A 57,012-nucleotide genomic window follows, 5' to 3' on the forward strand; every position below is an offset into this window, starting at 1 on the left:
TCCAGTATGCCGTGGGCGACCAGCGGATCGAGCGCCGAGGTCACCTCGTCGCAGATGATCAGCTTCGGCTTTGCGGCGAGCGAGCGGGCGATGCAGACGCGCTGCTTCTGGCCGCCCGAAAGCTCGGCCGGATAGCGGTCGACATAGCCTTTGCCCATTTCGATCTTGTCGAGCAGTTCCGCGACACGGGCGTCACGTTGCCTTCCGCGCAGACCGAAATAGAATTCCAGCGGCCGGCCGATGATGGTGCCGACCGTCTGGCGCGGGTTCATCGCCACGTCGGCCATCTGGTAGATCATCTGCAGTTGGCGAAGATCCTCTTTCGGCCGGTCGGCAAGCCGGTTGGCGAGCGGCCGTCCGTCGAAGGTGACGGTGCCTTGTTCGGGCGGCAAGAGGCCGGTGATGGCGCGCGCCAGTGTCGATTTGCCGGAGCCGGACTCGCCGACCACCGCCAGCGTCTGGCCGGGGAAAATATCGATCGAGACGTTCTTCAGCACCTTGATGTGACTGCGGCCATAGGCGGCGGTGATGTTCTTGACCGACAGGAACGGGCTCGTGCCAGGCTTCTGCTCCTGGTGTTCGATCTCATGCACCGAAACCAGCGCGTTGGTGTATTCCTGGCGCGGCTCCTTGATGATCTGGCGGGTGCCGCCCCATTCGACCAGCCGGCCGTGGCGCAGCACCATGATCTCGTCCGAGACCTGGGCGACGACGGCAAGGTCGTGAGTGATGTAGAGCGCCGCGACATGCGTGTCGCGGATGGCATCCTTGATCGCCGCCAAGACGTCGATCTGCGTCGTCACGTCGAGCGCCGTGGTCGGCTCGTCGAAGACGATCAGGTCGGGTTCCGAGCACAGCGCCATTGCCGTCATCACGCGCTGCAGCTGACCGCCCGAGACCTGGTGGGGGAAGCGCTCGCCGATGCTTTCGGGGTTCGGCAGGCTGAGCTTCTTGAACAGCGCCACGGCGCGCTTTTCGGCTTCGGCCCGCGTCGCCGTGCCGTGCAGGAGTGCTGCCTCGACCACCTGGTCCATCAGCCTGTGCGCCGGATTGAAAGCGGCTGCCGCCGATTGCGCGACATAGCAGACCTCGCGGCCGCGCAATTTGCGAAACCCTTCGTTGCCGCCCTTCAGGATGTCGCGGCCATTGAGGATGACCTCGCCGCCGGTGATGCGCACGCCGCCGCGGCCGTAGCCCATCGACGACAGGCCGATGGTCGATTTGCCGGCGCCGGACTCGCCGATCAGGCCAAGCACCTTGCCCTTCTCCAGCGTCAGCGAGACATCGTGCACCAGCACGATGTTCTTCGGCGCCTCACCCGGCGGATATACCGTGGCCTCGATGCGCAGATTGCGAATGTCGAGCAGCACGCCGGACTTCGGTTGCCCGGGCTTCGGTTGCCCGGGCTTCGGTTGCTTGTCAGCCATTACCCGCGTCCTCCCTTCAGGCTTGTCGTGCGGTTGAGCACCCAGTCGGCGACCAGATTGACGGAAATCGCCAGTGCGGCGATCGCCGCCGCCGGAATGAGGGCGGCGGCTATGCCGAAGACGATGCCGTCCTTGTTTTCCTTGACCATGCCGCCCCAATCGGCGCTAGGCGGCTGCACGCCAAGGCCGAGGAAGGAGAGCGTCGACAGGAACAGTACGGCATAGATGAAACGCAGGCCGAGTTCAGAAACCAGCGGCGACAGCGCATTGGGCAGGATCTCGCGGAAGATGATCCAACCGCTGCCTTCGCCGCGCAGCTTGGCCGCCTCGACATAATCCATGACGTTGATGTCGACGGCGACCGCCCTCGACAGGCGGTAGACGCGGGTCGAATCCAGAACGCCCATGACCAAGATCAGCGTCACCAAATTGGATGGCAGCACCGACAGCACGACAAGCGCCATAATCAATGTCGGGATCGACATCAGGAGATCGACGAGACGCGACAGAAGCGTGTCGAACCAGCCGCCGAACACCGCGGCCGAGAAGCCGAGGATGGCACCGAGCGAGAACGACAGCGCCGTCGCCAGCACCGCGATGAACAGGGTGATGCGGGCGCCGTAAATCATGCGCGACAACAGATCACGGCCGAGATTGTCGGTGCCCAGCCAATGCGTCGCCGACATTGGTTCCCAGACATCGCCGATGATCTCGCCATTTCCATGCGGCGCGATCCATGGCGCGAAGATCGCCGCCAGCACGAACAATGCCGTCAGCACTAGCCCGATCAGCGCCGGGATGGGGATGCGTTTTATGACGAGCATACCCGCCCCCTCATTTCGGATGTCTGAGGCGCGGGTTGGCGACGATCGCCGCTATGTCCGCGATGATGTTCAGGCTGATGTAAACGGCGGCAAAGATCAGCCCCACCGCCTGCACCACCGGCACGTCGCGCTTGGTGACGTGGTCGACGAGATACTGCCCCATGCCTGGATAGACGAAGATCACTTCGACGACGACAACGCCGACGATCAGGTAGGCGAGGTTGAGCATGACGACGTTGATGATAGGTGCAATCGCATTGGGAAAGGCATGCCTGCGAATGACGGCGAAGGCCGACAGCCCCTTGAGCTCCGCCGTCTCGACATAGGCAGACTGCATGACGTTGAGGATCGCGGCGCGCGTCATGCGCATCATATGGGCGAGCACCACCAGGGTCAGCGCCGCCGCCGGCAGCGTGATCGCCAGAATGCGTTCGCCGAAAGGCATTCCGTCATAGACGGTCGAGATGCCCGGGAAGATCTGGTACTTCACGGCGAAGAAATAGACGAGCACATAACCGATGAAGAATTCGGGAAAGGACGTCGAGGCGAGCGCCAATCCGGAAATCAGTTTGTCGACCCAGCCATTGCGGTAGCGCACTGCGATCAGGCCGAGGATGATCGCCAGTGGCACCGCCACGATCGCCGCCCAGAAGGCGAGGAACAACGTATTCCACAGCCGCCCCTTGATCGAGGTCGCAATATCTTGCCCGCTCGACATCGCCGTGCCGAGATTGCCGGTGAGCACGCCGCCGAGCCAGCGGAAATAGCGGATATAGGCCGGATCGTTGAGACCGAGCTGCTCGCGCAGATTGGCGAGCGACTGCGGGGTCGCCGACTGTCCGAGGATAGCTTGCGCGACGTCGCCGGGCAGGATTTGGGTGCCGGCGAAGATCAGGACCGAAACGGCCAACAGCAGCAGAATGCCCAGCGCGATGCGCTGGGCCACAAGTTTCACGATGGGTGAGGACATATCCGCAAGGCCGGGCTCAGGCTTCGAGCCAGCACTTTGCCAGAGCGTATCCGTTCATCAGCTCCTGATGCGGATCGTCGACCCAGCCGGCAACCTTGGCGCCCGTCGCGTCGATGAACTGGTTGAACATCGGCAGGATGAGGCCGCCCTCGTCGCGAACGAGCATCGCCATGTCGCGATACATCGCCTTGCGCTTGGTGTTGTCGAGCTCGGCGCGTGCCGCCAGCACCATCTTGTCGAAATCCGGACGCAGGAAACGCGTATCGTTCCAGTCGGCCGTCGACAGGTAGGCAGTCGAATACATCTGGTCCTGCGTCGAGCGTCCGCCCCAGTAGGACGCGCAGAAGGGCTGCTTGTTCCAGACTTCGTTCCAGTAGCCGTCGCCCGGCTCGCGCTTGATCTCCAGCGTGATGCCGGCCTTGGCCGCGCTCTGCTGATAGAGCTGCGCGGCGTCGACAGCGCCCGGGAAGGCGACGTCCGATGTTCTGAGCAAGATTGAGCCGTCATGGCCCGACTTCTTGAAGTGGAACTTTGCCTTGTCGGGATCGTATTTGCGCTGCTCGATATCATCGGAAAACAGCGGGTATGCCGCATTGATCGGGAAGTCGTTGCCGAGCGAGCCGTAGCCTCTGAGGATCTTGTCGAGCATCTCCTCGCGGTCGATCGCCAGCTTCAGCGCCATACGCAGATCGTTATTGTCGAATGGCGCGGTGTTGCAGTGCATGATGAAGACGTAGTGGCCAGGGCCGGCATGGTTGCGGATGGTGACGCCGGGTAGACGCTTGATCAGGTCGACGATCTTCGGCTCGACGCGGTTGATCATGTTGACCTGTCCGCCCTGCAGGGCGGCCGTCCGCGCCGTGGCATCGTTAATGACGATGACCTCGACCTGGTCGGCATGGCCCATCTTGTCGCTCTGCCAGTAGTTGGCGAAACGCTCGCCGCCATGACGCACGCCAGGCTCGTTGGTAGTGACCTTGTAAGGCCCGGCCGAGATGCCGGCGTCGGCCTTGTCCTTGCCGCCGTTCGGCTGGATGATCAGGTGGTAGTCGCTGAGCAGATAAGGAAGGTCGGCATTGGCCTCCTTCAGCGTCAGAACGACTTCCTTGCCGCTGACCTTGATGCTCTCGATGCCCTTCATGTAACCGAGTGCGCCGGACTTCGACTTTTCGTCCGAATGACGTTCGAGCGTGGCGGCCACGTCCTCGGCGGTCACCGTCTTGCCATTGTGGAATTCGACGCCGTCACGGATTTTCAGCGTCCAGGTCTTGGCGTCGTCCGACGAGCCGATCTCCTCGGCGATGCGGTTCTCGAGAGTGCCTTCCGGGGAAAGCTCGACGATCAGTTCGCCCCACATCTTGCCGAAGGCGAACGGCACCTGGGTCAGGAACAGGGCCGGATCGAGGCTGTCGGCCGAAGAGCCGCCGACCAGGCCGGCCTTCAGCGTGCCGCCCTTGACCGGGCCTGCGGCACGCGCCGCGTTTGAAAGCAGCGAGTTGGCGAAGGTTGCGGTGACACCGAGCGCTGCCGCCCGGCCGAGAAAATCGCGACGGCTCAGCTTGCCGGACGCAACGCGCCGGCTCAGATATTCCAGTTCGTTCGACATGTTGAGTTCCTCACTCTGTTGGTCCGACCTTATGGTCGTTTTTCTCATTTCTATCGGGAGAATAATGACCGTAAGGGAAAGCCGTAAGCAAGACCGAATGCGACATGCCGTGGCGTAAATCGTGCGTCGCAATTGGACCAATCGCTATAAGCGCTCAAAGCAATGCGCGCGGGATTTTCTCCTCGAAGTTGCGCTCGAAGACCAGTTTTTCGCCTTCGTAGGCTTCGATTCTGGCGCTAACCATGAAGCTTTGCGCGTCGGAGCGCATTTCGGCGAAGGTTTCGGTGCGCACCGACCATTCATTTCGCGACAGCGTCTGGGTCCAATGCGTCTTGCCCGACGCTGACAGCGGATTGTCGGGATGGATCGCCCATGTCTCTCTGGCGACGCTGCCATTGGCGAGGCCATGCCCCAGGTCGCGCACCTCGCCAAAATCGTCGACGATGGAAAGCGTGGTCATTCCGGTCTTTTCGTCGCGATCGACATGACGCTCGGAATTGGCGGCGCGGACCGTTTCGGTTGCCCAGGGCGTGGCGCTTTCGGGGGCGGGGAAGGTGACCTCATCGCCTGTCGCCGGCGGGCGCAGCGGCAGCATCAATGTCGCGGCCGACAATTCCAGCCGGACCGGCTCCGGCGACGGCCAGATCATCGGCCAATAGCTGTTGGAGATGGCAACGCGCAAGCGGTGGCCGGCCGGCGCGCGATAGGCGCATTGGTCGAGCACCACCCGGGCGCTGACGGTTTCGCCGGGCACCAGCGCTTCGGGAAATTCGTGCGAGTTGCGATGCGTCAGGTTGAGCACGCCGTACGAGATCAGCTCCGATGCCCCGTCCGGATGGACGTCGCACAGCCGAACCGCGATGTTCGCCTGGCGCCGGTCCGACGAGACCCTGACCACAACTTCGGGAGCACCGACAATGTCGACCGTTTCGGTCAGCACCGGCTGGTCGAAACACACCGACAGCGCATCGTCGGGGCGCTGGTCACCCGGCAGTTCCGGTCCAAAGGTGAAGGGGAAATATTCGCCGCCGGCGAGGCCGCAGCTTTGCGGCGAAACGACGATAGCGTGGTTGCCTTCAGCGATAAGCTCAACCTCTTGCGTCTTGATGTTGGGTGACGGCCATTCCGATTCAGCGACCCAGCGGCCCGGCCGCTCGGGATGCCAGCGCGCCGGACGCACGCTGTCCATGACATAGGCGCGGTAGGCGGGGTCGGCCTCGACGCCGGTGTCGATGTCCTTCAGCCAGCGGTCCCACCAGCGCAAGGCCTCCTGCAGGAAGCCGATGCGCGGTTCGGGCGCGGCGTAATGCGGGTATTTGTGGATCCACGGGCCGACGATGCCCTTGACCGGCGCCTGGATGTTGGCGGCGAGATGGGAAATCGTATTGCGATAGCCGTCATGCCAGCCGCCGATCGACAGCACCGCGGCATGGATGGCGGAATAGTCCTCGCAGATCGAGCCGCGCTTCCAATAGGCATCGCGATGCTGGTGCTTCAGCCACAGCGGTGCCAGGAAGGGCTGGTTCTCCAGCCTGGTCAGCCACAGGTCGCGCCATCTGTTGTCGCCGGCCAGCAACGGATCCGGCGGCCTTGACGAATAGGACAGCATGGTCGAGGCCCAGCCGAAATTCTCGATCAGCAGGCAGCCGCCCTTGTAGTGGATGTCGTCGGCATAGCGGTCGACCGTCGAACAGAGACTGATGACCGCCTTCAGCGCCGGCGGCTGCTTAGACGCCACCTGCAGGCAGTTGAAGCCGCCCCACGAAATGCCCATCATGCCGACATTGCCGTTGCACCAGGGCTGGTCCGCCGCCCAGGCGATGACGTCGCAAGCGTCCTGCAATTCCTGCTCGGAATATTCGTCGTCCATCAGCCCTTCGGAATCGCCATTGCCGCGCATGTCGACGCGGATCGAGGCGTAGCCGTGGCCGGCAAAATAGGGATGCGTCAGCTGATCACGATAGATCGTGCCGTCGCGCTTGCGATAGGGCAGGTGTTCGAGGATTGCCGGCACTGGGTCGTCGGCAGCATCGGCCGGCATCCACACCCGCGCCGACAGCCGGCAGCCGTCCGGCATGATGATCCTCATATCCGGAAATTCGACGATCTTTCGGGGGAATTCAGTGACGATTTTCATGCGGGCGAACTCCAGGAGCGCCAGATGATGGAGCCCGTGAGAGCGCGTCATGGGCCAGTCAACGAATTCGGCTGGTCAATCCGCGTCAATTCAGCGGAATGTCGTTTTCGTCCTTGCCGGCCTGATAGGCGCCGGACAATTCGTCATAGCGCGCTGATATTGTGTGGATGCGCGCTTCCAGCCGACCGCGCTCGGGGTCGGGCAGCGAGCGCACCAATTTGCGGATCGAAAAGCTCTTCCAATAGGCATTCTCGGCATTGTAGCCGCCGGGATCGAGGGTGAAGACCTCTTTCAGGATCTTCAAATCGTGCGGGATGTCGAAGCTGTCGCGCGAGTCCTCGTGGCTGAACAGATAGAAGAAATTGTCGAAGCCGGTCCAGGTGATCGCCGACAGGCAGAGCGAGCAGGGCTCGTGGCTGGAGAGGAAGATAGCCTCCTTGGTGTCGACGCGTTCGGCTTTAGGCATTTCGTAGAAGCGCTTCAGGCAATGCACCTCGCCGTGCCAGAGCGGGTTTTCGGTCTCGTTGTTGGTTTCGGCAAGCACCAGCGAACGGTCGTCCTTGCGCAGGATCGCCGCGCCGAACAACTTGTTGCCATGCGCGACGCCCTCGGCCGTCTTCGGCACGATGTCGTGCTCTATGACATCGAGCAGGCGGTCGATCAGCGAAATGTCAGCCATCACCGGCTCCCATCGGGAAGATGAATCTCGTAGGCGTGCGAGAAGTGGCACTCTTCGAGGTTGGAGCCGTCACCGCCACGGTCGACGACCAGGAAGTCCTGCGGCTCGCCGATCGGCGTCAGCACGCCGTGCCACAGATTGCGCGGATAGTTGATGCCTTGCCCGGGCGCGGTGATGAAGGCATGCGGCTCGCCCGGGCCCTCCTCGCCGTCATGGCAGACGACGACCAGGAACGGCCGTGGTGACAGCGGGATGAAGGCCTGGCTGCCAAACGGATGGCGCTCCACCATGGTAAGCTTCAACGGCAGCTCATAGTGCGTGCCACGCACCATCGAGATCAGCACGCGCGCATTCGGCCCTCGTGCTTCCGCGGTGGCGAGGTCATGGTAGCGCTCGGCCTTGCCGCCATTGATCGGATAATGGTTGTCGCCGCCCATATCGATGACGTCGCCGAATTCGGCGAAATTCTCGCGGGTCAGCGGCCGCGCGACGATGCGGGTCATGGTGTAGGTCTCGCGACGCCGGCGCTGCCAAGCTTGGCGTGGCGGTTGACGTCCTTGTAGAGGAGATAGCGGAATTTGCCTGGCCCGCCGGCATAACAAGCCTGCGGGCAGAAGGCGCGCAGCCACATATAATCGCCAGCCTCGACCTCGACCCAGTCCTGGTTGAGACGATAGACCGCCTTGCCCTCCAGCACATAAAGCCCGTGCTCCATGACATGCGTCTCGGCGAAAGGAATGACCGCGCCCGGCTCGAGCGTGACGATGGTGACATGCATGTCGTGGCGCATGTCGGCCGGATCGACGAAGCGCGTGGTCGCCCATCGGCCTTCGGTACCCGGCATCGGCGTCGGCGCGATGTCCTGTTCGTTGACGAAGAACGCTTGCGGCGGCTCGATGCCGTCGACTGAATCATAAGTCTTGCGGATCCAGTGGAAGCGGACGGCGGCGCCGCTTTCATTGTGCACCGTCCACCCACTCGCCGGCGGCAGGAAGGCAAAGCCGCCCGGCCTTAAGCTATGTTTCTTGCCGGCAAGCGAAACGCTTAGCTCGCCTTCGACCACGAACAGCGCACCTTCGGCGGCGGCGTCAAGCTCAGGGTGGTCGCTGCCGCCGCCAGGCGCGAGCTCGACGATATATTGCGAAAACGTCTCGGCAAAACCCGACAGCGGCCGCGACAGCACCCAGACGCGTGTCCCATCCCAGAACGGCAAGGCGCTGGTGACGATGTCCTGCATCACGCCCTTGGGGATGACGGCATAGGCCTGTGTGAACACAGCGCGGCCGGTCAGCAATTCGCTCTGGCCGGGATGTCCGCCCTGCGGCGCATAATAGGTTCGCTCGGCCATTTTCATCATATCCATAAATTCAAGCCTGTTGCGGACGCCAAGGCCTATCGCGGCAGCCAAAGCCTATTGCGGAAGCATGTCCTTGAGACGAAGCAGCGCGATGCGCTCGACCTGTCTGCAGGCGGTTTCGAATTCGACATCGTGGCTGTTGCCAATACGCGCCTCGAACTCGGCCAGGATCTCCCCCTTGGTCTTGCCTTTCACCGCAATAATGAAGGGGAAACCGAAACTGGTGACGTAGGCGGCATTGAGTTTTGCGAACAGCTCGCGCTCCTTGTCGGTCAGCGCGTCGAGGCCGGCCGAAGCCTGTTCCCTCGACGATTCCGCCGTCAGCCGCTTGGCCTGCGCCAGTTTTCCGGCAAGGTCGGGATGCGCATTGAGCACGGAAAGCCGATCGGCCTCGCTTGCCGCGCGAAAGACGCGGCAGAGCGCATTGTGCAGGCCGCCGGCACTTTCATGCGCCGGGCCGAGCTCCAGCTCATAAGCGCGCTCGGCAATCCACGGCGAATGCTCGAACACGCCGCCAAATGTATGGACGAAGGCCTCGAATTCCATTTTCGACGGGCGCAGCGCCGGCAACCGGAACGGATGCGTCTCCTGCCAATGTTTTGCGATGTCGATGCGCCGTGCCAGCCAGACCTTGTCGTGTGATTTGACGTAGTCGATGAAGCGCTTCAGTGCCGCGACCCGGCCCGGCCGGCCGACGAGGCGGCAGTGCAGGCCGATGTTCATCATGCGCGGCCGTCCTGCCTTGCCCTCGGCATAGAGCGTATCGAAACTATCCCTGAGATAGGCAAAGAACTGGTCGCCCGAGTTGAAGCCTTGCGGCGTGGCAAAGCGCATGTCGTTGGCGTCGAGCGTGTAGGGGATGATCAGCTGCGGTTTCGCCGTGCCATCCGGCGCCACGTGCTCGAACCAGTAGGGCAGTTCGTCGTCATAGGTGTCCGACACATAGTCGAAGCCGCCCTCTTCCGCCGCCAGCCGCACCGTGTTGATCGAGGTGCGCCCGGTGTACCAGCCGGTCGGCCGCGCGCCTGTGACCTCATAATGCAGCCGGATCGCCGCTTCCATGTCGCGGCGCTCGTCTTCTGGCGTATGGTCGCGGTAGTCGATCCATTTCAGCCCGTGCGAGGCGATCTCCCAGCCGGCCTCCTGCATCGCCGCAACCTGATCGGGCGAACGCGCCAGGGCCGTGGCGACGCCGTAGCAGGTGACCGGCACCTGTGCCTCGCTGAACAGGCGCAGCAATCGCCAGAAGCCGGCTCGGGCGCCGTATTCGTAGATCGATTCCATGTTCCAGTGGCGCTGGCCGGGCCAGGGCGCGGCGCCGACGATCTCCGACAGGAAAGCCTCCGAAGCCTTGTCGCCGTGGAGGACGCAATTCTCGCCGCCCTCTTCGTAATTGACGACGAACTGCACCGCGACATGCGCCCCGCCGGGCCATTTCGGATCCGGCGGATTGGCTCCATAGCCCCGCATGTCTCGTTCGTAACGCATTCTCGCTCCTGCCGGAATTGTGATCAGGATAGTCGAAAGGAGTGCCTGCGCATTCCCCCGAAATTTTTGAAAGTGTTTTTGTCGCGCTCCGCTCGACCGGGACTTATGCATCGCCTTTAATTGGCGCACAATTCATGAATAGTGTTCGACTGTGCAGGGAATGGAGCAGCCAGTGGCGGAAACGTCGAAAGCCGAAGGCGGGCGCCTGACGACCCACGTCCTCGACACTGCGGCCGGCAAACCGGCGGCCGGTCTGTCGATCGAGCTCTATCATCTTGACGGTCAGGCCCGGACGCATCTGAAAACGGTCGTCACCAATGATGACGGCCGTTGCGATGCTCCGCTGCTTGCCGGCGCCGAATTCCGTACCGGCGAATACGAGCTGGTCTTTGCGGCTGGCGATTATCTGCGCCGGCAAGGGACAAAACTGCCGGAACCGGCCTTCCTCGACCATGTGCCGATCCGCTTCGGTATGGCCGAGCCGGTTCACTATCATGTGCCGCTGCTTCTGTCCCCGTACGGCTATTCGACTTACCGGGGAAGCTGAGATGGCCGGGATCAAGACACGCAACGAAATCCGGTTCATCCTCAATGGCGAGGACGTCGCGCTCAGCACGGTTGCACCCGACCAGACCCTGCTCGACTGGCTGCGGCTCGACCGCTCGCTGTGCGGCACCAAGGAAGGTTGCGCCGAGGGCGACTGTGGCGCCTGCACCGTGCTGGTCGGCAGGCTCTCCGGTGGAACACTGGTCTATGAAAGCGTCAATGCCTGCATCCGCTTCCTCGCCTCCCTCGACGGCTGTCATATCGTGACCGTCGAGCATCTGCGGCGCGGCGACGGAGAAAAACTGCACCCCGTGCAGCAGGCAATGGTCGATTTCCACGGCTCGCAATGCGGCTTCTGCACACCGGGTTTCGTCATGTCGCTTTATGCGCTGTGGATGCGGGCGCCGGAGCCGTCGGACGCCGCCATCGAAAAGGCGCTGCAAGGCAATCTCTGCCGCTGCACCGGCTACGAGGCGATCATGCGCGCCGCACGTGCCATCTCCAGCTACGGCACTGCGGCAAAGGATCCGTTGGCGGCGGAGCGCAAGGCAGTCACGACCAAGCTCGAAGCGATGAAGGACGGTTCGCGCATCGAGATCGGCTCCGGCAACAAGCGGCTGATCGTGCCGGCCAATGCCGACGATCTGGCCAGCGTACTCGTCAAGGAGCCGGGCGCCACTATCGTCGCGGGTTCGACCGATGTCGGCCTTTGGGTGACCAAGCACATGCGCGATATTGCGCCGGCGGTTTTCATCGGCAATCTCGATGGTCTGTGCGGGATTTCCGAGGACAAGGGCGTCGTCTCGATCGGCGCCGGTGTCACCTATAGCGAAGCCTTCTCGACGCTGGCGAAACGCATCCCGGCGCTCGGCCCGCTGTTCGATCGAATCGGCGGCGATCAGGTGCGCAACATGGGCACCATCGGCGGCAATATCGCCAACGGTTCGCCGATCGGCGACACGCCGCCGCCGCTGATCGCACTCGGTGCCCGCCTGACGCTGCGCCGCGGCGACAAGCTGCGGACGATCCCACTCGAGGATTTTTTCATCGCTTATGGCCGACAGGACCGGCAGCCCGGCGAATTCGTCGAGGCCGTGCATGTTCCGGTGCCGGGTAGCGAGACGAAATTTGCCGTCTACAAGATCACCAAGCGCCGCGACGAAGACATCACAGCAGCGCTAGGCGCGTTTTTCCTGAAGCTCGCCGAGCATGGCACGGTGGCGGATGTGCGCATCGCCTATGGCGGCATGGCGGCAACGCCGAAGCGAGCCTTTGGCGTCGAAAAGGCATTGCTTGGCAAGCCCTGGACGGAAGCGACGGTCGAGGCGGCGATGGCCGCGTATGCCGACGATTTCACGCCGCTGACCGACATGCGGGCAAGCGCCGAATACCGGGCGCTGGCGGCGCGCAACCTGCTGCTGCGCTTCTTTGCCGAAACCACCGGCACCCGGGCGCCGATCCAGGTATCACGGCACGAGGCGGCATGATGAACAAGCACGCCACCCCAAACCTGAAGGCAAAAAAAATCGCCGGCGGCGTCGCCACCGACCAGCGCCATGATTCCGCGCACAAGCATGTCAGTGGCACGGCCGTCTATATCGACGACATGCCGGAACCGGCCGGCACGCTGCATGGCTGCCTTGGGCTTTCGACGGCGACGCATGCCACCATCACCAGCATGGACCTTTCGGCGGTGCGCGCCGTACCCGGCGTCATCGACGTGCTGACGGCGAGCGACGTGCCAGGCGAGAACGACATTTCGCCGACCGGCCGTCACGACGAGCCGGTGCTGGCCGACGGCAAGGTGCAATTCTTTGGCCAGCCGATCTTCTGCGTCATTGCCGAAACCCGCGAGCAGGCGCGCCGTGCAACGCGGCTGGCCAAGGTCGAATACAAGGAATTGCCGTTCGTCGCCGATGTCGGTGAGCTCGATCCACGGATGGATAAGCTGGTCACGCCGCCGCTGACGCTGAAGCGCGGTGATGCAGCGGCTGCGATCAAGGCGGCGCCGCGCCGGCTGAAGGGAAAGATGCGCATAGGCGGCCAGGAGCATTTCTATCTCGAAGGCCATATCGCCTTGGCCATCCCCGGCGAGGACCACGACGTCACCATCTATTCCTCGACCCAGCACCCGAGCGAAATCCAGCACATGGTCAGCCATGCGCTCGGTGTGCCGAGCCACGCGGTGACGGTGGAAATCCGCCGGATGGGCGGCGCTTTCGGCGGTAAGGAAACGCAAGGCAATCAGTTTGCGGCATTGGCCGCTATCGCCGCGAAGAAACATCATCGGGCCGTGAAAATCCGGCCCGACCGCGACGACGACATGATCGCCACCGGCAAACGCCACGATTTCCTCGTCGACTACGAGGTCGGCTTCGACGACGAGGGCAATATTCTGGGCGTAGATTTCATGTTCGCGGCGCGCTGCGGCTTCTCGGCCGACCTCTCCGGCCCGGTCACTGACCGCGCGCTGTTCCATTGCGACAACACCTATTTCTGGCCGGCGGTGCACGCGCAATCGGCGCCGCTCTACACCAACACGGTATCGAACACCGCCTTTCGCGGCTTCGGCGGCCCGCAAGGCATGGTCGGCGCCGAGCGCGTCATCGACGAAGTCGCGTTTGCCGTCGGCAAGGACCCGCTCGAAATCCGCAAGAAGAATTTCTACGGCACCAGCGACCGCAACATCACGCCCTATCACCAGACGGTCGAGGACAACGTCATCCACCGCATCGTCGCCGAGCTGGAGGCGAGTTCCGACTATGCGAGGCGCCGCCGCACCATCGATGCTTTCAATGCCAACAGCCGCTTCATCAAGCGCGGACTGGCGCTGACGCCGGTCAAGTTCGGCATCTCGTTCACCGCCACCCATTACAACCAGGCCGGCGCGCTGGTGCATGTCTATACCGATGGTTCGGTGCATCTGAACCACGGCGGCACCGAGATGGGGCAGGGCCTCTATGTCAAGGTGGCGCAGGTCGTGGCGGAAGAGTTCCAGATCGACCTCGATCAGGTCAAGATCACCGCGACGACGACCGGCAAGGTGCCGAACACCTCGGCCACCGCCGCGTCTTCCGGCTCCGATCTCAACGGCATGGCGGCGCAGAATGCCGCCCGCCAGATCAAGGACCGGTTGATCAATTTCGCCGTCGAGAGATACCAGGTGCCGCGCGACCAGGTGCTGTTCTTGCCCAACCGCGTGCGCATCGGCAACCAGGAGATCGCCTTCGCCGATCTCGTCAGGCAGGCCTATATGGCGCGCATCCAGCTTTCGGCGGCGGGTTTCTACAAGACGCCGAAAATCCATTGGGACCGCGACAAGGGCGAGGGCCATCCCTTCTACTATTTCGCCTATGGCGCCGCGTGCTCGGAAGTCTCGGTCGATACACTGACCGGCGAATATGTCGTCGAGCGCACCGACATCCTGCACGAAACCGGCCGCTCGCTGAACCGCGCCATCGACCTCGGCCAGATCGAGGGCGGCTTCATCCAGGGCATGGGCTGGCTGACGACGGAGGAACTGTGGTGGGACGACAAGGGGCGGCTGCGTACCCATGCGCCATCGACCTACAAGATCCCGCTCGCGTCGGACCGGCCGAAGATTTTTAATGTGACTTTGGCCGACTGGGCGCAAGCAGGCGAGCCGACGGTGCACCGCTCCAAGGCGGTCGGCGAGCCGCCCTTTCCGCTCGCAATGTCGGTGCTGCATGCGCTGTCGGACGCAGTTGCGAGCGTTGCCAGCCACAAGATCTGCCCGCGCCTCGACCCGCCGGCCACGCCGGAGCGTGTGCTGCTGGCGATCGAACGGCTGAAGCGGGAAGCCAGGACCGGCACTTGAATCCCGGAAAACGTGCAATTCAGGCCGAAAAACTCTATATTTCCCGATAGGGAACGCGAATGATGAACGCGAAAGTGCAGAGCCTGAAAGCCTTTCTTGCCGGTGCCGGCCGGGCCGCCTTAGTTGAGGTGGCCGGGACAAAAGGTTCGACGCCGCGCGAGGCGGGTGCCTTCATGCTCGTCTCGGGATCGGCCACTTTCGGCACGATCGGCGGCGGCCAGCTCGAATACATGGCGATCGACAAAGCGCGGCAGATGCTTTTCTCCCCCCTTGAGGGGGAGATGGCCGCGAAGCGGCCAGAGGGAGTCGTCTCAGAAGGCACCGCCAGCGCGTCGAGCACTGCCGCGGCGACCCCACCCGGCGGCTTCGCCGCCACCCTCCCCTCAAGGGGGAGGGATACCCTCGACATCGCGCTCGGCCCGGAGATCGGGCAGTGCTGCGGCGGCAGGGTCGAGCTGCTGATCCGGCTGGTCGACCCCGCGCTTGAAGCCAAGCTGGTTGCGGCGGCGGAAGCCGAGGAAGCGCAGCTACCGCATGTCTACATCTTCGGCGGCGGCCATGTCGGCCAAGCGCTGGCCTCCGCGATGGCCTTGCTGCCGGTGCATGTCGTCGTTGTCGAGACGCGAGCCGAGGCGCTGGAGGGCATGCCGGAAGCGGTAGAAACAAGCCTGACGCCGATGCCTGAGGCAATGGTGCGCGAAGCCCCGGCTGGATCCGCCTTCGTCGTCCTTACACATGACCATGCGCTGGACTTCCTGATCATCGCCGAGGCGCTGAAACGCCGGGATGCCGCCTATGTCGGCATGATCGGCTCCAGAACCAAGAAGGCGACGTTCCGGAACTGGTTCCTTAAGTCGGCGGACGGAAGCGAGGCGGAATTTGCCCGCCTCGTCTCGCCGATCGGCGGCGATGCGGTGAAAGACAAGCGTCCGCAAGTCATTGCAGCGCTCGCCGCGGCCGAAATCATAACGGCATTGGCGAGGTATTATTTACCCGTCGACGGGCCAAAATATTCCCAATCACCGGGCGGTGGTCGGTCGACCGCATCATCGTCGCAGACTTTTTGATGCTATGAACGAAAGACTGGAGCAGTTGGCGCGTAAGGCCGAGAAAAACACGAGCAGCGCATATTGATGAAACAGCTTGTCATAGCTCTTCTGGCTGCTTTTGCAGTTTTCTTGGCGTCTACAATAGGATCGCGAACGCCCGCTGCGCGACACGCCGGCGAGCAAACACTCCGCGCCACCTGGTTTGTGCATGTGTTTGCGGTCCTGCTTGCGGGCTTTATCGCGGTCGTTGTGGTTGCCGGACACAGCGAAACACCGAGCGAGCAACTTCCCTGGATTTTTGGTCTACTGGTTGGCTTTGGTCTGAGCCTGATCGGGTGGATTTGGTTCTTTTATGTTCGCGTAGTCTTTTGGAATGTCGAGGGAATAGGAATCCGGCAGCCATTCATGCCGCCTCGATTTATTCGGTGGGAAGACATCGAATGGGCTGGTCGCAAATGGACAGGAGATTTCCAGCTTCGTTCCAAGAAAACCAGCATTGGCTACACCGCGTTCCAGGGCGGACACGATGAGCTAAATCGCCGGGTGAAGCTTGAGGTGCCGAAGTTCGAGAGGAATTTCTAATCGAACCCCGGCGCGCCGAGCAAATAGCGCCGTCCAAAAAGAGCTATTCCTTCTCCTGCGTGTGCGCCTCAAGGAACCACAGCAATTTGTCGAGCGAGCGCGAATAGGCGGTGAAGATGTCGGCGGTATCGGCGTCGCCCGCGCCAGCCGCTTCGTCGATCGCGGCGCGTGCCCGCTTGGCGGTCGCGGCATAGCGGTCGATCAGCGCCGCCAGATGGTCTCGGGTCTTGTGGATGTCGGTCGGATAGGCCTCCAGCATACTCGCCTTCGACACCTCCTGCGAGGTGCCGAGCGCCGTGCCGCCGAGCTGTACGGCGCGCTCGGCAATGGTGTCGACATGGCCGTCGATCTCCTCGCGGAACGTGTCGAGCATCTCGTGGATGGCGATGAATTGCGGTCCCTTGACGTTCCAGTGCGCCTGCTTGGTGATCAAGGCCAGATCGATGGCGTCGGCGAGGCGGGCATTGAGAAGATCGATACACTCTTTCTTGGCATTGGATTGCAGGTCATTGCGGGTGGCGATGGCATCCATGATCGGCTCCTGTGGCGGTTGCGTCCGCGTGGTTTGAAAAGAGGGCGAAGTTTGGGATGGACAATCGAATATGCGCGCAGACGCCCTCATCGCCGCGGCACAGCATCCCAAAACGGCGATCTCCGACTTTCGTTCCGCTCGTCGTTTTACGCCGGCGTTTTCAAGCCCAGATGGTCGCGCAGCGTGCTACCTTCATAATCCTTCCGGAAAAGCCCGCGCCGCTGCAGCTCCGGCACGACAAGCGTGGCAAAGGCTTCGAGTTCGCCGGGAAAATAGGATGGCATGACGTTGAAACCGTCTGCCGCGCCGCCCTCGAAGCGTGCCTCGAGCTGGTCGGCGATCTGGGCCGGAGTTCCGACGACGCGCCAATGACCGCGCGCGCCGGCGAAATGACGGGCAAGCTGGCGAATGGACAGCTTGTCGCGGCGGGATTGCTCGATGACGAGCGCCTGCCGGCTCTGCATGCCTTCGCTGGCCGGCAGCTCGGGCAGCGGTCCGTCGATGGGATAGCGCGCGAGATCGGATATGCTGAGATAGCTGGAAAGCAGCGCGACGCCGACATCGTCCGGTATCAGCTCCTGCAGTTCATCATGTTTTGCCCGGGCTTCCGCTTCGCTTGCCGCGACGACCGGCGCGACGCCGGGCATGATCTTGACGTCCTCCGGCTCGCGCCCATGGGGCGCCAGCCGTCCCTTGAGGTCGTCGTAGAAGGCCTTTGCCTCCTCGAATGTTTGCGCCGCAGTGAACACCACATCGGCGGTCCGGGCGGCGAGATCGCGGCCCTCGTCCGACGCTCCTGCCTGAACCATGACCGGCGCACCTTGTGGCGAGCGCGGCAGATCGAGCGGGTCGCGCACCGAAAAACTTCTGCCTTCGTGTCCACCCTGGCCTCGCCAAAGGCCGGTAACCACGGCAGCGAATTCGCGCGCGCGTTCGTAGCGGTCCGCATGTGGGCGCAGTCCGGTCGAGCCGAAATTGGCGGCCTCGATCTGGCTCGCCGAAGTCACGAGGTTCCAGCCGGCTCGGCCACCGCTCAGATGGTCGAGCGACAGGAAGGTCCGCGCCAGTCCGTAAGGCTCGTTATAGCTCGTCGACGCCGTGGAGACGAGGCCGATGCGCTCCGTCTGGACGGCGAGCGCGGCAAGCAGGCTTATCGGCTCGAAGCCGATCGAGCGCGACGTTTGGCTGGCGATGTTGACATTGGCCTCGCGCACGCCGGCGGCGTCCTCGCAGAAGATCATGTCGAACTTGGCTGCTTCCGCCGTCCGCGCCAACTGGACGTAATGGTCGATGTCGATGCCGGCCGTGACATGCGCCTGCGGATGGCGCCAGGCGGCGATGTGGTGGCCTGTCGCCCACAGGAAGGCGCCGAGCTTCATCTGGCCTCGACCGGCGCTCATTGCCGATCCTCCCCTGCAAGCCCGAGATGGGCGCGCAGTGTCGCCGCGCTGTAGCCGGACCGGACAAGGCCGCGGCGGCGAAGCTCCGGCAGCACGAGACCGACGAAATCGTCGAGCGCCGATGTGAAGGGCATGGCGATGTTGAAACCGTCGCAGGCTTTCGAGCGAAAGCACTCTTCGAGCCTGTCCGCAAACAGGTCCGGCGCGGCGGTTATTTCGGCGCTGACGGTAACGTTCATCAGCACTTTCAGCGCCTCCGGACTGCGCCCGAAGGCAAGCGCACGGCGCTTCAGATCGCCAGCCTTCGCCGGCTCGATCGATGGCTCATCCAGCAGGACGACATCGGCGGTGCGGGCGGCGATATCCGTGTCGGGCTCGGACAGGCCGGACATGACCAGCATCGGCGTGTCCTGCGGCGACCGCGCCACGTTGAGCGGCCCGCGCACGGAAAAATATTCGCCCTTGTGGTCGAGAAGGTGCATCTTCTCGGGATCGAAGAAGCGGCCGCCAACTTTGTCGAACAGCAGCGCGTCTGCGTCCCAGCCTTTCCACAAGCCTTGCACGATGCCGATGAATTCCTCGGCGCGCAGGCGGAAATCGTCGCCGGAAAACCCTTCCGGCCGGCTGAAATTGGCCGCCTCGCGCGGTTCGGGCATCATGCTCGCGTTCCAGCCGGCGCGGCCATGGCTGATGATATCGAGCGAGGCGAAACGGCGCGCGAGATTATAGGGCTGGTGGGCGACCGTCGACGCCGCGGCGGCAAGGCCGATCCTGCTTGTCACCGTCGCCAGCGCCGCCACCAAGGTCGTTGCTTCGAAGCGCATTTGCCGGTTCGGCCCGCCTGCAACCGGTGCGGAATCGCCGAGCAACACCATGTCCAGGCCGGCCGCTTCGGCTTCTTGCACGAACCGCGTCAGCAGACTGAAGTCCGGGCCGGCGTCGGGCGGATGGGAAGGAGCGGCTTCCGGAGACAGTGAAACGGCGAGACACATTGTGGCGCCGTTGGCCATCGCTTTTCCCTGTTGAGCGAGATTCCTTGAGAATTATCTCGCCGGCTGGACGGAAAGCAACCGGCCAGCCGGCGATCATTTGCCGGCCAGAATATCCCTGATCAGCCGCTGGCAGCGCTCGGCCATGAAATCGAGCAGCAGCCGCACCTTCGGATCCTGCAGCTTCTTATGAGGGTAGACGGCGGCGAACTGCACCGGCGTCGGCGGCGTGTTGCTCAGGATCACCTTCAGCCGCTGGTCGCGGATAAACGGCTCGACCTCGAAGCGCGGCTTGTTGATGATGCCGCGGCCGGACAGCGCCCAGCCGGTCAGCACGTCGCCATCATCGGTATCGTAGGGGCCGTGCACCTCGAATTTTTGCGGTCCGTTCGGCGTCTGCAGCGTCCAGACATATTCGCGCGCGCCGGAATAGCGCAGCATCAGGCAATCGTGCTTCTTGCCGATCAACTCCTGCGGCTCGGTAGGCTCGCCGCGCGCTTCCAGATATTGCGGAGCCGCCACCAGAACGCGTTCGCATTCCATGATGCCGCGCATCCTGAGGCTGGAATCCTCGATGATGCCCAGCCGGAAGGCAACGTCGATGCCTTCCTTCATGATATCGACATTGTGATCGGAAAGCCGGAGCCGCACCTCGATATCGGGGTACCTGTCGTGGAAATCCGGGATTCCGGATGCTACGAGCCGCCGCCCGAGGCCGAGCGGCGCTGTCACCTTTATGGTGCCGCGCGGCTGCCCGGATAACGCGCTGACCGCAGCTTCGGCCTCGGTGACCGCCTCCAGCACCTGCTTGGCGCCGGAGTAGAACACCGTGCCGTGCTCGGTCGGCATCAACTGCCGCGTCGTGCGGTTGAACAGCCTGACGCCCAGGTGCTTCTCGAGCTCCTTGATCCGATTGGAAGCGACCGCCGGCGAAATGCGCATGTCGCGCCCAGCCGCCGATAAATTGCCGAGCTCGACGACGCGAACGAAAACGGCGATGTTGTCGAGATAGGCCATGCGGCTTCCGTGGCTCTCATGTGGCTGCGTATGATCAGCCTAGTATTTTCCAATTTTTTTTGAAAGTCATCGTGCAGCTCGGCCCTTTCCGTTTGCGCTCCAGTCCGTAAAGTCAGTGGATCGGCAGGGACGATTTCTTTCATGATGGATTTCGCGATATTCTGGGATTGGCTGAGTTTCGCCGTGCGCTGGCTGCACGTCGTCACCGGTATCGCTTGGATTGGATCGTCGTTTTATTTCGTCGCGCTCGATCTCGGGCTGCGCCAGCGTCCGGGCATGCCTGCCGGAGCCTTCGGCGAGGAATGGCAGGTGCATGGCGGCGGCTTCTACCATGTGCAGAAATATCTGGTGGCGCCGGCTGAGATGCCCGAGCATCTGACCTGGTTCAAGTGGGAATCCTACGCCACCTGGCTGTCGGGCTTCGCCATGCTGTGCGTCGTCTACTATGCCGGTGCGGACCTGTTCCTGATCGATCCGAATGTGCTTGCCATGTCGGTGCCTACAGGCATCTTGCTGTCGCTGGCGACGATCGGCGTCGGCTGGGTGGTCTACGATCTCTTGTGCCGTTCGCCGCTCGGCAACAGCGACACCGGCCTGATGCTGGTGCTGTATGGGGTGCTGGTATTCATGGCCTGGGGACTGACCCACCTGTTCACCGGCCGCGCCGCCTTCCTGCATCTCGGCGCCATCACCGCGACGATCATGTCGGCCAACGTTTTCATGGTCATCATCCCCAACCAGAAGATCGTCGTCGCCGACCTGATCGCCGGCCGTAAGCCCGATCCGAAATACGGCAAGATCGCCAAGCAGCGCTCGCTGCACAACAATTACCTGACGCTGCCGGTTTTGTTCCTGATGCTGTCGAACCATTATCCGCTGGCGTTCGGGACAGAGTTCAACTGGGTCATCGCCTCGCTGGTGTTCATCATCGGCGTGCTGATCCGGCACTATTTCAACACCAGGCATGCGCGCAAAGGCAATCCGACCTGGACCTGGCTGGCGGCCGCCGTCCTGTTCGTCGTCATCATCTGGCTGTCGACGGCACCGAAGCTGCTGACCGGCGAGGTGAAGGCCTCGTCGGCTGCACAGGTCTACGTCGCCTCGGCGCATTTTCCCGCCGTGCGCGATACGGTGCTTGGCCGCTGTTCGATGTGCCACGCGGCGGAGCCGTCCTACGCGGGCATTTACCACGCGCCTAAGGGCGTGATGCTCGATACCGATGCCGGCATCGCCGAGCACGCCGGCGAGATTTACCTGCAGGCTGGCCGCAGCCACGCCATGCCGCCCGCCAACGTCACCCAGATCACCGACGAGGAACGGGCACTGCTGGTGGCATGGTTCGAAGGCGCAAGGAAATGACCGGCACGCTCCTGCGCGGCCGTACGCTGTCGTTTTTGCGCTGGCCCGAAACCATCGACGACCATTCCGCCTGGCGTTACGAGCAAGATGGCGGCCTGCTGATGCGCGACGGCAGGATCGTTGCCGCGGGCGCCTATGCCGAGGTCGAGAAAAAGGCGGGCGAGGGAACAAAAAAAATCGACCACAGGCCGCATCTGCTGCTGCCCGGGTTCATCGATGCGCACGCGCATTTTCCGCAGATGCAGGTCATCGCTTCCTTCGGCGCCGAGCTGCTCGACTGGCTGAACACCTACACTTTTCCGGAAGAGACAAAATTCCAGAACGCCCAGCATGGCCGCCGTATCGCCAGGCTGTTCCTGGATGAAGTATTGCGGCATGGCACCACGACAGTCGCGGCATATTGCTCGGTACACAAGGAATCTGCCGAAGCGTTCTTCGCCGAGTCGCACGACCGCAACATGCTCAACATCGCCGGCAAGGTGATGATGGACCGCAACGCGCCGGACGGCGTGCTCGACACGCCGCAATCGGGCTATGACGACAGCAAGGCGTTGATCGATGAGTGGCACGGCAAGGGACGCCAGCACTATGCCATCACGCCGCGCTTCGCCATCACCTCGTCGCCCGAGCAATTGGAGATGGCGGGCGCGCTCTGCCGCGAATATCCTGATCTGCACATGCAGACGCATCTGTCGGAAAACCACGCCGAGATCGCCTTCACGCAGCAATTGTACCCGCAGACGCGGGACTACACCGATATCTACGAACACTATGGGCTGCTCGGGCGCAGAAGCCTGTTCGGCCATTGCATCCACCTGTCGGAACGCGAGGCGGATGCGCTTTCGGATAGCGGCTCGGTGGCGGTGTTCTGCCCGACCTCCAACCTGTTTCTCGGCTCGGGCCTGTTCGATTATCAGCGCTATAGCCGCCGCGAGAAGCCGCTTCGCATCGCCGCCGCCACCGATGTCGGCGGTGGCACCAACTATTCGATGCTGCGCACCATGGACGAGGGCTACAAGGTGATCGCGCTGAACGGCGAGAAGCTCAATCCGTTCCAGTCGTTCTGGCAATTGACCCGCGGCAATGCCGAGGCGCTGTCGCTTGCGGAAAAGATCGGCACCCTGGAGGAAGGCAGCGACGCCGATATCATCGTGCTCGACGCCCGCGCCACGCCGGCGATGCGGCTGCGGGTGGAGACGGCGGACACGCTCGCCGAGGAATTGTTTCTGCTGCAGACGCTCGGCGACGACCGCGCCGTGCGCGAGGTCTATGTCGCCGGCCGGGCGGCCAAGGCGGATATAGCGGTTTAGCCGTCGTATGCGGCCGGCTTGACCGGGCGGCAGCCATCCGCCAAAGCAACAGGCGAGATCGACAGGGGAACGACATGGCCGTTGCGGACGACATCGCTCTGATCAAGAAACAGGAAGCCACGCTTGTCTTTTCGGCCTTCGATGAAGCCGTCGCTTTCGAGATCGGCTCGGCGATCCGCGACCGGGCTCTCGAGGAAAACCTGCCGATCATCGTCGATATCAGAACTTTCGACCGGCCGTTGTTCTATGCGGCAATGCCCGGCTCGAACGCCTCCAATCCGGACTGGGCGCGGCGCAAGATCAACGTCGTGCGGCGGTTCCTGAAAAGCACCTACCGCATTGTGCTGGAGCAGCAGCGCCCCGACCGCAGCTTCAAGCCCGGCGAGGGGCTGGACGTTGCCGACTATGTGCTGGCCGGTGGCGGCTTTCCCATCACTGTCAAGGGCGCTGGCGTCATCGGCGTGATCGCCGTCTCCGGTCTACCGGAGCGCGAGGACCACGGAGTGGTCGTCGATACGCTGTGTAGCTACTTGGGCGTCGATAGCCAGGAGTTGGTCCTGCCGCCGGAAGCAACATCGTGACGTTGGCGCTGCCCCTCATCCGCCTGCCGGCACCTTCTCCCCGCGTAGTGATGGGGAGAAGGGAAACGCTCCAACGCTGGCGATCCCCTCTCCCCGTCTCTATACGGGGAGAGGGTAAGGGTGAGGGGCAGCGCAAACGCCGCAGAAGCTCGCACAGCGTCCGTGGTAGCTCAGTATGACCGCGCTCGATCCCAAGTCCTTTCTCATTTCGATCTTCAACGCCGCCGTTGCCGCCGCCGATCCCCAGAGGACGATCAAGGATCATTTGCCCGCAAGGCCGAAGGGACGGACGATCATCATCGGCGCGGGAAAAGGCTCGGCGCAGATGGCGGCGGCTTTCGAGAAAGTGTGGGACGGGCCGATCGAAGGGCTGGTCGTCACCCGCTACGGCTATGGAGCGGCCTGCCGGCGCATCGAGATCATCGAGGCGGCGCATCCGGTGCCGGATGCCGCAGGGCTCGAAGCTTCCCGGCGGCTGCTCGAAAAAGTCCAGGGACTGACTGCGGACGACCTCGTCGTGGCGCTCATTTCGGGCGGCGGCTCGGCGCTGCTGCCGTCACCTGCCGAAGGTCTGACGCTGGCCGACGAGATCGCCGTCAACGAGGCGCTGCTCGCCTCCGGCGCGCCGATCGCCGCGATGAACACCATCCGCAAACATGTTTCCACGATCAAGGGCGGCAGGCTGGCGGCCGCTGCCTATCCAGCCAAGGTGGTGTCGCTGGTGGTCTCCGACATTCCGGGCGATAACCCGGCGCTGGTCGCTTCCGGCCCGACCGTTCCCGATTCCGGCAGCCGCGAAGATGCATTAGCGTCGATCGCCGCCTATGACATGAAACTACCGGCTTCAGTGATGGCGCACATCAATTCGCCGGCCGCCGATGCACCGCGCGTCGATGATCCGCGTTTTTCGCGCAACGAGGTACATCTGATCGCCTCGGCCGGCGTATCGCTGGAAGCGGCTGCGGCCGAAGCCAGGTACCAAGGTATCGAAGCGGTCATTCTCTCCGATTCCATCGAGGGCGAGGCGCGTGAGGTCGGCGGCGTCCACGCTGCAATCGCGCGCGAAGTGGCGACGCGCAACCGGCCATTCGCAAAACCGGTGCTGATCCTGTCGGGCGGCGAGACGACCGTGACCTTGCGCGCGAAAGGCAAAGGCGGCCGCAACTCGGAATTCCTGCTCGCCTTCGCCATTGGGATCAGCGGCATGGCGGGCGTCCACGCACTGGCCGCCGACACCGACGGCATTGACGGTTCGGAAGACAATGCCGGCGCCTTCGCCGACGGCTCGACAGTGTCGCGGATGCATAAGGCGGGCGTCGATGCCAAGGCCATGCTTGCCGGCAACAACGCCTGGACGGCATTCAATGCCGTAGATGACCTTTTCGTACCCGGTCCGACCGGCACAAACGTCAACGATCTCCGGGCGATATTGATCAAATAGCTCAGGCGGCCATTAGCTTTTTCACCGCTCTCATATCCTGCAGGAACCGGTCGCGTTCTGCCTGCCTGTCCGCCGGCTCGCGAATGCGCAGGATGAAGGACGGGTGGATGGTGACGAAGACACGCAAGCCATCGTCACGCTCCACGACGGCCCCGCGCATCTTCATGATCGGCACCACCTTACCAAGCAGCGCCTGCGCCGCCGTTGCGCCGAGCGCCACCGCCAGATTGGGCTTGATCAGATCGATTTCCTTGTCGAGCCACCAGCGGCAAGCCTGCACCTCGCCGGCGTTCGGCTTGGAGTGGATGCGCCGCTTGCCGCGCGGCTCGAACTTGAAATGCTTGACCGCGTTGGTGACGTAGACTTTCAGCCGATCGACGCCGGCATCGTCCAGGATCGCGTCGAACACCTTGCCCGCCGGACCGACGAAGGGCTTGCCCGCCAGGTCCTCCTGGTCGCCCGGCTGTTCGCCGACGAAGATCACCTTAGCTTTATCAGGGCCCTCACCGAACACGGTCTGCGTGGCGTCGTGCCATAGCGGACAGCGGCGGCAGATCTTGGCCGTTTCGCGCAGTTCAGGAATCGTCCTGGCGTCGATTTCTGTCGTTTCCGGAGACTTACTTGCAGGCAAGCGTCTTGCCTGCACTTTGGCATGGTGCGGCGTCGGGGTTGTCTGCATCCTGGCGATCATGACTAAGGCGGCCTTGCTCGCTCCTGCAATCAGACACGCAATGAGCAAAGCCCGCCGAAGGTTCCGTTGAAATTATTCCGCATGGGCCTTCACCGGCGGATGGCCGACGATGTGATGCCCTACACCTCGTGCAGATAGAGGTGATAATCCAGTTCGCTGACCGTGCGCGCCACGCGCAGATATTCCGACTGCTTGATCGCCACGAACGTCCGGTGCAGGTCTTCGCCCAATGCGCCCTTGAGGAAGGTCGACGCCCTTGCCGCCTCGATCGCGGCACGCCAGTCGACCGGCATCGTCGTGCGCGTGACGGCCGATTCGTAGCCATTGCCGGTGGTTTCGGGACCGGGATCGAGGCCTTCGTCGAGGCCTTTGACGACACCGGCCAGCACCGTTGCTGCCACTAGGTAAGGATTCGCGTCGACGCCCGATGGCCGGTGCTCGATGCGGCGGTTCTTGGCATCGCCGGCCGGCACACGCAGTGCCACCGAACGGTTGTTGACGCCCCAGGTCGGCGCCACCGGCGCATAGGATTGCGAGACGAAGCGCCGCCATGAATTGGCATGCGGCGCGAAGACCAGCATCGATTCCGCCATCGTCTGGATCAGTCCGCCGAGGCCGCGCAGCAGCGGCAGCGACCAGCTTTCGCCGCCGGTTTCGGCAAAGACATTCTTGCCGGCATCGTCCAACAGCGAGACATGAAAATGCATGCCCGAGCCGGCATATTTCTCGATCGGCTTGGCCATGAAGCAAGCGGTGACACCATGACGGCGCGCCTGCGCCCGCACCAGTCGCTTGAGCATCACGAGATCGTCGGCCGCCCGCATCACATCCTTGCGGTAGTTGAGCGTCAGCTCGTACTGGCCGGGCGCATATTCCGAGATGACCGTCTCGGCCGGGATGCCTTGCACCTTGGCTGCGGCGTAGATGTCGGAAAACAGCGGCTCCATGCCGTGCAGATGGTCGACGGAATAGACCTCCGTCTTGGCCGAGCGGCGTCCGTCAAGCACCGCGTGCGCCGGCTGCACCTTGCCTTCGGCGTCGCGCTCGTTGGCGAGCAGGAAGAATTCGAGCTCGAAGGCGCCGGCCGGATGCAGGCCCTTGGCCGCGAGGATGTCTACCTGGCGGGCGAGTGCCAGCCGCGGGTCGGACGACATCGGCTGGCCATCGAGATGGTACATCGCCATCAGCACCTGGCCGCGCGGCGGCTGGGTGCCGAACAGCGGCACCAGTGTGCCGGGGATCGGCCACGCCCGCAGGTCGCCGTCGCCCGTCGTCCAGATCAGCCCGGTCTCGTGAACATCCTCGCCGGTGATGTCGAGGCCGAGGATCGAGATCGGCATGTGCCGGCCCCCCTCGAAGATGCTCATCAACTCATGCCGGCGCACGATCTTGCCGCGCCCGACGCCGTTGGCGTCGGTCAGCACGATGTCGAACGCTTCGATCTCGGGATGAGCGTCAAGAAAGGCCTGCGCCTCGGCGGGCGTCGAGCCCGAAGGGGATGCCGTGACCAGGTTCAAACTTTGCTTGGGCGCTTGTTTCATGCCGCAAGCTTGTCTCACGCCGTAAGCTTTGCCGCAACCGCGCCGAAGGCAGTGATCAGCCGGTTCACCTGGGCGGCGCTGGTCGCAGGAGAGATCAGCATCATGTTGTGGAAGGGTGCGATCAGCACGCCGCGATTGACCAGCGCGACATGGATTGCCGCCTCGAGCTCCGGCACGTGCGCAGCTTCCGCTTCGCCGCCGTTCCTCAGCGGGCCCGGCGCGCAGATGAACTCGACACGGGCACCGACGCGAGCAACATGCCAGGGCAGACGATAGCGATCGATGACGGCGGTCAGCCCGGCGTCGAGCCGCCGCGCCAGATGGTCCATATGGCTGTAGTTCTCGTCGGTCATGACGTATTCGAGCGTGGCGCGCATCGCTGCGAATTGCAGCGGATTGGCCGACAGCGTTGTCCCCATGCCGGAGTAGCCGGGCTCTTTCCGACTGATATAAGCGGCATAGCGGGCCGCAACGTCTTCGCTCATGCCCCAGACGCTCGCCGGTACGCCGCCGGCAATCGGCTTGCCCAGCACGAACAGGTCCGGCTCCAGCCCGTATTTGCTTGTATAGCCGCCGGGACCGGTCGAAATTGTATGCGTCTCGTCGATTAGAAGCAGCGTGCCGGTCGCACGGGTGAGACGCCGCAAGCCATCATGAAAGCCGGCTTCGGGCAGCACCATGCAGGAATTGGTCAGCACCGGCTCGGCGATGACGCAGGCGACATCGTTGCCCCGGAGTGCCGCCTCGAGCGCCGGCAAATCGTTGAACTCGACGACATCTGTCGCCCGGGTCAGGTCGCGGAATTCGCCGGCCAGTCCCGGTCGATTCACCGCTTTCCCGGCGACCAGCCGCACCATCGTCTCGTCGACCGAGCCATGATAGCAGCCGTTGAAGACCAGTATCTTCTCCCGGCCGGTAACGGCGCGGGCAACCCGCAGCGCGAAGCGGTTGGCATCGGTCGCCGTCGTCGCGATCTGCCACGACAGCAAACCGAAGCGCTGCTGCAGCAACGGTCCGATGGCCAGCGCGTCTTCGGAAGGTAGCATATAGGTCAGTCCTCGTCCGGCCTGCCGGCGGATGGCGCGGGCGACCGGCGGCGGCGAATGGCCGAACATCGAGCCGGTGTCACCAAGGCAGAAATCGTCCAGCCGATTGCCGTCGATGTCGGTGATCGCAGCGCCCTTGGCACTGTCGACCAGGATCGGGAATGGCGTCGGCCAGTCGTTCATCCAATGCATCGGCACGCCGCCGAAGAAGCCGGGCAGGCCATTGCCGATTTTCGCCATCGATTTTGGCCGCGCCCGGCGGAAGACTTCTGCCTCGGTCGCGCGCAACTCGACGATCCGGGCCGGGCCGATGCCGCCGATGCAAGTCTTTGAATGGTTCATGACGTTCATGCCGGCCCTCTCAGTCGCACTTTAGACAATCGGCATCCGCCACCGCAATTGGCCGGGCGGCTGCCCTGTGTTGGGTCAGCGGTCATTTGAATGAAAACAGGCGCTTGACCGCGAGCCGCCTTCGGGCGCCAATGGTACTTCGGCTGGAGGGCATAAGATGGTGCGGGCGATCGTCTGCGCAGCAACGCTGCTGTCGTCGGTTGGTGCGGCTCTGGCGTCCGGCGGCATCTGGTGTTCCGCCGAGGATGCAGCCGTCAAATTTCAGGTCGGTGCCGGGATCACCAGAGGCATGGGCGGGCCGACCTTCAATTTTAGCGGCGAGCTCGAGATTCTGGGCAGGCCGGCTGCCGACAGTCTGCGCGAGACATTGTTCGAGGATCAGAACCTCACGCAATATTGGCTCGACAACAAGGAATTGCGGCTGCTCGTCTACCACGAACGGCAGGTCGAAAACGCCTACGGCTATGTCGAACTGGCGATCCTGACCAAGGCCAGCGACGAAGGCGTCTATGACGGTCGCTATTTGCTCTCAATCCATGATGTAACGGCCGATGCCGAAAAGGACGGCAAGCAGGCTGAATTGACCGGCAAAGTATCTTGCGGAGCCGAGTAAGTAACAGGCTACGCCGAAATATCGATGACGCCGCAGTCGCCCGCAGCGCTGCCAAAGGCGACGCGGCGCTCTTCCTTGTCCCACATCATCGAAGTGACGGCGCCCTTGCCCGGCCGGCGCAACAGCACTTCCTTGGCGTCGGCGAAGCGCACCGCCATCACCATCCCGTCATCATAGCCGATAGCAACGACGTCCTGGCTCGGGTGACAGGCGACGGAGGTGACCATCGCATTGCCGCGCGTGCCGAGTTCCAGCGGCGCCTTGCCCATCGGCCCGTCTTTGCTGGAAAACGGCCAGACGATTGCCGCCGGCGCGCCGGAACTCGCCAGCCATTTGCCCTTGGCGCTCCACGACAGGCTTTTCACCTTGCCGGGGTAGCCGGACATGCGCATGTGCTTGCCGTCGGCGAGCTTCCAGCCATGCAGCGCGTTTTCCTGCATGGTGGTGACGACGAAGCCGCCGTCCGGCGAGAAGGTGATGCCGGTGTGGGCGCCGGCCCATTCGAGCTCGACCGGCTTGCCGTCGGCAGCCGGGAAGTGCAGCGTCGCGCCATTGTAGCGGGCAACGCCGAAGCGCATGCCCTTGGGCGAGAAGGCAAGCCCCTCGACTGAGCGCGGATGCGAGAATTCCCTGGTTTTGCCGTCGGCAAAGCGCACATAGGCAACCTTGCCCGAAGCATAGGCAACAGCGCCTTGCGGCCCGGCGGCGACGCTGGTTATCCATTTTTTGCCTGCGGTCGCCAATTCCGTTGTATTGCCGCCTGGGGTCACGGCAAAGATCCTGCCGTCCTCACCACCGGTGATCAGCCGGTCGTTTGCCGCATCATGGAAGGCGGCGAGCATTCCGTCATTGGTCTGCACCATCTTGTGGCCGTGGTCGAGCCGATGGATTTTGCCGTCGGCCAGCGCAAAATGCGGCACGTCGCCGAGAAACACGGCGGCGAGGCAGTGGCCTTCGAGATCGAGCGGGGCGACTGTCGGCATGAGAGATCATTCCGTTCGAGATTTCTGCTTGTCATCTAACCCCGCCGGGCTGTCGGCGAGGCTCCGCCTTCTCCCCTTGTGGGAGAAGGTGGATTGGCGCGCAGCGCCAAGACGGTTGAGGGGTGCTGGACGGAGTGCCGTCCTTGCCAAGCTGGAACACCCCTCATCCGACCGAGCTTCGCTCGGCCACCTTCTCCCACAAGGGGAGAAGGAGAGAAGGGCAGCGCTAGCGCTATAAAGTCCGGAAATCAAGCCGCCTGGCAGGCCTCGAAGCTTGTCTTCAGTCGCTCGGCGTCGAGTTCGCGGCCGATGAACACCAGCCGGCTCTCGTGCTTCTCGTCGTCCTTCCAGGCGCGCTGGTGGTCGCCCTCGATGATCATGTGCACACCCTGGATGACATAGCGCTCGTCATCGCCTTTCAGCGCAATGATCCCTTTCAGCCGCAGGATGTTCGGGCCTTCCATCTGGGTGACCTTCTCGATCCACGGGAAGAACTTTTTCGGGTCCATCTCGCCGCCGCGCAGCGACACCGACTGCACAGTCACGTCATGGATGTCGGAAGGGTGCGCATGATGATGCCCGTCATGATCGTGGTGATCATGGCCGTCGTGATCATGGTGATGGTGGTCATGATCATGATCATGATGGTCGTGATCGTCATGCGCCTCGAGGAAGTGCGGATCGTTCTCCAGCGCCCGGGACAGGTCGAACGCACCGCGATCGAGCACCTCGGACAGCGCCACGCTGGCGCGTGTGGTGCGATGGATTCGTGCCGCCGGGTTGATGGCGCGGATCGTCGCCTCCACCTTGCTCAGCTCTTCGGGGGTGACCAGATCGGTCTTGTTGAGTACGACGACATCGGCAAAGGCGATCTGGTCCTCGGCCTCTCGGGAATCCTTCAGACGCAGCGGCAGGTGCTTGGCGTCGACCAGCGCCACCACCGCATCGAGCTTGGTCTTGGAACGCACGTCGTCGTCCATGAAGAAGGTCTGCGCCACCGGCACGGGATCGGCGAGGCCAGTGGTCTCGACGAGGATGGCGTCGAAGCGGCCAGGCCTGCGCATCAGGCCTTCGACGACGCGGATCAGGTCGCCGCGCACGGTGCAGCAGACGCAGCCATTGTTCATCTCGTAGATTTCCTCGTCGGATTCCACGATCAGCTCGTTGTCGATGCCGATCTCGCCGAATTCATTGACGATGACGGCGTAGCGCTTGCCATGGTTTTCCGAAAGGATGCGGTTGAGCAGTGTCGTCTTGCCGGCGCCGAGATAGCCGGTGAGGACGGTTACGGGGATCTGCGTCTGTGCGTCGCTCATATTGTGCCTCGAATAGGGATTGTCGGCTCCATATAGGATGTGTGCTCGGCTTTTGCACGAGGCAAACCGGTGGGCCAAAGAGGGGCTGGTATTGCCGAACTTTCCTCACATTACCGAACTTTCATTGGCGCCGCCTGACAGCGGGCCCTAGATAGGCGGGGTCATTTACGGAGCTGTTCGCGTTGAAGAGGCGCCAGATGTCCGACAAGTCGTTGCCACTAAGCCGTCGGCAGGCGCTCGGTCTCGTTGCGGTTACCGCTGGCGGCATATTCCTGCCCGCCGGTGCAAGGGCCGGGCAGGTTTCGCCCTATGCCGGGCTTGCTTTGTTCGAAGCCGGTGCCGGCGTCTGCGCCATCACGCCCGAGGTCACCGAAGGGCCGTTCTATTTCGACCCGAAGCTCGAACGCGCCGATATCACCGAGGGCAAGAAGGGCATCGGCCTCAATGTGCGGCTGCAAATCGTCGACGCCGCCTGCCAGCCGCTTCCCGGCGCACGCGTCGATATCTGGCATTGCGACGCCCAAGGCAGCTATTCCGGCTATCCCGGACAGGGCGACGGGCAGGATATCGACACGTCCGGCCAGAGCTTTCTCCGCGGCTGGCAGAGAACCGATGAAAGCGGCATCGCTTCTTTCGCCACCATCTATCCCGGCTGGTATCGCGGCCGCACCACCCACATCCATTTCAAGATCTTCCCGACGACCGCTCGGTGATGACCGGCCAGATGTTCTTCCCCGACAGCCTCAGCGAGCAGATATTCGCCACCGTCGCGCCTTATAAAGATCGCCCCGGCAAACGCGATACATCGAACGCGCGGGACGGCATTGCGCGGCAGGCCGGGCCGCTGTCGCAGGCAGCGCTGCGGGAAATGGCGGACGCCTATCAGGCGTTGATGGTGGTCGCGGTGAAAGCCGGTTGAGAACACCTCGTCACGTCCTCATCCAGCCATTGCGGAAAGTCGTTTGTCATCTAACTGAAATAAACATCTGGCATTAGCCACGGCGAACACCGCGAAGCTTGCCGGCAAAGCTATTTTCCGAGCCGGAATGTTTTCGATCGTCATTGCCAATCGGCGGCCTGCTTCTATGCTGCCCGCTCCGGTTCGGCCGAGGAGGGATGAGCATGGCCAAGGCGGACAAGACTGCAACAATGAGCCGGCTGCATTCGGCGGCGCGGCTGGCGCGCACGGCGCTCGCCGCCCGGCTTCTGGCGCATGGTTTCTATGCCGGCCAGGACCAGATCATGCTGGCGCTCGACCGCGAGGACGGGCAGACGCCCGGCAACCTTGCCGGCCGCCTCGGCGTGCGTCCGCCGACCATCACCAAGACCATCAACCGGCTGCAGGCGCAGGGCTTTCTGGAGAAGCGGGCCTCGTCCGCCGATGCCCGCCAGGCGCATATTTTCCTCACCGACACCGGCCGCGAAATCATCCACGCCATCGAGAAGTCGGTGAAGAAGACCGAAAAGCAGGCATTGAAGGGTCTCGACAAGAAGGATCAGAAAGCGCTGTTCAAGCTGCTTGCCCGCGTCGAGGCGAACCTGTCGAACGGCGAAATGGTGCTCCCGGATGACGAACTCGATATCGAGGACAAGATGCTTGAATAGCTCACGCGTTCGCCGCTGACGGCTGCCGCGTCAGTGCCGACCAGCGTCCCGGTGTGACGCCGAACGCCTTCTTGAAATGCCGATTGAAATGGCTTTGATCACTGAAGCCGGCTGCGATGGCGATTTGCGCCAGCGGCTCGTCGGCTTCGATCATCCGACGGGCTCGTTGAAGCCGGCGCATCAACAGGAACCGGTGCGGGCTGGTGGAGAAGGTGGCGCGGAAATGCCGCGACAGGGCATAGCGGTCCAATCCGGTTATCGCCTCCAATTCATCCGAACGTACAATCCGCGCGACATTTTCCTCCAGATAGTCGCGCGCCAGGCTGGCGGCGCGCCACGCAGTTTTCGCTACCGGTTTCGTCGGCTGACCGGCGTGCCGGGCCAAGCTTTGCATAAGCTGCGTCATGAAATCGACGACAAACAGCTCGTCCAGTTCCTGATTCAACGGCCCGAGCGCGGAAAGCAGCGTCGCCCGGAGACGGCGGTCTGTCACCACGGCATTCCCGACGAATGGTAGTGATCCGCCGCCGAGACAATCGAGCATCAGGGACGGCTCCAAATAGAGCATTCTGTATCGCAAGCCGTCTTCGGTGCCGGCACCGCCATCGTGCAGTTCGTCGGGATGAAGGATAATGATCTGGCCAGGCAGGCTCTGATGCGTTTGGCCGCGATAGCGGAAGCGCTGCACGCCATAAAACGTCACCCCGATCGCATAGGTGTCGTGGCGATGGAGATCGAAGGCATTGCCGTGGAACCGGGCCTCGATGCGTTCCATCCCGGCAGCACCGGGTGCCGGTACGATGCAGTTCTCGGCTGCATCCACGCACAAACGTCCAAGACCCTGAAAGGCTTCCCGGTCTAGATCGTGCGCCATCGCTTCACTCGCAGCCTCGGATTGGCCCCCTTTTCGGATTGGAAACTGTCGCATGTTCGATACGAAATTTGCAATCGTGCTCAAGGATGATCTTCCCGTCTGGCAAAAGCTCAATGTCACCGCCTTTCTGACCAGCGGCATCGTCGCGCAATTTCCCGACATTATCGGCGACCCCTACCGTGATCGCGCCGGCAATATCTACAACCCGCTGTCGATCCAGCCCGGTCATCGTGCTTTCGGCGGACGGCCAGACGCTCGGCGCGATCCAGCGGCGGGCGCTGGAGCGTGGTGTGACGGTTTCGCTCTATGTCGAGGATATGTTTTCGACCGGGTATGATCTGGCCAACCGCGCCGTCTTTGCCGAATTTGCGCCGGAGGATGCCAAGGTGGTCGGCATCGCGCTTCGCGCCGAAAAGAAGCTCGTCGACAAGATCACCAAGGGCGCCCGCATGCACGCCTGAGTCGTCGGCCACTAGGTCGGCCACTGGGAAACAAACTGAGCCTGTCGGCGGCTGTCGTTGTGCCAGACTGTTTTGGCTTGCCCGCAGGCGACAATTGCCGCATTGGTGAGGGACCGCCTTGCTTCCCGTCCGGCCTGAAATTGAATGCTCCCCCAAGACAAGACGAAAGCGCGACATCGCCGGCGGCGATCCTGTGCATGCTTTCCGTCTATGTGTTTTTCACCTTCCTCGACACCAGCAGCAAGTACCTTGTGCTGGCCGGCGTCTCGGCGCTGATCGTCGCCTGGACCCGCTTCGCGGTCCATGTGCTGATCGTCGGCGTCTTTCTGCACGGATGGCGTGAGCCGCTGCGCTTTCGTCCCGCCAACCTGCCGGCGCATCTCACGCGCGGTCTGCTCCTGCTCGGATCGACGATATGCAACATTCTCGCGCTGCGGACGCTGCAGCTGGCGGAAACCACCTCGATCTACTTCTTCGGCCCGATGGTGATCACCGCGCTTGCCGGTCCGTTGCTAGGGGAATGGGCCGGCTGGCGGCGTTGGCTGGCGATCATGAGCGGCTTTGTCGGCGTCCTCATCATCACCCGGCCGGGCATCGGGGTTTTTGGCGTCGGCCATCTCTTTGCGCTCGGCTCGATGCTATCGAACAGTTTCTACGTCATCATGACGCGCCGCATGTCGGCGACGGAAACCTCGGAAAGCCTCATCCTGTTTTCGGCGCTGGCGCCGGCCGTGCTGCTGCTGCCGACACTGCCGTTTTCGCTTTCGTTGCCGCAGGATGGCTGGCACTGGTTCATATTGCTGATGCTGGGCGTCTTCGGCGCCATCGGCCATTGGCTTCTTGTGCAGGCCTATCGCCTTGCCACCACCACGGCCCTGGCCCCCTATCCCTATTCGCAGATGATCTGGATGATCATCTCCGGCCTGATCGTCTTCAACCAGTTTCCCGACCGCTGGACGCTGGCCGGTGCGACAGTCATCGTCGCCAGCGGCCTCTACATCGTCCACCGCGAGCACCGGCTTCGTGTGCGCAACCGCGCGACGCTGGACGCGGAGGCGGAAGCGCTGGCAAAAAAACTTTGATTTGCGCGGGATCGATGGCATAAGAGCCGGCCTTTAAACAGTTTAAATTGCTTCGGGAGCGCAGGGCGCTGGCACAGAAGATCAAGCTTTCCACCATCGCGGATGCGCTCGGCGTGTCCACGGCCACGGTCTCGCTGGCCTTGCGCGACAGCCCGCTGGTCGCCGGCGGCACCCGCGACCGCATCAAGGAACATGCCCGCGCCATCGGCTATATCTACAACCGCCGCGCCGCCAGCCTGCGCACCTCGCGCTCAGGCATAGTCGGCGTCGTCGTCCACGACATCATGAACCCGTTCTTTGCCGAGATATTGCGTTCGATCGAGAGCGAACTCGACCGCAGCCGGCAAACCTTCATCCTGTCGAACCACTACGACCAACTCGAGAAACAACGCACCTTCATCGACACGCTTCTGCAGCTCGGCGCTGACGGCGTCATCATGTCGCCGGCCATCGGCACACCGCCCGAAGACATAATCATGGCCGAGGAGAACGGTCTCCCGGCAGTGCTGATTGCACGCACCGTCGAAGGTGCCGACGTGCCGGTGTTTCGCGGCGACGATGCCTATGGCACCGGGCTTGCTACCAATCATCTGATCTCGCTTGGCCACAAGCGCATCGCAATGATTGGCGGTACCGACCAGACCTCGACCGGCCGCGACCGCTATCAGGGATATGTCAACGCCATGGAGGCGGCAGGGCTTGAGGTCAGGCCGTCCTGGCGCATCGCCGGCCCACGCACCAAGCAGGCCGGCTTCGAGGCCGCCGGGCAGTTCCTGGCGCTGAAGGACAGGCCGACCGCGGCCTGCTGCTGGAACGACCTCGTCGCCATCGGCCTGATGAACGGCATTGCGCGCGCCGGGCTGGTGCCGGGCATCGACATCTCTGTTACCGGCTATGACGACCTCGAGGAGGCGGCGATCGCGACGCCTGCGCTAACCACCGTCTGGAACGGCCAGCGCGAGGTTGGCCGCCGCGCCGCCAGCGCGCTGCTCGACAAACTCAACGGACAGACGGTGCGGCCGTCGCAGGAACTGATCAAGCCGGAACTGCATGTGCGCCAGTCGACCGGCAAACCGGTGGAACGTGCATGACAAAAACCAAACAGCAAGCTGTCGCCATTCTGGTGCCGGGCCAGTTCAACGATCATGCGGTCGGCCGCATCGACGGGGTGTTCAGCCGCGTCCGGATCGAACGCGCCGATCCGTCGCTGGTCACCGACGAGATGCGCCTTACGGTGCGCGGCATAGCCGCCTTTGGCGGCATAAGCGCCGCGTTGATGGACGCGCTGCCAAAGCTCGAGATTATCGCCAATTTCGGCGTCGGCTATGATTCGGTCGATGTCCGCCACGCCGCACGGCGCGGCATCATGGTCACCAACACACCGGATGTGCTGACCGAAGAGGTCGCCGATACGGCGCTCGGCCTGTTGATCAATACCATCCGCGAACTGCCGCGCGCCGAGGCCTGGCTACGCGACGGAAGCTGGCTGCGCAACGGCAACTATCCGCTGAGCCGGCTGACCTTGCGCGGGCGCCAAGTCGGTATCTTTGGCATGGGCCGCATCGGCCTCGCCATTGCCCGCCGGCTCGACGCTTTTGGGCTGCCCATTGCCTATCACAACCGGCGCCGCGTCGAAGGCCTGTCCTATGACTATCACCCGACGCTGAAAGGTCTCGCCGAGGCGGTCGACACACTGATCTCGGTGGCGCCCGGCGGGGCTTCGACGGAAAAGGCCGTCAATGCCGAAATTCTCTCGGCTCTTGGGCGGAACGGCGTCTTTGTCAACATCGGCCGGGGCAGCACGGTCGACGAACCAGCCCTTGCCGCCGCACTTGCCAGCGGCAGCATCGCCGCTGCCGGGCTAGACGTCTTTGCCGACGAGCCGAATGTGCCAGCGGCGTTGCTTGCCGCGCCCAACACCTCGCTTTTGCCACATGTCGGCTCGGCCTCGCAGCACACCCGCCGCGCCATGGCGGACCTGTGCGTCGAAAATCTGGTCTCGTGGTTTTCGCAGCGCAAGGCGCTGACGCCGGTGCCGGAGACGGCAAATGTCAAGGCAAGGCCGTAAGCGGGCTGCCATATCTATTAACTTCAGCTTAACCCTTCGGAATCATTCTGGTCCCTTCGCAGTGTCTGTCCGCCTGACAGGACATGACAGCAAGAGGAAGCGCGCCTCCCTGATCTCTTCGAACCGGCGCGCTTGAAATGCGCGGAGAACCAGGATGAAGACGCTTCCTGCATTGATGGCTGTCGCTGTACTGTTCGGCAGCGCCCAACTGTTTTACGCCGGTAGCGGTGAAAGCCGTGCGGCCAGTGAGTCACCGCCTTCATCCGGCAACTACAGGCTGGTAGCCCATGGCGACGAGGGGTCTTGTGCGGTCAGCCGCGGCGCCGAGATTTCGCAAGGCCTGTCGCTGTTGACGGTCGCAGCAAATTGCCGCCGGGTGTTGCCCGGCGTCGAGCAGGCGAAGTTCTGGCGAGAGCAGGATGACGGCACGGTCACCTTCAGCGCCAACGGCACCGATCCGATTGTCATGTTCTCAGTCGCCGACGGCGATGGTTACGAATCCTACGCGCCGGCGCTGCCGCTGCTGACGCTCGCGTCGGCCGGCAACTAGCGAGCGCGGCAGGACTATTCCGCGGCTGCGCGCGCACCCGATTTCGCCGCCTGGTGCAGGCGCACCGCATCGCCGAATGCGCGAAATATCTTTACCGAGATACTGTCCGATTTGACCCAGTATTCGGGATGCCACTGGACGCCGACGGCGAAAGCCCGTGCATCGCGCACCGAAACCGCCTCGACAGTGCCGTCGGCGGCGACCGCTTCGACCTGCAGCTTTGGGCCAAGCCGGTCGATGGCCTGGCGATGCACCGAATTGACCATGATGTCGCCGGCGCCGAAGACCCCGGCCAGGCAGCTGCCGGGTTTTATCGCCACGCTCTGGCGGATGGCGAAGCGTTCGTCCTGATTGTCGCTTGCCGGCGCACGATGATCGAGCGAACCGGCGCGTTCCTGGATTTCGGTGGCCAGCGTGCCACCCAGCGCCACATTCATCTCCTGGATGCCGCGGCAGATGGCGAGCAATGGCACCCCGCGCTCCACCGCCCGGCGGATCAGCGGCAACGTCGTCGCGTCGCGGGCGGAGTCGTAAGGACCATTGGCTTCGCTGGCGTCACCGCCATAGAGCGAGGGATGAACGTTCGATTTGGAACCGGTGACCATGACGCCGTCGACGGCAGAAAGCAGTTCGTCGAAGTCGAGCCGGTCGCCGAAGGACGGTACCAGCAGCGGGAACACGCCTGCACCCGAAAGCGCCGCTTCGAGATATTGCTGTGGCGCGGCATGCCAGGTGTAATTGTCGAACTGGCGGACATCGGTCGATACGGCGACGAGCGGCTGGTGCATTTGGTCCGGATCCCATCGGGTGCAACGAATTATCTGCCTGCAAAATAGGCGATCCGAAGGCGCATTTCCATGGCAAGTTTCGGCGTGTCGCGTAGGCCAGTTAATCGACCTTAGACTATAGTTGCAAGATCTGCCCCAACGCCGCGAATTTCCCCGAAATGCGCCGCTCAAACCGGGCTGCCGTGCTGGACTCGACTCCTTGCCTGTGTATTGTCGGCTCGAAGCCGATCCGGGCGCCGAAGTGTCCCGAATGTCGGTCAGTGGATCCAAAAGGGAGGAACTTCATGGATCGTCGTTCGTTCATCCGCAAGGCCGGCACCGCCGGCGTTGGCGCCGCGGCCGCTGCCGCGACACTTGCCGCGCCGGCCATCGCCCAGTCCAATCCGAAAGTGACCTGGCGGCTGGCGTCGTCCTTCCCGAAGTCGCTCGATACGATCTATGGTGGCGCCGAAGTGTTTTCCAAGATGCTGTCGGAGGCGACCGACGGCAACTTCCAGGTCCAGGTCTTCGCCGCCGGCGAACTCGTTCCCGGCCTGCAGGCCGCCGATGCCACCACTGCCGGCACCGTCGAGGCCTGCCACACCGTGGCATACTATTACTGGGGCAAGGACCCGACCTGGGCGCTGGGAGCGGCGGTTCCGTTTTCGCTCAACGCGCGCGGCATAAACGCCTGGCACTATCATGGCGGCGGCATCGATCTGTTCAACGAGTTCCTGGCGACGCAGGGTCTGTTTGGGCTGCCGGGCGGCAATACCGGCGTGCAGATGGGCGGCTGGTTCCGCAAGGAGATCAAAACGGTCGCCGACCTTTCCGGCCTCAAGATGCGTATCGGTGGTTTTGCCGGCAAAGTGGTGCAAAGGCTCGGCGTGGTTCCTCAGCAGATCGCCGGTGGCGACATTTATCCGGCGCTGGAAAAAGGCACGATCGATGCCGCCGAATGGGTCGGCCCCTATGACGACGAGAAGCTCGGCTTCTACAAGGTTGCGCCCTATTACTACTATCCCGGCTGGTGGGAAGGTGGACCGACAGTCCATCTGATGTTCAACAAGGCGAAATACGACGAACTTTCGCCGGCTTACAAGTCGCTGGTGCATACTGCCGCTCAAGCGGCCGACGCCAACATGCTGCAGAAATACGACTATCTCAATCCGGCGGCGGTTAAGCGGCTGGTTGCCGGCGGTGCCAAGTTGAGCCCGTTCAGCCAGGAGATCATGGCCGCCTGTTTCGAAAAGGCCAACGAAGTCTATGCCGAGATGGAAGCCTCGAACGCGCCGTTCAAGAAGATCTGGGATTCGATCAAGGCGTTCCGCAAGGAGCATTATCTCTGGGCGCAGGTGGCCGAGTACAACTATGACACCTTCATGATGGTCCAGCAGCGCAACAGCAAGCTCTAGAACATTCTGCGACGCCGAGTGGCTCCACTCGGCGTCGCAGAAATGGGCTAAAACAAAGCGGATGCCCGGTTTTATTTGAATGCATTCCGCTCCAGGAAGACGTGGTTCTTGTCAAAGGACCCTGAGCACGCCCCGTGTTCCTTTCTGTCAGCCTCGGACGCACTGACTTCCACCAGTATTCCCGCCCGGAGCATGGCAATAGAACACTGTCGACTTGATGCGGCCACGCCTCAGTTGCTGGACCTCACCCGTTTGTAGGCTGGCGTCGGCATAGGTGGCGGGGTCGCCTTTCCCCGGCTTCATCAGCCCGGCTTCATCAGATTGAGGATGAAGCCATCGATGCGACGCAGAACCGCGAAGCCTGCCGGTGGCAAGTGGCCCGATGGATCAGCTCTGAGGCACTACCAGGACTTTGACCTCACCTGGCGCCGGCGGGTTGGCAATGATCGCCACCGCCTCGTCGAGGCTGACTTGTCGCGATATCAGCCGATCTACTTCGATCGCCCCCGAGGCGATAAGATCGGCGGCCCGGCGATGGGTAAAGGGGTTGAGGAAGGAACCCAGGACCTTCAACTCACGGAACAGCAGATCGAATGGTTCGAACGCCACTTTCATGCCTTGCGGCATCACGCCGACGACGACGACGGTGCCGCCCGCTTTGGCCAGCCGCAACGCCTGCTCAACAGTGTCTTTCACGCCGGCGCATTCGAACACCACGTCGACGCCGCCCGGCATCAAACCCGACCGGCCGACGATCGCATCGGTGACATCGAAGGCGCTGGGATCGAGCGTCGCCGTTGCGCCAAATTGCTCGGCAAGAGCCCGCCGCGAGGCCTGACGGGTCGACAAGATAATGGTCGTCGCACCGGCGAGCTTTGCCAGCTGAACGGTGAGCAGGCCGATCACGCCGCCGCCGAGCACCGCGACCGACGAGCCTGGTTTGATCGCGGCAAGGTCCACGCCATGCAGGCAGCAGCCGAGCGGCTCGCAGAAAGCACCATGCGTAGGCTTCAGATCGCCTGGCAAGACGAAGGCCTGTTTCTGTGGCAGGACAAGATATTCGGCAAAGCCGCCATCGCGATGGATACCGATGGCGCGTAGATTGCCGCAGAGATTGACCCGGCCGGCCTGACAATGCTCGCATCGGCCACAGGCAATGTTGGGATCGCCGGTGACGCGGTCGCCGACGGAAAAGCCGGATACGGCAGGTCCGACCGCCTCGACGATGCCGGAGAATTCATGCCCGAGCGTCACCGGCGGCGTGCACGGGAATTCACCATGGAAAAGATGCCTGTCGGTGCCGCAGACGCCGCACGCCTCGATGCGCACCAGCAGATCGTTCGGCCCGGCGGTCGGTTTCTCGGCCTCGCACACGGCGAGGCTGCCCACTCGCTCCAACCGAACCGCCTTCATGGCTGCCGGGCCTTCCTCAGTTGAAACTCGGTGGTTGCGACAGATCGATTGCCGGCGCCGCCGGTTTCGCGGGCGGCTTTTCGTCGAAGCTCGGCGGCTGCGACAAATCCGGTGTGGAAGGTGAGGCCGGGGCAGTGCCGCCGTTGGCCGGCGGCGTGCCAAGCGGCGACAAGCCGATGCCAGGCGTTTCCGGCACCTGGTAGTTGATGGTGCCAGGATCGACGACAGTTCCTTTGTAGTGCATCACCATCTGCGGGAAGGCGATGGTCAGGCCGATCATGATCACCTGGATGCAGACGAAGGGCACTGCGCCCCAATAGATCTGCCCTGTGGTGACCGGCGCGATCTGCTTGCCGGTGAGTCGGTCGAGATAGGGCACGCGCGCGGCGACCGAGCGCAGATAAAACAGCGCGAAGCCGAAGGGCGGATGCATGAAGGAGGTCTGCATGTTGACGCCCAAAAGCACGCCAAACCAGATCAGGTCGATGCCGAGTTTGTCAGCCGCTGGCGCCAAAAGCGGCACGATGATGAAGGCAAGCTCGAAAAAGTCGAGGAAGAAGGCGAGCACGAAGACGAGGATGTTGACGCCAATCAGGAAACCGACTTCACCGCCCGGCAGCGACGTCAACAGGTGCTCGACCCAGATGTGGCCATTGACGCCGTAGAAGGTCAGCGAGAACACCCGCGCGCCGATCAGGATGAACAGAACGAAGGACGACAGCCTGGTCGTCGAGGCCAGCGCCTGCTTGACCACGTCGAGCGACAGCCGCCCCTTCACCGCCGCCATTGCCAGCGCGCCGACGGCGCCCATGGCGCCGCCTTCCGTCGGCGTGGCGATGCCAAGGAAGATGGTGCCCAACACCAGGAAGATCAGCGCCAGCGGCGGGATCAGCACGATGATCACCTGCTGTGCCAGTCTGGACATCAGGTTGATCTTCAGGCGCTGGTCGACGATCGCCACGACATAGATGAAGATGACGCCGATGGTGGCGCCGAGGATATCGGCGTTGCCGCCATGGTTCGGCGCAAGGTAGCGATACGCCGCATAGGAAACCACCACCGCCGCCAGCAGCGCCGCCAGCAGCGACAGCACGCCGTGGCCAAGCGTGCGGGCCTCAAGCGGCAGTGCCGGCATCGACTTCGGCCGAAAGATCGACATGAGCAGGATGTAGAGCATGTAGATGCCGGTCAAAATGAGCCCGGGGATCAGCGCTCCCTTATACATATCGCCGACCGAGCGGCCGAGCTGGTCGGCCAGGACGATCAGCACCAGTGACGGCGGGATGATCTGGGCGAGCGTCCCGGACGCGGCAATGACGCCGGATGCCAGCCGCCGGTCGTAGCCGTAGCGCAGCATGATCGGCAGCGAAATCAGACCCATGGCAATGACGGAGGCCGCCACCACGCCGGTCGTCGCGGCGAGCAGCGCGCCGACGAAAATCACGGCATAGGCGAGGCCACCACGGACCGGTCCGAACAACTGGCCGATCGTGTCGAGCAGGTCTTCGGCCATGCCGGATCGTTCGAGCACGATGCCCATGAAGGTGAAGAACGGGATCGCCAGCAGCGTATCGTTCGACATCACCCGGCTGCCATAGAAATTGTCTGGCAACGCGTGCAGCAACGGCCAGGCGAGATTGATCGAGCCGCCCGAATAGGGCGACAGAAGCACGCCGATGAAGAAGAACATCAGGCCGTTGGCGGCGAGCGAGAAGGCGACGGGGTAGCCGATCAGCAGGAAGACGACCAGCGAGGCGAACATGATCGGCGCCATGTTCTGGGCGATGAACTCGATCACGAGCGCACCTCTTCGGCGAGCGCCTTGGCTTCGAGTTCGGCCTGCTCATGCGCCGATATGAACGGAGTGGGATCGTCCATCTGACCGCGCATGATGGCGATTTTCTTGATGATTTCGGAAATGCCCTGCAGCGCGAGCAGAAAAAAGCCGACCAGCAGGATCGCCTTCGCCGGCCAGATGATCAGCCCGCCGGAATTGTTCGACATCTCCCCGCTGCGATACGACAGCGACACATAGGGAACGAAATAGACCACCATCAACGTCACGAACGGCATCAGGAAGAAGACGTGACCGAAAAGGTCGATCCAGTGCTGCACGCGGCGCGAGAACATGCCGTAGACGATATCGATGCGGATATGGTCGTTCTGCTTCAGCGTGTAGGCGGCGGCCAGCATGAAGGCGGCGCCGAACAGATACCATTGCAATTCCAGCCAGGCGTTCGAGGACATGTCGAACACCTTGCGGATGACGGCGTTGGCGGCGCTTACCAGGATCGCCAGCAGGATCAGCCACGAAACCCATTTGCCGATGAATTCGTTCAAACGGTCAATGGTTCTGGAAAGAGCGAGAAGCCCTGCCATGCATTCCTCCCTTGTGTCAGAGCGCGGCGGTTCCCTGTCCGTCGCGTCGCTGTGGACCAACGGTATGCAGTGCGTGGTCCGGCGGGTCAACACGGGACAGCCCGCATAAACACAGTTGTGAGATGACGGGCGGCAAAATGCTGCCGCGTCCTTTGCATGTCCAAGGACATGCGGCGCTTTCACTCAAGCAAAGTCGGGTGCGGCTCAGGCGATCTTCTGTTGGTCGCGGCCGGCGCCGATCAGCACAAGCATGGCGACGAGGAACAGGTACATCCAGCCGTCCCGCCATTCGAGCGGAAAATAGCCGGCCCATAGCGATTCGGCCATGCCGAAAGCGGCGGCGCCCAGTGCCGCCCGCAAAGGCGAAAGATAGCCGCCCACTGCGGTCACGAACAGGATTTTCAACCCGTAGACCAACCCTGTGCCGAAGCTGATGTTACCGTAGTAGAAGGCGGCGAGCACGCCGGCCAGTGCCGCGCAAAGGCCGCCGAAAAGCACCGCACGCCGAAATACCGCACGGACATCGACGCCGCACATCGCAGCCGCCTTGGGATCGTCGGATACGGCGCGCCAGCTCCGGCCGAAGCTCGAATATGCGAAGCCCCAAGCAGCCAGCGCTATGGCCGCCAGTACGGCGGCGCAATCGAGCAATTGGATCAGCGTCAACGTCGCCTTGAAGCTGGCATTCTGCGCGAAGACGATGGTCTGGGCCAGCATTGGCGGCAACCATAGGTCATGGGTATCGGCGGCGATGCGGCTGGCTTCCGACAAGACCAGCAATATGCCGAGCGTCGTCACCACGATGGCGTTGGGCGAGCGGTCGGCCAGCGGTTCGAAGATACTTCGCGACAGGACATGGCTGAGCAGCGCCGCATAAAGGAATGCCGCAGCTACGCCGAGCGCGACCGATGCAAACAGCGTCAGCCACAGCGCCTGATAGCCGAACGCCGCGGTGAGGATCATCGTATGCCCGCAAAAGGCGAACAGCGCGCCATAGGCAAGATTGGTACGGTGCAGGATGCCATTGGTCAGCACGTAGCCGAAGGCAAGCAATGCGTAGAGCGCGCCCGAATGCAGCCCGTTCAGAACCTGCTGGAAGAAATAGAGCATGCAAGACCCTCTATGCATGCCCCGCAATCGGGGCAGAGGTTTGGGACGAACGATATTCTCAGTACGGCGATCGCCTCAGTGACGAGCGTTGCACCCGGAATCTAACTTGTCAAACGCGAGTTATCAGTTAGATTCGCCATATGACAGTATCCTGGACTCCGCACCGCTTTACCGGTGGCATGCTGGCGCTCGATACGGCGAACACCGTCGTTTTGCGGAACGGTCCGAAGAAAACTTTCGACCGTTTCGACGATCCGGCCGAGATCGCCCGCTTTGCCGAAGCCGCGAGTGCCTTTCGCGCCGCCGAGCGCGGCGGCAGGCGGCTCGTAGCGCCGGCGCCTGAAAAGATCGCACCGGTGGTGCTGTCGATCCGGGAGACGACCGATCGGCTGTTTCGCGGCGCGGTATCGAAAGGTGCGATCGCGACCGGCGATATGCCGAAATTCTTGGAAGCCTGCGCCGATGGCCTTGCTCATAGCCGCACCGAAATCGGCACGCCTGGAAAACCGTTCGGTGATCCGGCGACGCCGATTGCCTTCGAGGCCGCGCTTGCGGTCTCGGCGCTGTCGCTGCTGCGTAGCGACACCATCGCCAGGCTGCGGATATGTCCGAACTGCAGCTGGCTGTTTGTCGACAAAAGCCGCAATTCCAGCCGCCTCTGGTGCGACATGGCGGTGTGCGGCAACCGCCAGAAGGCAAACCGACACTATCGCCGCCGGACCGCGGCCAGGGAGGTCACCAATGTCTAGAAGATTCTCACGCGCGATGATTGTCGTCGCGGCGTTGTTCGCGGCGGCCGCGCTCGGCGCCTGCCGTGATTCCGGCAAGGACCAGCTGTTCGCCATTTCCGGGAAGCTGTTCGAGTTCAACTACCGGCTGGGTATCGCCACCTATGTCATCACCCTCAATCCGCTGCGGCCGGTGGGTGAGGGGCAGGTCGCTGTGGTCTCCTTCCAGAACCCGGCCGGTGGTGATCCGATCATCGTCACCCAGAAAATATGGCCGAAGCTGCCGCATGTGACGCTCACCAGCCCGCCGCTTACCTGCGTTGTCAAGGACAAGCCCTATGCGGTGTCGATCCGCATCGAGGATTCCAGCGGCAAGTTGCTGCAGAGTTTCGCGACCACTCTGACGTCCTCGCTCGACCAGTCGGTCCTGCCCGACCGGCCTCTGGTGGTCGGGCCAGTCTACGAGCTCAACAAGGACTTGGCCGGCCATGTCGACGGCAAGCTGCCCGGTGAACCGAAGCCCAGTTGCCCAAAGGCTGCATGATGCATCACCAGCGGCACTGACCGCCGCCGGAATTTTTCATGCTCGGCCATCCTCCCCGACAGGCGTTTCGTGGCGCCACACGGCCGCGCACGGATCGTTTGTTGCGGACCGCCTGGCACCTTCGATTTTGTTTGACCTCCCCGGCAAGGGAAGAAAGACTGTGGGCACTCGACTCCGACGTTGGCCGCGCACCACCAGGCGCGGCCTCCGCACAGGAAATGCCTGATGACGCTGCACAATGTCGCGCTCGACGACAAGTTCGACCTGGCAAAGGAGCGCATCTTCCTGTCGGGTGCCCAGGCAGTCATCCGCATGCTTCTGATGCAGCGCGAGCGCGACCGCCGGGCTGGCCTGAACACCGCCGGTTTCGTCTCCGGCTATCGCGGCTCGCCGCTCGGCGGCCTCGACATGCAGCTGTGGAAGGCCAGGAACCAGCTCGCGCAGTCGGACATCGTCTTCCAGCCCGGTCTCAACGAGGAGCTCGCCGCCACCGCCTGCTGGGGCTCGCAGCAGGCCGAATTGCTGGGCGAGGGTACCCATGACGGCGTTTTTTCGGTCTGGTACGGCAAGGGTCCGGGCGTCGACCGCTCCGGCGACGTGTTCCGCCACGCCAATCTCGCCGGGTCGTCGAAACATGGCGGCGTGCTGGCCCTGATGGGTGACGACCACATGGCCGAATCCTCGACCAACGCGCATGCCACCGAGTTCCTGTTCGTCGACACCATGGTGCCGATCCTTAATCCGGCCGGCGTCCAGGAGATCATCGACTACGGCCTCTACGGCTTTGCCATGTCGCGTTTTGCCGGCACCTGGGCGGCGATCAAATGCGTCAAGGACAACATCGAATCGACGGCCTCGGTCGATGCCGCGCTCGAACGGCTGAACATCATCGTGCCGGACTTCGACATGCCGCCCGGCGGCCTCAATATCCGTAACGAGATCGACATGCTCGGCCAGGAGGAGCGGCTGCATGAACACAAGCGCGCCGCCGCTTCGGCCTTCATCCACGCCAATGGGCTGAACCGGATCGTCTATTCGGGCGGCAGCAGCGCCAAGCTTGGCATCGTCACCATCGGCAAGAGTTATCTCGATGTTCGCCAGGCGCTGGAGGATATCGGCATCGACGAAGCGGCCGCCAGTCGCATCGGTATCAGGCTGTTCAAGGTCGGCTGCCCGTGGCCGCTCGACCTGCAGCACATCGCCGACTTTGCTCGCGGCCTCGATACCATCGTCGTCGTCGAGGAGAAACGCTCGCTGATCGAGGTGCAACTGCGCGAGAACCTTTACGGCACCGCGACGCAGCCGATCATCGTCGGCAAGAAGGACGAGCGCGGCGACTGGCTGTTCCCGGCCAAGGGCGCGCTCGACCCCAACGATATTGCCATCGCGCTCGGCGAGAGGATTTTGCGAACGATCGGCCCGTCGGAAGAAATCGCCGCGCGGGTGGCGAAGTTGCGCCAGTTCCAGGCGATGCTGGCCGACACGTCAGACATCGCCTCGCGCACGCCCTTCTTCTGCTCCGGCTGCCCACACAATTCCTCGACCAAGGTGCCGGACGGCTCGCTCGCCGCCGCCGGAATCGGCTGTCATTTCATGGCGCTGTGGATGGACCGCAACACCGTCGGCTTCACCGCCATGGGCGGCGAGGGCGCGCAGTGGGTCGGCCAGGCGCCGTTCTCGAAGCGCGAGCACATCTTCCAGAATCTGGGCGATGGCACTTACAACCACTCGGGTGTGCTGGCGATCCGCTTCGCGCTGTCGACCGACGCCAACATCACCTACAAGATCCTCTACAATGACGCCGTCGCGATGACCGGCGGGCAACCGCACGAGGGCGGCCTGACGGTGGACATGATCGCAAGGCAGGTGCGCGCCGAGGGCGTGGAGCGCATCGCCATCGTCACCGACGAGCCGGACAAATATACCGGCAAGGTGGAATTTCCCGCCGGCGCCACCATCCATCACCGCGACGACCTCGATCTCGTCCAGCGCGAGTTGCGTTCGGTCAAAGGCGTCTCGGTGCTGCTCTACGACCAGACCTGCGCCGCCGAGAAGCGTCGCCGCCGCAAGCGCGGCACCTTCCCCGATCCCGACAAGCGTATCTTCATCAACGAGCTGGTCTGCGAAGGCTGCGGCGATTGCGGCGTGCAGTCGAATTGCGTCTCGATCCAGCCGGTCGAGACCGAATTCGGCCGCAAGCGCAAGATCGACCAGTCGAGTTGCAACAAGGACTTCTCGTGCGTCAACGGTTTCTGCCCCTCCTTCGTCACCGTCCACGGCGCCAAAATCAGGAAAGCCGAAGGCATAGCCGGCGCGGCCGACCCGCTCGCGGGGGTGCCGGCGCCGGCGCAATTTACGCTCGGTGAACAAGGCTGGGCGGCGATCATCGACGGTGTCGGCGGCACCGGCGTCGTCACAATAGGCGCGGTGCTCGGCATGGCCGCGCACTTGGAAGGCAAGGGCTGCGGCATGATCGACATGGCCGGCCTCGCCCAGAAGGGCGGCTCGGTGTTCACCCATGTCCGCATCGCCCGCACGCCGGACGACATCCACGCCATTCGGGTATCGGCCGGCAAGGCCGATCTCGTGCTCGGCTGCGATCTCGTCGTTTCGGGTGCCAAGAAGGTGTTGGCCGCGGTGCGCGAAGGCCATACCATCTTCCTCGCCAACACTGCCGAGATCATGCCGGGCGAGTTCGCCCGTTCGGCCGATTTCTCGCTGCCCGTCGAGCGGCTGAAGAAAGCGATAAGAACGGCCGCGGGCGACGACAGGACGCATGTCTTCGACGCCACCCGCACCGCCACCGCGCTGTTCGGCAGCTCGCTTGGTGCCAACATGTTCATGCTCGGATTCGCCTTCCAGCATGGCGGCTTGCCGCTGTCGGCGGAGGCGGTCGAAAAGGCGATCGAGCTCAACGGCGAGGCGGTAGCGATGAATATCGCGGCATTTCGCTGGGGCCGCCGCGCCGCCCACCAGCCGGATTTCGTGCGCAGCCTTCTCGCCCAGCCGGGCAAGGCCACGCAGCATGCCGCCATTGCCGAGACGCTGGACGATATAATTGCTCGCCGCGTCGCCTTCCTGACCGCCTATCAGAACGCCGCCTATGGCAAGCGCTATGCCGACAGACTGGCGGCGCTGCGCAAGGCCGAAACCAATGCTGTGCGCGGTTCGACCGTGGTGACCGAGGCTGCCGCAAAGAACCTGTTCAAGCTGATGGCGATCAAGGACGAATACGAGGTGGCGCGGCTTTATACGGACGGCTCCTTTGCCGCAGAGCTCGCAAAGCAGTTCCAGAGCTACGGCAAGCTTGAATTCCATCTCGCACCGCCGATCATGGGCAGGCGCGGCAGTGACGGCAAGCCGAAGAAATCGAGCTTTGGCCCGTGGATGATGAACGGGTTCCGCCTGCTGGCGGCGATGAAGGGGCTGCGCGGTACCGCTTTCGACCTGTTCGGCTACAGCGCCGAGAGGCGTATGGAGCGGCAGCTTCTTGCCCTCTATGAAGCCGACCTGGAGCTTGTCGCCGGCGCGCTGGCGCCGGGCAAGATCGAGGTTGCTGCCGCGCTTGTTTCGGTACCGGCGCTCATCCGCGGCTTTGGCCACGTCAAGCAGGCCAGTGCCGAAAAAGCCGCCGGCGAACGCCAGCGTCTGCTCGACCGCCTCTCGACGGCGCCGCTGCGGCCGCAACTTCAAGCCGCCGAATAATTCAGCGCTGTGATACTCCTTGTTTACCTGAACTGTAGTTTCCCTGCTTCCGCTGCGTCACCAATGGACGCCAATAGAGCCCGAACCGCTGCTCTAAACCTTTCTTAAGGCCAATGTGACACTGCTGGGTTCCCCAGGGTTGGGATCCAGGCGTGAATCTGAGACGAAAAAACGAGATTCCGGTCGACGTTTACATTCCGTTCGTGGAAACGCTGTTTCGCGACGGGTTCACGCTGTCGATCGGCCTTGTTGCGCAGACACTCCTCGTCATTCTGGTCTATTGGAAGACCATGGACTTGGCGTATCTTCTAGTTGCCGCTGGGCTCATCATTGTCGGTACTCTGCGCCTTCGCAACATCCGAAAATACGGGCGACTTCCTTCCCCGACGACGTGGGAAGAAGCCCATGATCGCGAAAACGATTACATAATTTTCGGTTCGATGCATGGTTTCATGCTTGGCGCGTTCTGTTTCGTCAGTATCTATCTGGCAAATGACAGCCACGACAACTATGCCGAAATAGCCTCTGTCTGCGTCACTCTGGCATCGGTCACGTCGATTGCCGGCCGCAATTATGGGTCGCCGCGCATGGTTATGATTTTTATCATAACCACCACATGGCCCATATCGCTTGGCTTTATCCTGCGCGGCGATATCTACCACATCATCCTCGGTCTGATGTCGGCCCCTTTTCTGTTTGCGATCAAGCGGTTCGCCGACATCGTCCGCGAAGTCCTGTTTACCGCCCTGTCGGAGGAAAAGAAGGCGAACCGCATCGCGCAGCGTTTCAACCGCGCGCTCAACACCATGTCGCATGGCCTTGTCATGCTTGGTCCCGACGGCCGGGTGGCGGTGGCCAATGCCGAAGCCGCGCACCTGATGTCGCTCAAATCGGCCGATGCGCTGCTAGGCCGCTCGATCCACGGTCTGCTGATGCGCGGCGCTGCAGGCGGCATGCTGGCGCCGAAAGATTGCCGTTACATCGAAGCCCAGCTGACGCGTGCGTTGCGCGAGGGCCGCGACCGCAAGGTCCTGGTCTCGCTCACCAACGGCCAGCACTATGAATTTTCGGCGCGCGAAGGCAGCCAGGAACTGGGCGTCGTCACTTTCGAGGATGTGACCGCCCGGGTCGAGGCGGAAGACAAGATCCGCTTCATGGCGCGCTACGACAGTCTCACCGGCCTGCCCAACCGCGCCTACTTCCACGAGTTGGTGGTGGAAGCCATGGCCTCAGGGGATCCCGAGCGTCTCTGCGGGCTGGTGGTGCTCGATCTCGATGATTTCAAGAGCGTCAACGACACGCTCGGCCATCCGGTCGGCGACGGATTGATCTACGCCGTTGCCGAGCGGCTGGCGGCAGTCGCTGGGCCAGGGATCACCGTCAGCCGCTTCGGCGGCGACGAGTTCATGATCTTCTTCGAGCGCATCGAGGATGAAAGCCACCTGACCGGCCAGGTTGATGAGATCTTTGTCAATCTACAGGGCGAGGTCGATGTCGCCGGCCACGGATTACGCATCCAGGCCTCCGGCGGCGCGGTGCTGTCGCGGGTCAAGGATACCGACGTTGACGCCATGATCGTCAAAGCCGACCTTGCACTCTACAAGGCCAAGGAGCTTGGCAAGAACGGTTGGCGGCTGTTCGAGGCCTCCATGGATGCTGCCTTCCGCAGCCGTCAGCTGATGAAGGCGGACCTGCGCAGCGCCGTGGAAAACAACGAATTGCGGGTGGTCTATCAGCCGATCGTGGCGATGAGCACGATGCGTATCGCCAGTTGCGAAGCGCTGTGCCGCTGGGATCATCCCGATCTCGGGCCGATTTCCCCCGGTATCTTTATTCCGCTGGCGGAGGAAATGGGGATTATTTCCGACATCAGCACCTTCGTCCTGCATGCGGCCTGCACGGAATGCGCCAAATGGCCGGCCCAGACCAGCGTGTCGGTCAATCTCTCGGCCAAGGATTTCCGCAACCGTGATGTCATCCAGAAGGTTCGCGACGCGCTGGCTGAATCCGGTCTCTCCGCCGGACGTCTGGAGATCGAGGTCACCGAGACGGCGCTGCTCGACGACAAGTCGCTGACACGCCAATATATCGAGGAGTTGAAGCGGCTCGGCGTGCGCATTGCGCTCGACGATTTCGGTACCGGATATTCGAGCCTCAGCTATCTCCACAAACTGCCGCTCGACAAAATCAAGATCGACCGCTCGTTCCTGATGGATGTCACTCAGAACAGCCGGTCGCTCGAATTGCTCAAGGGCATCGTCAACCTGTCACGGCCGCTGGGACTTTCGGTTACCGTCGAAGGTGTCGAGACCTTCGAACAGCTCAAGATCCTGGCATTGCAGGTCAAGCCGGACCTGGTCCAGGGCTTTCTGTTCGGCTCGGCACTCAGCGCGTCCGGCATCGAGACGATGTCGAGCACCGTCTGGCCCTTCGCCAAGGACATCCAGACGGCAAGGAAGGCGCCGCGGCGCTGACTTCGCGCTGAAAAACCGCGTATTTTAGTATAATTTTATTAATTGTTAACCTTAACGAGCGGTAAACGAGCTCCTACTTATTTTCATCTTTACATCTCATGACCCGTCCGTAGTGTCGGCTGGTGGCGGTAATCGCGGGGAATAGAGTTCATGTGTGCCCAGTTGAGTTCGCTCGGCCATGCGGCGGGCGCTGGTGGGAAAGATGCGTCCGAGACCATGTCCAGCTTCGCGCAACATGTTTATGCGCTGCTTGACCGGACGGAGTACCGACGCTGTGAAAGCGGCGAGGACTTCGAAAGCATTTACAGGCTGCGCTACAATTCCTATCGGATGAACGATCTGGTGCCCGAGAATGCGTCCCGTCAGGTCCATGACGAGTTTGACGAACTGCCCAATTGCCATACGTTCGGAATCTACATCGAGGGGCGGCTGGTCAGCACAATGCGCCTGCATAACGTGTCTGCTGATAACGCCACATCACCAGCGCTCAGCGTCTACAAGGACTTGTTGATGCCGCGTCTGGCGGCCGGCGAAGTCTTTATCGACCCGAGCCGTTTTGCCGTGGACGCCGAATGGTCACGGCTTTACCCGCAGATCCCGTATGTGACGCTGCGCCTTGCGGGCATGGCTTGCTTCCATTTCGGCGCGCCTTATTGCATATCCATGATCCGCGAGGACCATGCGGCTTTCTACAAGCGCATCTATCGGGCGCGACCGATTGGCGATGCGCGGCCCTATGCCGGCGTGATCAACTGTTTCGCGCTGCTTTATCAAGCCGATGTCCTGGCGATCAAGAATGAAACCTACGCTCGCTTTCCGTTTTTCCGTTCGACGCCGATGGAGCAGCGCATGTTGTTCGATACGCCCGGTGCCGGCGAACTCGCCCCGCTGACCATCCTGCCCACCGCCAAGTATTTTCGCGAAGCCGCCTGAACGAGCCCATGGAGCCTTCCGGTCGCTTCGGCGTTCTGGGCAAGGGTGCTGGTGGTAGGTCGGCATGGCCGGCATCCGCCAAGCATCGCTTCGATAGCGATCCGATCAAAGGAACCGATATGACCATTTCCACGCTCGCCCTTACCCCGCTTATCTCGCTGATTGCAGGCGTGCTGATCCTGGTGATGCCGCGGCTGCTCAATTATATCGTCGCCCTTTATCTGATCGTTGTCGGCCTGCTCGGTCTGTTCCCGCATCTCGCCGGCTAACGACATCGGCAGTAGCGGACCTGCCATCCATTGGGATTGGTATCGCCGCGCTTCGCGCAGCGATTTCAAGTTTTGCTTGAGATTGTTGGCTGCGGCGATGCGGCAATAGCGCCATTGCCCTTAACGCGGCTTTTCGCTATGTGCCTGAAAGATGTCTTCGAAGGGGTATTCCAATGGCTGAACACACGCCGACCGGTCCTGTCGAACTAGGCGCGAAGATGGACTATGCCGAGCACGACCGCACCTATGCCGGCTTTGTGATGCTGGCCAAATATGGGTCGCTATTTTGCGCCGCCGTGCTTCTTGCCATGGCGTTCGGCTTCTTTGTGGGCGGCTTCTTCTCGGGGACTATCCTGTTCGTGCTGATCCTGGCCATCGGCGCCTTTATTCTCCGATAACTCCTCCAACCTTTGTCGAAGGCGCCGCCGGGGTCGGTCGGTGTCTTGCGGTAACAGGGTTCCGGCCGAAAGGATCATGCGGTGGGACAGACGGTTTTCATCCCTCGTGAGCTCGACGCAAACGAGCCGCGCGTCGGGGCCTCCCCCGACACGGTGAAGCGGCTGGCGGCACTGGGTTTCGACGTGATTGTCGAAACCGGCGCCGGCACAGCGTCGCGCATTCCCGACCAGGAGTTCGCCCGGGTGGGCGCCGCGATCGGCAAGGTCGGCGATGCTGCCAAGGCCGATGTCGTGCTGAAGGTGCGCCGGCCCATGGACGCCGAGCTGAAGGGCTACAAGTCCGGCGCCGCTATCATCGCGATCATGGATCCCTACGGCAACGACGCTGCCGTCGCTGCCCTTGCCAAGGCCGGTGTTACTGCCTTCTCCATGGAGTTCATGCCGCGCATCACCCGCGCCCAGTCGATGGACGTTCTATCCAGCCAGGCCAACCTCGCCGGCTATCAGGCGGTGATCGACGCGGCTGCCGAATATGACCGGGCGTTACCGATGATGATGACGGCGGCCGGCACCGTACCGGCAGCGAAGGCGTTCGTCATGGGCGTCGGCGTCGCCGGTCTGCAGGCCATCGCCACCGCGCGCCGCCTCGGCGCCGTGGTCACCGCCACCGACGTGCGCCCGGCCGCCAAGGAGCAGGTCGCCTCGCTCGGCGCAAAATTCCTGGCCGTCGAGGACGAGGAGTTCAAGGCGGCCGAGACAGCCGGCGGCTACGCCAAGGAAATGTCGAAGGAATACCAGGCCAAGCAGGCGGCGCTGACCGCCGAGCACATCGCCAAGCAGGACATCGTCATCACCACGGCGCTGATCCCCGGCCGTCCGGCGCCGAAGCTGGTCTCGGCGGCGATGGTCGCCTCGATGAAACCCGGCTCTGTGATCGTCGACCTCGCGGTCGAGCGCGGCGGCAATGTCGAGGGCGCCGAAGCCGGCAAGGTGGTGACCACGGCCAACGGGGTAAAGATCGTCGGCCATCTCAACGTTCCCGGTCGCGTCGCCGCCTCCGCTTCGCTTCTCTATGCCAGGAACCTCTATGCCTTCCTCGAGACGCTGGTCGACAAGGCGGCGAAGACGCTTGCCATCAACCACGACGACGAACTGGTCAAGGCGACGATGCTGACCGATGCTGGCAAGATCGTGCATCCGGCTTTCGCAAAGGCTGAGCAGGAGCCGCCAAAGGGCCAATATGTCGAACCACCGGCCATTCCGGCCAGGACGATGGTTGCCGAGGCTTCGGCGAAGCCGGCTGCGAAGAAAACGGCCGCTTCGAGGAAGCCCAAGACCACCGGAGGGATCGCGTGATGGATCAGACTCTGCAGAAAGCCCTCGACCAGCTCGACCAGGCGACAGCTGCCGTGCGGCTCGCGGTGCAGAACCTGGCGGCCGCGCCCGGCACCGAGGCGGCGGGTGACGCCGCTCACGCGCTGTCCGGCGGTGCCATCGATCCCTTCGTCTTTCGCTTCGCCATCTTTGTCCTGGCGATCTTCGTCGGCTACTACGTCGTGTGGTCCGTCACGCCGGCACTGCACACGCCGCTGATGGCGGTCACCAACGCCATTTCCTCCGTCATCGTCGTCGGCGCGCTGCTGGCCGTCGGCATCTCGGCCTCAGGGCTTGCCACCGGCTTCGGCTTCGTTGCGCTGATGCTGGTATCGGTCAACATCTTCGGCGGTTTCCTCGTCACCCAGCGCATGCTGGCCATGTACAAGAAGAAGGAAAAGTAGGCCGCTATGAACGCCAACTTCGCCTCCTTTCTCTATCTGGTCTCCGGCATCCTGTTCATCCTGGCATTGCGCGGCCTGTCGCATCCGACCACCAGCCGCCAGGGCAACATGTACGGCATGATCGGCATGGGCATCGCCATCGCCACGACGCTGGCGCTGGCGACCCCTTCGGCCGGGCGCTTCGGCCTCATAGTGCTCGGGCTGCTGATAGGCGGCTCGGCCGGTGCGGTCACGGCACGGCGCATTGCCATGACCTCGATGCCGCAGCTGGTCGCCGCCTTCCACTCGCTGGTCGGTCTTGCCGCGGTCATGGTGGCGGCCGCCGCCATCTATGCACCGGAAAGCTTCGGCATCGGCACCGTCGCCGATATTCATGCCCAGGCACTGATCGAGATGAGCCTCGGCGTTGCCATAGGTGCCATCACCTTCACCGGCTCGGTCATCGCCTTTTTGAAGCTCGACGGCCGCATGTCGGGCAAGCCGATCATGATCGGTGGCCGCCACTTCATCAACGCGGCCCTGGGAATTGCGCTGATCGTGCTGATCGTGCTGCTCGTCACCGCCGAGTCCAAGGTGGTGTTCTGGCTGATCGTTGCCGCCTCGCTGGTGCTGGGTGTGCTTCTCATCATCCCGATCGGTGGCGCCGATATGCCGGTGGTCGTGTCGATGCTGAATTCCTATTCGGGCTGGGCCGCGGCCGCCCTGGGCTTCACGCTCGGCAATCTGGCGCTGATCATCACCGGCGCGCTGGTCGGCTCGTCGGGCGCCATCCTGTCTTACATCATG

Annotated in this window: 52 protein-coding genes and 1 pseudogene (2 of these 53 only partly in view); 29 read left to right on the forward strand and 24 right to left on the reverse strand. The window is 62.8% G+C overall.

Annotation, left to right across the window (positions count from 1 at the left end; genetic code table 11):
- The 9 genes from NKI47_RS14470 to puuE all read right to left on the reverse strand — a co-directional run.
- A protein-coding gene (locus NKI47_RS14470) for an ABC transporter ATP-binding protein (protein ID WP_023676216.1) crosses the window boundary here: on the reverse strand, positions 1-1,427 show its 5' portion. 259 nt of this gene lie to the left of the window's left edge; 1,427 of the gene's 1,686 nt are visible here — the first part of the coding sequence; it begins with the start codon at positions 1,425-1,427; the stop codon falls past the left edge of the window.
- Positions 1,427-2,251 carry an ABC transporter permease gene (locus NKI47_RS14475; protein WP_352590907.1) on the reverse strand — a complete coding sequence of 275 codons (825 nt, stop codon included), beginning with the start codon at positions 2,249-2,251 and terminating at the stop codon, positions 1,427-1,429. Before NKI47_RS14475 ends, NKI47_RS14470 begins: the two co-directional genes overlap by 1 nt.
- Positions 2,252-2,261: 10 nt before the next feature.
- Entirely contained in the window at positions 2,262-3,221 is a 960-nt protein-coding gene (locus NKI47_RS14480) for an ABC transporter permease (protein ID WP_352590910.1), read from the reverse strand.
- A 16-nt stretch (positions 3,222-3,237) separates the two neighbouring features.
- Complete coding sequence (locus NKI47_RS14485; RefSeq protein WP_352590913.1) at positions 3,238-4,827, reverse strand: ABC transporter substrate-binding protein; 1,590 nt, start codon at positions 4,825-4,827, stop codon at positions 3,238-3,240.
- Positions 4,828-4,981: 154 nt separating this feature from the next.
- Positions 4,982-6,964, reverse strand: a complete 1,983-nt coding sequence (locus NKI47_RS14490; RefSeq protein WP_352590916.1) for a CocE/NonD family hydrolase — start codon at positions 6,962-6,964, stop codon at positions 4,982-4,984.
- An 85-nt stretch (positions 6,965-7,049) separates the two neighbouring features.
- Positions 7,050-7,643: a nucleoside deaminase gene (locus NKI47_RS14495; RefSeq protein ID WP_352590918.1), complete on the reverse strand. Its 594-nt coding sequence runs from the start codon at positions 7,641-7,643 to the stop codon at positions 7,050-7,052.
- A complete protein-coding gene (locus NKI47_RS14500) occupies positions 7,643-8,146 on the reverse strand; it encodes an ureidoglycolate lyase (RefSeq protein ID WP_352590921.1) in 504 nt (167 codons plus the stop codon). The genes NKI47_RS14495 and NKI47_RS14500 overlap by 1 nt, the downstream gene beginning before the upstream one ends.
- The gene (locus tag NKI47_RS14505) at positions 8,143-8,991 is read right to left on the reverse strand and encodes a bifunctional allantoicase/(S)-ureidoglycine aminohydrolase (RefSeq protein WP_502897028.1); all 849 of its coding nucleotides are present in this window, start codon (positions 8,989-8,991) and stop codon (positions 8,143-8,145) included. The genes NKI47_RS14500 and NKI47_RS14505 overlap by 4 nt, the downstream gene beginning before the upstream one ends.
- Positions 8,992-9,054: 63 nt before the next feature.
- A complete protein-coding gene (gene puuE, locus NKI47_RS14510; protein ID WP_352590927.1) occupies positions 9,055-10,488 on the reverse strand; it encodes an allantoinase PuuE in 1,434 nt (477 codons plus the stop codon).
- 172 nt (positions 10,489-10,660) lie between these two features.
- Here puuE and uraH point away from each other — a divergent pair, with 172 nt between their 5' ends.
- The 5 genes from uraH to NKI47_RS14535 all read left to right on the forward strand — a co-directional run bounded on the left by uraH (position 10,661) and on the right by NKI47_RS14535 (position 16,503).
- The gene (gene uraH / locus NKI47_RS14515; RefSeq protein WP_352590930.1) at positions 10,661-11,035 is read left to right on the forward strand and encodes a hydroxyisourate hydrolase; all 375 of its coding nucleotides are present in this window, start codon (positions 10,661-10,663) and stop codon (positions 11,033-11,035) included.
- A 1-nt stretch (position 11,036) separates the two neighbouring features.
- Positions 11,037-12,521, forward strand: coding sequence for a xanthine dehydrogenase small subunit (gene xdhA, locus NKI47_RS14520; protein ID WP_352590933.1), 1,485 nt, complete (start codon positions 11,037-11,039; stop codon positions 12,519-12,521).
- The gene (gene xdhB / locus NKI47_RS14525) at positions 12,521-14,872 is read left to right on the forward strand and encodes a xanthine dehydrogenase molybdopterin binding subunit (RefSeq protein WP_352590936.1); all 2,352 of its coding nucleotides are present in this window, start codon (positions 12,521-12,523) and stop codon (positions 14,870-14,872) included. Before xdhA ends, xdhB begins: the two co-directional genes overlap by 1 nt.
- Before the next feature lie 62 nt (positions 14,873-14,934).
- Complete coding sequence (gene xdhC, locus NKI47_RS14530; protein ID WP_352591042.1) at positions 14,935-15,939, forward strand: xanthine dehydrogenase accessory protein XdhC; 1,005 nt, start codon at positions 14,935-14,937, stop codon at positions 15,937-15,939.
- A 66-nt stretch (positions 15,940-16,005) separates the two neighbouring features.
- Positions 16,006-16,503: a hypothetical protein gene (locus NKI47_RS14535; RefSeq protein WP_352590939.1), complete on the forward strand. Its 498-nt coding sequence runs from the start codon at positions 16,006-16,008 to the stop codon at positions 16,501-16,503.
- Positions 16,504-16,546: 43 nt separating this feature from the next.
- On the opposite strand, the gene dps is transcribed toward NKI47_RS14535, so the two are convergent.
- From dps to NKI47_RS14555, 4 genes are all read right to left on the reverse strand, one after another.
- Complete coding sequence (dps, locus tag NKI47_RS14540) at positions 16,547-17,035, reverse strand: DNA starvation/stationary phase protection protein Dps (protein ID WP_352590942.1); 489 nt, start codon at positions 17,033-17,035, stop codon at positions 16,547-16,549.
- A 146-nt stretch (positions 17,036-17,181) separates the two neighbouring features.
- A complete protein-coding gene (locus tag NKI47_RS14545; protein ID WP_352590945.1) occupies positions 17,182-18,435 on the reverse strand; it encodes an LLM class flavin-dependent oxidoreductase in 1,254 nt (417 codons plus the stop codon).
- The gene (locus tag NKI47_RS14550; RefSeq protein ID WP_352590948.1) at positions 18,432-19,445 is read right to left on the reverse strand and encodes an LLM class flavin-dependent oxidoreductase; all 1,014 of its coding nucleotides are present in this window, start codon (positions 19,443-19,445) and stop codon (positions 18,432-18,434) included. The genes NKI47_RS14545 and NKI47_RS14550 overlap by 4 nt, the downstream gene beginning before the upstream one ends.
- A 75-nt stretch (positions 19,446-19,520) precedes the next feature.
- The gene (locus NKI47_RS14555) at positions 19,521-20,441 is read right to left on the reverse strand and encodes a LysR family transcriptional regulator (RefSeq protein ID WP_352590951.1); all 921 of its coding nucleotides are present in this window, start codon (positions 20,439-20,441) and stop codon (positions 19,521-19,523) included.
- 141 nt (positions 20,442-20,582) lie between these two features.
- Here NKI47_RS14555 and NKI47_RS14560 point away from each other — a divergent pair, with 141 nt between their 5' ends.
- The 4 genes from NKI47_RS14560 (at position 20,583) to NKI47_RS14575 (ending at position 25,132) form a co-directional block, all read left to right on the forward strand.
- Complete coding sequence (locus tag NKI47_RS14560) at positions 20,583-21,800, forward strand: urate hydroxylase PuuD (protein ID WP_352590954.1); 1,218 nt, start codon at positions 20,583-20,585, stop codon at positions 21,798-21,800.
- The gene (gene guaD, locus NKI47_RS14565; RefSeq protein ID WP_352590957.1) at positions 21,797-23,110 is read left to right on the forward strand and encodes a guanine deaminase; all 1,314 of its coding nucleotides are present in this window, start codon (positions 21,797-21,799) and stop codon (positions 23,108-23,110) included. The genes NKI47_RS14560 and guaD overlap by 4 nt, the downstream gene beginning before the upstream one ends.
- A gap of 74 nt (positions 23,111-23,184) precedes the next feature.
- A complete protein-coding gene (locus tag NKI47_RS14570; protein ID WP_352590960.1) occupies positions 23,185-23,691 on the forward strand; it encodes a heme-degrading domain-containing protein in 507 nt (168 codons plus the stop codon).
- A 175-nt stretch (positions 23,692-23,866) separates the two neighbouring features.
- Entirely contained in the window at positions 23,867-25,132 is a 1,266-nt protein-coding gene (locus tag NKI47_RS14575; RefSeq protein WP_352590963.1) for a glycerate kinase type-2 family protein, read from the forward strand.
- 1 nt (position 25,133) lies between these two features.
- On the opposite strand, the gene NKI47_RS14580 is transcribed toward NKI47_RS14575, so the two are convergent.
- From NKI47_RS14580 to NKI47_RS14590, 3 genes are all read right to left on the reverse strand, one after another.
- Positions 25,134-25,856 (reverse strand): UdgX family uracil-DNA binding protein, encoded by a 723-nt coding sequence (locus NKI47_RS14580; protein WP_352470171.1) that lies wholly within the window; start codon positions 25,854-25,856, stop codon positions 25,134-25,136.
- An 86-nt stretch (positions 25,857-25,942) separates the two neighbouring features.
- A complete protein-coding gene (locus tag NKI47_RS14585) occupies positions 25,943-27,364 on the reverse strand; it encodes a glutamine synthetase family protein (protein ID WP_352590966.1) in 1,422 nt (473 codons plus the stop codon).
- A 14-nt stretch (positions 27,365-27,378) separates the two neighbouring features.
- Positions 27,379-28,761, reverse strand: a complete 1,383-nt coding sequence (locus tag NKI47_RS14590; protein ID WP_352590969.1) for an aspartate aminotransferase family protein — start codon at positions 28,759-28,761, stop codon at positions 27,379-27,381.
- A gap of 157 nt (positions 28,762-28,918) precedes the next feature.
- Here NKI47_RS14590 and NKI47_RS14595 point away from each other — a divergent pair, with 157 nt between their 5' ends.
- On the forward strand, positions 28,919-29,374 hold the full coding sequence (locus NKI47_RS14595; protein ID WP_348625924.1) for a hypothetical protein: 456 nt from the start codon (positions 28,919-28,921) through the stop codon (positions 29,372-29,374).
- An 8-nt stretch (positions 29,375-29,382) separates the two neighbouring features.
- Here NKI47_RS14595 and NKI47_RS14600 read toward each other — a convergent pair whose 3' ends face one another.
- Positions 29,383-30,357: a WD40 repeat domain-containing protein gene (locus tag NKI47_RS14600; protein WP_352590972.1), complete on the reverse strand. Its 975-nt coding sequence runs from the start codon at positions 30,355-30,357 to the stop codon at positions 29,383-29,385.
- A gap of 248 nt (positions 30,358-30,605) precedes the next feature.
- Positions 30,606-31,673, reverse strand: a complete 1,068-nt coding sequence (locus NKI47_RS14605) for a CobW family GTP-binding protein (RefSeq protein WP_352590975.1) — start codon at positions 31,671-31,673, stop codon at positions 30,606-30,608.
- 197 nt (positions 31,674-31,870) lie between these two features.
- On the opposite strand from NKI47_RS14605, the gene NKI47_RS14610 reads away from it, so the two are divergent.
- The 3 genes from NKI47_RS14610 to NKI47_RS14620 all read left to right on the forward strand — a co-directional run bounded on the left by NKI47_RS14610 (position 31,871) and on the right by NKI47_RS14620 (position 33,278).
- Entirely contained in the window at positions 31,871-32,386 is a 516-nt protein-coding gene (locus NKI47_RS14610; protein WP_352590978.1) for a dioxygenase family protein, read from the forward strand.
- Complete coding sequence (locus NKI47_RS14615) at positions 32,386-32,592, forward strand: peptidase associated/transthyretin-like domain-containing protein (protein ID WP_352590981.1); 207 nt, start codon at positions 32,386-32,388, stop codon at positions 32,590-32,592. Before NKI47_RS14610 ends, NKI47_RS14615 begins: the two co-directional genes overlap by 1 nt.
- A gap of 203 nt (positions 32,593-32,795) precedes the next feature.
- Positions 32,796-33,278, forward strand: coding sequence for a MarR family winged helix-turn-helix transcriptional regulator (locus tag NKI47_RS14620; RefSeq protein WP_254816029.1), 483 nt, complete (start codon positions 32,796-32,798; stop codon positions 33,276-33,278).
- A gap of 1 nt (position 33,279) precedes the next feature.
- On the opposite strand, the gene NKI47_RS14625 is transcribed toward NKI47_RS14620, so the two are convergent.
- Positions 33,280-34,152 (reverse strand): AraC family transcriptional regulator, encoded by an 873-nt coding sequence (locus NKI47_RS14625; protein WP_352591045.1) that lies wholly within the window; start codon positions 34,150-34,152, stop codon positions 33,280-33,282.
- Between the two features lie 52 nt (positions 34,153-34,204).
- On the opposite strand from NKI47_RS14625, the pseudogene NKI47_RS14630 reads away from it, so the two are divergent.
- From NKI47_RS14630 to NKI47_RS14650, 5 genes and pseudogenes are all read left to right on the forward strand, one after another.
- Positions 34,205-34,613: pseudogene (locus tag NKI47_RS14630) on the forward strand (DUF2000 family protein).
- A 197-nt stretch (positions 34,614-34,810) separates the two neighbouring features.
- Positions 34,811-35,695 (forward strand): DMT family transporter, encoded by an 885-nt coding sequence (locus NKI47_RS14635; protein WP_352590984.1) that lies wholly within the window; start codon positions 34,811-34,813, stop codon positions 35,693-35,695.
- A gap of 68 nt (positions 35,696-35,763) precedes the next feature.
- The gene (locus tag NKI47_RS14640) at positions 35,764-36,786 is read left to right on the forward strand and encodes a LacI family DNA-binding transcriptional regulator (protein WP_023676245.1); all 1,023 of its coding nucleotides are present in this window, start codon (positions 35,764-35,766) and stop codon (positions 36,784-36,786) included.
- Entirely contained in the window at positions 36,783-37,763 is a 981-nt protein-coding gene (locus NKI47_RS14645) for a 2-hydroxyacid dehydrogenase (RefSeq protein ID WP_023676246.1), read from the forward strand. Before NKI47_RS14640 ends, NKI47_RS14645 begins: the two co-directional genes overlap by 4 nt.
- Positions 37,764-37,917: 154 nt before the next feature.
- On the forward strand, positions 37,918-38,313 hold the full coding sequence (locus NKI47_RS14650; RefSeq protein WP_352454732.1) for a hypothetical protein: 396 nt from the start codon (positions 37,918-37,920) through the stop codon (positions 38,311-38,313).
- A 14-nt stretch (positions 38,314-38,327) separates the two neighbouring features.
- Here NKI47_RS14650 and NKI47_RS14655 read toward each other — a convergent pair whose 3' ends face one another.
- Positions 38,328-39,101, reverse strand: coding sequence for a gamma-glutamyl-gamma-aminobutyrate hydrolase family protein (locus NKI47_RS14655; RefSeq protein ID WP_352469877.1), 774 nt, complete (start codon positions 39,099-39,101; stop codon positions 38,328-38,330).
- A gap of 284 nt (positions 39,102-39,385) precedes the next feature.
- Here NKI47_RS14655 and NKI47_RS14660 point away from each other — a divergent pair, with 284 nt between their 5' ends.
- Positions 39,386-40,495 carry a TRAP transporter substrate-binding protein gene (locus NKI47_RS14660; protein ID WP_352492671.1) on the forward strand — a complete coding sequence of 370 codons (1,110 nt, stop codon included), beginning with the start codon at positions 39,386-39,388 and terminating at the stop codon, positions 40,493-40,495.
- A gap of 387 nt (positions 40,496-40,882) precedes the next feature.
- Here the strand turns inward: NKI47_RS14660 and NKI47_RS14665 are convergent, their stop codons facing one another.
- The 4 genes from NKI47_RS14665 to NKI47_RS14680 all read right to left on the reverse strand — a co-directional run bounded on the left by NKI47_RS14665 (position 40,883) and on the right by NKI47_RS14680 (position 45,397).
- Complete coding sequence (locus tag NKI47_RS14665) at positions 40,883-41,908, reverse strand: zinc-dependent alcohol dehydrogenase family protein (protein ID WP_352590988.1); 1,026 nt, start codon at positions 41,906-41,908, stop codon at positions 40,883-40,885.
- A 16-nt stretch (positions 41,909-41,924) separates the two neighbouring features.
- Complete coding sequence (locus tag NKI47_RS14670) at positions 41,925-43,703, reverse strand: TRAP transporter large permease (RefSeq protein ID WP_352591048.1); 1,779 nt, start codon at positions 43,701-43,703, stop codon at positions 41,925-41,927.
- Positions 43,703-44,287, reverse strand: a complete 585-nt coding sequence (locus NKI47_RS14675; protein ID WP_352452211.1) for a TRAP transporter small permease subunit — start codon at positions 44,285-44,287, stop codon at positions 43,703-43,705. The genes NKI47_RS14670 and NKI47_RS14675 overlap by 1 nt, the downstream gene beginning before the upstream one ends.
- Positions 44,288-44,491: 204 nt before the next feature.
- A complete protein-coding gene (locus NKI47_RS14680) occupies positions 44,492-45,397 on the reverse strand; it encodes a branched-chain amino acid ABC transporter permease (RefSeq protein ID WP_023676253.1) in 906 nt (301 codons plus the stop codon).
- 140 nt (positions 45,398-45,537) lie between these two features.
- Here NKI47_RS14680 and NKI47_RS14685 point away from each other — a divergent pair, with 140 nt between their 5' ends.
- The 10 genes from NKI47_RS14685 to NKI47_RS14730 all read left to right on the forward strand — a co-directional run.
- On the forward strand, positions 45,538-46,146 hold the full coding sequence (locus NKI47_RS14685) for a CGNR zinc finger domain-containing protein (protein WP_352590992.1): 609 nt from the start codon (positions 45,538-45,540) through the stop codon (positions 46,144-46,146).
- Positions 46,139-46,669 carry a hypothetical protein gene (locus tag NKI47_RS14690; RefSeq protein WP_352452209.1) on the forward strand — a complete coding sequence of 177 codons (531 nt, stop codon included), beginning with the start codon at positions 46,139-46,141 and terminating at the stop codon, positions 46,667-46,669. The genes NKI47_RS14685 and NKI47_RS14690 overlap by 8 nt, the downstream gene beginning before the upstream one ends.
- 225 nt (positions 46,670-46,894) lie before the next feature.
- Complete coding sequence (locus NKI47_RS14695) at positions 46,895-50,374, forward strand: indolepyruvate ferredoxin oxidoreductase family protein (RefSeq protein WP_352590995.1); 3,480 nt, start codon at positions 46,895-46,897, stop codon at positions 50,372-50,374.
- 152 nt (positions 50,375-50,526) lie between these two features.
- The gene (locus tag NKI47_RS14700) at positions 50,527-52,848 is read left to right on the forward strand and encodes a putative bifunctional diguanylate cyclase/phosphodiesterase (RefSeq protein WP_352452207.1); all 2,322 of its coding nucleotides are present in this window, start codon (positions 50,527-50,529) and stop codon (positions 52,846-52,848) included.
- Between the two features lie 150 nt (positions 52,849-52,998).
- Complete coding sequence (locus NKI47_RS14705) at positions 52,999-53,781, forward strand: N-acyl amino acid synthase FeeM domain-containing protein (protein WP_023676258.1); 783 nt, start codon at positions 52,999-53,001, stop codon at positions 53,779-53,781.
- A gap of 119 nt (positions 53,782-53,900) precedes the next feature.
- Positions 53,901-54,050 carry a DUF3096 domain-containing protein gene (locus NKI47_RS14710; protein ID WP_013528205.1) on the forward strand — a complete coding sequence of 50 codons (150 nt, stop codon included), beginning with the start codon at positions 53,901-53,903 and terminating at the stop codon, positions 54,048-54,050.
- A 173-nt stretch (positions 54,051-54,223) separates the two neighbouring features.
- Entirely contained in the window at positions 54,224-54,448 is a 225-nt protein-coding gene (locus tag NKI47_RS14715) for an aa3-type cytochrome c oxidase subunit IV (RefSeq protein ID WP_023676259.1), read from the forward strand.
- 81 nt (positions 54,449-54,529) lie between these two features.
- On the forward strand, positions 54,530-55,804 hold the full coding sequence (locus NKI47_RS14720) for a Re/Si-specific NAD(P)(+) transhydrogenase subunit alpha (RefSeq protein WP_352568380.1): 1,275 nt from the start codon (positions 54,530-54,532) through the stop codon (positions 55,802-55,804).
- A complete protein-coding gene (locus NKI47_RS14725; RefSeq protein WP_036238371.1) occupies positions 55,804-56,226 on the forward strand; it encodes an NAD(P) transhydrogenase subunit alpha part 2 in 423 nt (140 codons plus the stop codon). Before NKI47_RS14720 ends, NKI47_RS14725 begins: the two co-directional genes overlap by 1 nt.
- A gap of 6 nt (positions 56,227-56,232) precedes the next feature.
- Positions 56,233-57,012 carry the 5' portion of an NAD(P)(+) transhydrogenase (Re/Si-specific) subunit beta gene (locus NKI47_RS14730; RefSeq protein ID WP_352454727.1) on the forward strand. It continues 618 nt past the right edge of the window, so 780 of the gene's 1,398 nt are visible here — the first part of the coding sequence; the start codon lies at positions 56,233-56,235; its stop codon lies off the right edge, out of view.

The organism is Mesorhizobium sp. M0633 (genome assembly GCF_040320645.1).
Lineage (GTDB): Bacteria > Pseudomonadota > Alphaproteobacteria > Rhizobiales > Rhizobiaceae > Mesorhizobium.

Excerpts from the sequence above, each read along its gene's own strand:
- NKI47_RS14475 (WP_352590907.1), bottom strand. The coding sequence starts at position 2,251 with ATGCTCGTCATAAAACGCATCCCCATCCCGGCGCTGATCGGGCTAGTG.
- NKI47_RS14480 (WP_352590910.1), bottom strand. The coding sequence starts at position 3,221 with ATGTCCTCACCCATCGTGAAACTTGTGGCCCAGCGCATCGCGCTGGGC.
- NKI47_RS14485 (WP_352590913.1), bottom strand. The coding sequence starts at position 4,827 with ATGTCGAACGAACTGGAATATCTGAGCCGGCGCGTTGCGTCCGGCAAG.
- NKI47_RS14490 (WP_352590916.1), bottom strand. The coding sequence starts at position 6,964 with ATGAAAATCGTCACTGAATTCCCCCGAAAGATCGTCGAATTTCCGGAT.
- NKI47_RS14495 (WP_352590918.1), bottom strand. The coding sequence starts at position 7,643 with ATGGCTGACATTTCGCTGATCGACCGCCTGCTCGATGTCATAGAGCAC.
- NKI47_RS14500 (WP_352590921.1), bottom strand. The coding sequence starts at position 8,146 with ATGACCCGCATCGTCGCGCGGCCGCTGACCCGCGAGAATTTCGCCGAA.
- NKI47_RS14505 (WP_502897028.1), bottom strand. The coding sequence starts at position 8,991 with ATGGCCGAGCGAACCTATTATGCGCCGCAGGGCGGACATCCCGGCCAG.
- puuE (WP_352590927.1), bottom strand. The coding sequence starts at position 10,488 with ATGCGTTACGAACGAGACATGCGGGGCTATGGAGCCAATCCGCCGGAT.
- xdhA (WP_352590933.1), top strand. The coding sequence starts at position 11,037 with ATGGCCGGGATCAAGACACGCAACGAAATCCGGTTCATCCTCAATGGC.
- xdhB (WP_352590936.1), top strand. The coding sequence starts at position 12,521 with ATGAACAAGCACGCCACCCCAAACCTGAAGGCAAAAAAAATCGCCGGC.
- xdhC (WP_352591042.1), top strand. The coding sequence starts at position 14,935 with ATGAACGCGAAAGTGCAGAGCCTGAAAGCCTTTCTTGCCGGTGCCGGC.
- NKI47_RS14535 (WP_352590939.1), top strand. The coding sequence starts at position 16,006 with ATGAAACAGCTTGTCATAGCTCTTCTGGCTGCTTTTGCAGTTTTCTTG.
- dps (WP_352590942.1), bottom strand. The coding sequence starts at position 17,035 with ATGGATGCCATCGCCACCCGCAATGACCTGCAATCCAATGCCAAGAAA.
- NKI47_RS14545 (WP_352590945.1), bottom strand. The coding sequence starts at position 18,435 with ATGAGCGCCGGTCGAGGCCAGATGAAGCTCGGCGCCTTCCTGTGGGCG.
- NKI47_RS14550 (WP_352590948.1), bottom strand. The coding sequence starts at position 19,445 with ATGGCCAACGGCGCCACAATGTGTCTCGCCGTTTCACTGTCTCCGGAA.
- NKI47_RS14555 (WP_352590951.1), bottom strand. The coding sequence starts at position 20,441 with ATGGCCTATCTCGACAACATCGCCGTTTTCGTTCGCGTCGTCGAGCTC.
- NKI47_RS14560 (WP_352590954.1), top strand. The coding sequence starts at position 20,583 with ATGATGGATTTCGCGATATTCTGGGATTGGCTGAGTTTCGCCGTGCGC.
- guaD (WP_352590957.1), top strand. The coding sequence starts at position 21,797 with ATGACCGGCACGCTCCTGCGCGGCCGTACGCTGTCGTTTTTGCGCTGG.
- NKI47_RS14570 (WP_352590960.1), top strand. The coding sequence starts at position 23,185 with ATGGCCGTTGCGGACGACATCGCTCTGATCAAGAAACAGGAAGCCACG.
- NKI47_RS14575 (WP_352590963.1), top strand. The coding sequence starts at position 23,867 with ATGACCGCGCTCGATCCCAAGTCCTTTCTCATTTCGATCTTCAACGCC.
- NKI47_RS14585 (WP_352590966.1), bottom strand. The coding sequence starts at position 27,364 with ATGAAACAAGCGCCCAAGCAAAGTTTGAACCTGGTCACGGCATCCCCT.
- NKI47_RS14590 (WP_352590969.1), bottom strand. The coding sequence starts at position 28,761 with ATGAACGTCATGAACCATTCAAAGACTTGCATCGGCGGCATCGGCCCG.
- NKI47_RS14595 (WP_348625924.1), top strand. The coding sequence starts at position 28,919 with ATGGTGCGGGCGATCGTCTGCGCAGCAACGCTGCTGTCGTCGGTTGGT.
- NKI47_RS14600 (WP_352590972.1), bottom strand. The coding sequence starts at position 30,357 with ATGCCGACAGTCGCCCCGCTCGATCTCGAAGGCCACTGCCTCGCCGCC.
- NKI47_RS14605 (WP_352590975.1), bottom strand. The coding sequence starts at position 31,673 with ATGAGCGACGCACAGACGCAGATCCCCGTAACCGTCCTCACCGGCTAT.
- NKI47_RS14610 (WP_352590978.1), top strand. The coding sequence starts at position 31,871 with ATGTCCGACAAGTCGTTGCCACTAAGCCGTCGGCAGGCGCTCGGTCTC.
- NKI47_RS14615 (WP_352590981.1), top strand. The coding sequence starts at position 32,386 with ATGACCGGCCAGATGTTCTTCCCCGACAGCCTCAGCGAGCAGATATTC.
- NKI47_RS14620 (WP_254816029.1), top strand. The coding sequence starts at position 32,796 with ATGGCCAAGGCGGACAAGACTGCAACAATGAGCCGGCTGCATTCGGCG.
- NKI47_RS14625 (WP_352591045.1), bottom strand. The coding sequence starts at position 34,152 with ATGGCGCACGATCTAGACCGGGAAGCCTTTCAGGGTCTTGGACGTTTG.
- NKI47_RS14635 (WP_352590984.1), top strand. The coding sequence starts at position 34,811 with ATGCTTTCCGTCTATGTGTTTTTCACCTTCCTCGACACCAGCAGCAAG.
- NKI47_RS14645 (WP_023676246.1), top strand. The coding sequence starts at position 36,783 with ATGACAAAAACCAAACAGCAAGCTGTCGCCATTCTGGTGCCGGGCCAG.
- NKI47_RS14650 (WP_352454732.1), top strand. The coding sequence starts at position 37,918 with ATGAAGACGCTTCCTGCATTGATGGCTGTCGCTGTACTGTTCGGCAGC.
- NKI47_RS14655 (WP_352469877.1), bottom strand. The coding sequence starts at position 39,101 with ATGCACCAGCCGCTCGTCGCCGTATCGACCGATGTCCGCCAGTTCGAC.
- NKI47_RS14660 (WP_352492671.1), top strand. The coding sequence starts at position 39,386 with ATGGATCGTCGTTCGTTCATCCGCAAGGCCGGCACCGCCGGCGTTGGC.
- NKI47_RS14665 (WP_352590988.1), bottom strand. The coding sequence starts at position 41,908 with ATGAAGGCGGTTCGGTTGGAGCGAGTGGGCAGCCTCGCCGTGTGCGAG.
- NKI47_RS14675 (WP_352452211.1), bottom strand. The coding sequence starts at position 44,287 with ATGGCAGGGCTTCTCGCTCTTTCCAGAACCATTGACCGTTTGAACGAA.
- NKI47_RS14680 (WP_023676253.1), bottom strand. The coding sequence starts at position 45,397 with ATGCTCTATTTCTTCCAGCAGGTTCTGAACGGGCTGCATTCGGGCGCG.
- NKI47_RS14685 (WP_352590992.1), top strand. The coding sequence starts at position 45,538 with ATGACAGTATCCTGGACTCCGCACCGCTTTACCGGTGGCATGCTGGCG.
- NKI47_RS14690 (WP_352452209.1), top strand. The coding sequence starts at position 46,139 with ATGTCTAGAAGATTCTCACGCGCGATGATTGTCGTCGCGGCGTTGTTC.
- NKI47_RS14695 (WP_352590995.1), top strand. The coding sequence starts at position 46,895 with ATGACGCTGCACAATGTCGCGCTCGACGACAAGTTCGACCTGGCAAAG.
- NKI47_RS14705 (WP_023676258.1), top strand. The coding sequence starts at position 52,999 with ATGTGTGCCCAGTTGAGTTCGCTCGGCCATGCGGCGGGCGCTGGTGGG.
- NKI47_RS14710 (WP_013528205.1), top strand. The coding sequence starts at position 53,901 with ATGACCATTTCCACGCTCGCCCTTACCCCGCTTATCTCGCTGATTGCA.
- NKI47_RS14715 (WP_023676259.1), top strand. The coding sequence starts at position 54,224 with ATGGCTGAACACACGCCGACCGGTCCTGTCGAACTAGGCGCGAAGATG.
- NKI47_RS14725 (WP_036238371.1), top strand. The coding sequence starts at position 55,804 with ATGGATCAGACTCTGCAGAAAGCCCTCGACCAGCTCGACCAGGCGACA.